The following is a 57,671-nucleotide window of genomic DNA, read 5'->3' on the forward strand; positions in this document are numbered from 1 at the left end:
TATCGTGGGATATTACAGCACGATCAGACCACACGACTATAACGGTGGATTACCCCCAAACGAATCGGAAAATCGATTCTGGAAAAACTCTAAACCCGTGGCCAGTTTTAGTTGACCACTACACAACCTGACCGAGCCATGATGTTTCTTAGCTTACTTAAGGGGCTAATGTATAGTAATAATATCCTTGATGAAAGTCTCTATCTTACCAGAAGAAATTTCAAAAAGTGCATGGAACTAAAACAGGTTTACTAACATATAGAACAGATTGGTATGGTATTTTCAATACAATCATACTGCGTAACGACTCAAAATTGAATGATAAGCAATCAATGTGTACAATATAAGCGTACATATCAGGAGGCACATCATGCGTACATATACCTCAACTCAGGCCCGCGCCAATATTTCAGAAGTACTGGATATCGCCACCCAAGGTGAACCGGTAGAAATCACACGCAGAGACGGTAACTCAGCGGTGGTTATCAGCAAGGCTGAATTCGAGGCATACCAGAACGCTAAGCTGGATGCAGAGTTTGATGTGATTATGCAGCGTCATGGTCGTACCGTAGAGGCACTCACAAACCGATGATATGGGTCAGCGCACAGGAGGTTATTGCTTTTCATGATCGTATATTGCAACGGCTTTCCGGCGTTGCTGGCATGCCCGATCCCGGTAGAGCGGAGGCACTCATCTATCGGGTGCAAAACCGTGCACACTATGAAGGCGTTACGGATGTTTTTGAACTGGCCGCTTCTTATTGGGTTGCTATTGCCAGAGGCCACATCTTTAATGATGGCAATAAACGCACTGCGTTTTTTGTTACTATGACTTTTCTCTATCGTAACAGCATCCAGATCCGTGATAACGATAATACGTTGGAAAATTTAACGGTCAAAGCCGCTACGGGAGAGAAGACGGTTGACCAGTTAGCGCAGCATTTACGGGAACTTGTGGATAATTTTGGTTCAACGCGTTAAGCACCTTCGTTTCCCGTGTACGTAAACTCAAAACAGATTAATAAAAACACAATAAAATCAATACCAGCAGACCATCACTTTATATTCATATTCATTCCACTCAAGTCTATCAGATCCTATAACGCCTGTTTTTAAGAAAATTTAATCAAAAAAATCGTCCACTCAGTTCGCTTGAAAACCATCAAAAACCACCTGTCAATGTGGGGGAATCGAATCGGGGAGTATTTAAAGAAACTCCCGCGTTGAAACCCTGTACCTGACGCCAACTTCACGGCGACGCGCCGATTTTCTGCACATAGCCTTCGCTCATATTTTTACAACCACGCCTTGCGGCAGCGATTTAACTATTTCTACGTTTTGTCGTACAGGAGGCGATTGCAGATCGCGTCGATAAAGGATAGTGGTGCGGCCTTGCTCATCCTGCATTATCTCATCAGGTTGCAACACCATCCCCGCGGGATTTGAGAAGGTCGTGACTTTCAGCATGGTTGACATCCCCAAACGAGGTACGGCTTCGCCTTTACGACAACAATCAATATCGAACGAGACATCATAGGTCGTACCCGCCTGTCCCTCGGTATAATTTGCCAGAGGACTGATGGCGCGCAGTTTGCCAGTCCATTGAGTATCGGGATAAGCATCATTACTCAAGGTCGCGGACATGCCTGGCCGTAAAGTCTCTACATCAGACTCGTCCACACGCGCCTGTGCGTTAAACCGCGCTATCCCCACCAGCATCAACAAAGGATCGCCAAGGCTGACTTGTTGCCCTTCCTGAGGAAAAGGCATCTTTTCTTTGCTCCCGTTGCGTACCCCGATCACATAACCATCACTCATCGCATACTGTATGCTCTTACTCTGCCTATCGCGCAGTTCCTGAAGTTTTTGCTCCGCATTACGTAACTCAAGCTCCGCCATCTCCAGATTTTGCGCACCGCCTTGTGCCATTAGCGCAGCCAACGTTTGTTGTGCAGCCTGAAGATCCAGTTTCCGATTTTCCTCTTCCTCTCTTAAGGCCTCCAGTTCCATACGCGGAATAATGCCGGCATCAAACAACGGCTTCGCTTCCTTAACTTTTTGTGTTGCGCTTCTGGCGCTAATTTCCGCACTTTGCAAAGACCGACGGGCCGAAGTGACTTCCGTACTGTCTGACCAGTATTGTACCCGTTGCAGTTCCTGACGAGCTTTCAACCACTGGGCTTGTGCGTCTCTGAAAGGTATTTGTTGCGAAACGGTACTCAATTCCAATAGCACATCGCCTTTTTTCACCGGATCGCCTTCTCGCACCGCTACTCGCGAGATGTGGCTTTCAAAAGGCGCGTTAACCGGATATTGCTCCTGCGCTTGCAATCGGGCCATCAATATCAGGCGGCTTTCCACAGGCGTTAGTTTCACATAACGCCAGACCGGTTCAGGGTTGATCGGCTCGTCAGAGGATGACAACCGCCAGCCAATAAGGGCCAGTATCATTGCCAATAGCGCGCACCACAGCATTCGACAGCGGAGAAAATTAAAAACCATTCACTTCCACTCCCCAACGGCTGAGCGTATAGCCTATCAACATATCCAGATTCGCTTGCACATTCAGATAATCTACCTGCGCATTAAGCCGCGCATTCTGAGAGAAACGCAGATCATTTTGATAACTCAGCACTTGAAAGTTGGAAGAGCGTCCAGCGGCTAATTTGGTCTGCTCAGCCTGAAGTTTTTTTTCCGACAGACGGGTGAGACGATCGGCAATGACATATTGCTGCCAGCTATTATTCAGCATATCAATCTGCTGGGTCACCGCCTCTTCAAGTTGTTGACGGGTATCAGCCATGTCCAACCGCTGATTTTTCTGTGCTATCTCGGCGCGCAGTTCTTCCTTACGCGCGCGCCTATCATTAAAAGGAATGGATACATTCAGCCCTACATAGCGTTGCCAACGACTATTGTCCTGCATATCGTTGCCTCTTATATCATTACGCTCGGCGCCTGCCACCAGATCGACATCCCAGCGGCGCTGATTCTGCGCTTGAATTAGGTAAAATTTCTGTTTTTGCGATGCCAATTGCTGAATGAGATAATCCGGCTGTGTCTGTAAAGCTTTTTCCACTGCCCAGTCGGTTTTCAGCGCGATTTTTTTTATCTCAAGATTTTTGCTGGCGCTTAATGGCGTGCGGTTATCAATCCCCAGCAGACCGCACAACGTCAGGCGGCTGGCATTCAGTTCATTCTCTTCCTGCGCGATCCTTAATTGCTGCTCGGCCATATCCGCATCACTTTGCAATTGCTCCAGCGACGCGACCCGCCCACAAGTGATGAGTTTAGCGACGACGTCTCGCTGCGCGTTGGCGCGATGCAGCGCTTGTTGCGATAACGCAAACTGCTGTTGCGCTTTGAGTAAGCGATGATACGCCAGAATGATAGCCGTGATGGTTTCAGCAACCTGCTGCTGATAGCGCAATTGTCCCATCCGCTCGTCAATCTCCGCCAGACGCAGCGCGACAGTATTCACATCTGTACCAGCATCGCGCAGTAAAGGCTGAACCAGCGCAAAGGTGACATTCCCCCCCTGCTGACGTGGGGACATATCCTGCTCCTCCCGGCGATAAGACCAGTCCAGCGTCAATTGGGTGCCTAAAGGCGAGAGCAGACTCGCCGAAAAGCCTGATGAACGCTGATGACTATTGAGATTTCCGCTCATACTGCGCAGGTACTTACTATTGAAGACCAATTGGGGACGAAAGCCATCGTGCGCTACCCGCAGGTCAAATTTATCGTTCAAACGCAGGAGCGCCTGACTTTTAATCGCGTTGCTGTTACGCATCCCCAGCGCCACAGCCTCTGGCAGCGTGATCGTTATGCTTTGATGTGATCTTTTTTCTGAAATATCAAACGAATAGGATTTCATACTTATCAGCATGAAACAGAGCAGCAACAGACTCCATTGATTAAACATCACGCAGCGCCTCCGCAGGTGAAAGGCGTGCGGCCGCCAAAGAAGGCTTTAACCCAAAAAACACGGCCAGCGTTAAGGCACTCCCCATCGCCAGCGGCAGAACCCACAGGTCGATCACCAGAGGCCAGTCTGCATAACGCGCATAGATCCCGGAGAATGCCAAACCGATCAGGCTGCCCAGCAGAGAACCCGGCAGGGAGAGGAGCAACGCTTCCAAAAGAAACAATATGCCTATCTCTTGCGACGTGGCCCCCAGAGCCTGACGCAAACCAATTTCATGACGTCGTTCCGCGACGCTCATCACCATAACGTTCATGACGCCGATCCCGCCCATCAGCAATGCTATCGCTGCAAGGGCGCTCAACAAGTAACGGAATGTTCGCGTTTGCTGCTCAATGCCATCAAGCAACTGTTGCTGTAACATCAAATGGATATTCCGCCCTGGCAAGTTATTCTCCAACCAACCGCGTACTGGTGTTTCCAGTAATGCAATTCGCTGACGAGAATAAGCTTGTATCAGCAACATATCCGGCTCTGTGAACGGTGCGATTTTCTTAATTGTCGTCAGCGGCACCAACGCCATATCATCGATTAACATGCCGCCAGGCGTCATAGAGACGCTTGGATGCAAAGTACCGATAACATCAAACGCATAATGATTAAGTTGCAGATGCTTTACGGAAAGGGTAAGTCGCTGAGCCAGACTTGCACCAAGTACGGCATAGTTTGCGCGGCTATCAAATTTTGACAACGTGCGTCCCCACGCAGGATTTAAATGTAGTAAGTCAAAAAAATCCGGAGTAGTAGCGATAATCGGAATCGAGAGTACCTTGCCGTTTTTTGTTAACTGAATCTCCCAACGCGCAACGGGGATCACCCGTCGGATCTCAGGAAACCGGGATCGCAATGACGAAAAATCCAAATTTATGGGAAGTGCCGACGAGCTATCCGCGCTTCTCGCACCGATGTCCGCCACCATCATATCGCCGCCCAAGGTATCAAAGGCACTTAACGCATTTTGTTGCGCGCTTTTTCCTAATATAAGCAAAGTGACGACAAGCGCGCTGCCCACCCCGATACCCAAGACCGCCAGCGTAGCGCGCTGACGAAACGCGTATAGATTTCGGCATGCTTCGATTAACTGTTGAAATCGCGTCATTCGTTTTTACCGCGCCTCAATGAGCTTTCCGCCATGCATATGCCACCGCTGATGCAGACATTCGGCCAGATGTTCGTCATGCGTCACCATCACCATGGTTAACCCCTTCCGGCAGTTCAATTCCAGCAAAAGAGATATAATGTCGCGCGCGGTATTCGTATCAAGATTGCCCGTTGGCTCATCGGCAAGCAGCAAAGATGGCGCTCCCACCAACGCACGGGCGATAGCCACCCGCTGTCGTTGTCCGCCGGACAACATGGACGGATAGGCGTGCAGCCAGGGCGTCATACCCAGGGATTCAAGAACGGCAGCGGCCCGGCGACGGGACACTGCCAATGGCATAGCTCGATATAACAGCGGCAAGACCACGTTATCTAATGCATTCAGTCGCGGTAGCAGATGGAAATGCTGAAAAACAAACCCCAGTTTACGGTTACGTAATTCGGCGCGCTGATGCGATGTACAAGACATCATATTCTCGCCATCCAAACAGTACTCTCCGGCTATTAACGGCTCCAGCAATCCGAGAATACTGAGTAGCGTACTTTTACCGCTGCCAGAGGCACCTAAAATAGCGCAGGTTTCTCCAGACGCCACACGCAATGAAAGATTATTCAGTACGTTCACGTCACCATAACCATGGCGAATGTCATTAAGCTCAACCATTAATCCGGGCCTTCAACGAATAATTAAATGTTAATAGGTGGATAATCTGCTGCGATAAGATTTCGCTTGCTATCTAACAGGTCTTTTTCCTAACCATCGAAATGCTTCCGATGACAGGCGACGTAATTTCATAACAATGATTACGGCCCAGCGGCAACGTTAAAAAGGAAGCCCTTTGAGCGGGTGATGGATCGATCCAGATATGCAGCCAACCACCGTCTCCACCATCGGTATAATTCCAGCGCAGTGAAGATCCCGGCTTTTTACCTTTTTCTTGCCAGTGATAAACTCTATTGCCTTTTCCATCATAAAGATCGGCATAGACCGAGTATTTGTACCTCGCTTCTTTTGATGATGTCACGTAAATATACTGTCGCGACGCAGCACTGGCGCCGACACTTAGCAATATCGCCCCAACTCCAATCATTGCGCTCAATAAACGTAACTTAGCACTCATAAATAAGTCCTTGTGTAAACTGATAACAGTAAAAATTACCTTTCTGGCTGAAATAACCAGCCAGTTCTATGTAGGAAAAATAGAAGAGAAGTTCCTTCGTATTCTATTTAAAAGAGGAGCGAATATTTGATTATCTTACATGGCATTTATGCCACTCGATAAATGTCTATAAAAATCATAAAAATAACTCAACAACAATTTTAAAAATTAGAACCATCTTTTATAAAAAATAACAAAATTCGCCCATAACGAACCAATTATAAAAAAATTATTCCAAGTTAAAATTAATTGGAAATATAATAAATTTATAACACATTAACGCTCATTATTCATCCAGAAGAAATTCCATTTGCAAGATGCCATTTCAAAAGCGTTATGTAAAAAATCGGCAAATCCATTATCCATGAAAGATGAAAAAAATGTATGGGACTTCTGAGTCCAATGTTGAGGTTGCCGATTATTATTGCTTTCATTATCGCCATATCGAAGGGGGATTATGTATTTGAATGACACCGCCCCGCCTATGTAGTGGTAGTCTGTACATAAGCAGATAGTCGCAAAGTCATCAGTAAGGAAGACCTGTTTTAAGGGTTTACAGATCAGCTTATTCATGTTGGGATATCGCCAGAAGAATCATATCAGGGGAACGAAATGGGCTTGGTTTTTAAAGCGGTGATAGGCGCGGTTGTGGTTTTGCTCATCGGGTATTTATCAAAGACAAAGAATTACTATATTGCCGGGCTGGTTCCGCTCTTCCCTACATTTGCCCTCATTGCCCACTACATTGTTGCGACTGAGCGTAATGTCGCAGCATTGCGCACCACGATATTGTTCGGTATGTGGGCCATCATTCCTTATTTTGCCTACCCTGCGTCTCTCTGGTATTTAAGTGGCGTGACCAAATTATCCTATTCATTGGCCGGCGCTCTGGCTTGCTGGTGTATCACCGCATTGGCCTTAATCGTTATCTGGGGGCGCTGGCACTAAGCGGGGGAAGATACATCCCCTTTTGGGGATCATTCAGTTATTTTTCATCATTTCATTTCTGTTTGAAAATGACAGGTAATCTCATCAGGAAATCATCGTTAGACTTAGGCATAAGCATGAGTATATACTTTGTCATCACAAGGATGTTGAACCTTCGAATAGAGGTTATTATATGTCTTTATTATTTTCCAACAATGAAATTATAAGCAGGGTAACAAAAAAGTTTTTTGAGGAAAACCTGAAGCCTTATAAAGGCATAAGGTTTTCCTATATGATTATGAATAAGAAAAACCCCTCCGAGGTGATAATAACCACCAACTACCCAGATGAATGGGTGAACATATACAAAGAAAATAATTATCAGCAAATTGACCCTGTCGTTTTTGCCGCCTTTAATAAAATAGCCCCTTTTTCTTGGGAAGAAAGTCTGATTTTGAATACAAAGATACAACTCTCAAAAATATTTAATTTATCGAAAAAATATAATATCACTCACGGATATACCTTTGTTCTTCATGATAACAGTAATAATCTGGTGACATTATCCATAATTATGAATGGACCAGACGTTGAGAATATGAAAGATACTATTGAAAACGAGAAAGATACATTGCAAATGTTGCTTATCACTGCTTATGAAAAAACCATATCTCTTTGTGAAGAAATAGCTCAGAATAATGAAGAGAAAACATTAAATGATAAAATAATGTTTTCTCCACGAGAGAATGATATTTTATACTGGGCCAGTATGGGTAAGACCTACCAGGAGGTAGCGCTGATTCTGGGCATTAAAACCAGCACAGTAAAATTTCATATCGGCAATGTTATAAAAAAACTCGGTGTGTTAAACGCCAAACATGCTATACGGCTTGGTGTAGAACTCCATCTTATCAAGCCAGTACATTAGAAACTGAAAGTCGTAATGGCCATTGCTTTAATTCATTATTTACAACCATACCGCTACGAATAATACGTTGGGTTAAGATCTCCTGATTTTCATCATCAACAGGTAAAAATAACAGATAGACTCTTTCATTTTTTTCCGACATTCCTTGTTCAACAACAGATATTTTCCAGCCTGAGCGTTTTAATATTGTTAACATCGGATGACTGACAATGGTGTATATACCTTCATAGCTATTCTTTCTGGAATAATTAATCATTGATAAAAAAAGCATGGAACTGATTGGATAGTTACTGCCAAGAGTATTTCTCGATCTCTCTTTATCAACAAAAAACCGGCTTGATTCAATGTAATTCCCTGTGGGAATATTTATTTTTTCAAAATAAGAGAAAAATGTTCCGGTAATCATATTAGGGTATTTTGTTTCTATAAACCTCAGACTACAAATAACAGAATCATCTTTTATACCAAAAAGGTACGTTGTGTTATTATTATCATACTGATCAAACTCCATGCCATTCGTACACTGTACAGCCCAGTTAAGGCGATCCTTAAATGTCTCTTTTCTGAGCGTGAAGAGTTCTTCGGATTTTTCTTCTGACAACAGGGAATAACTCACGTCAAATATCTCTAACATTTTTCCTCCATTAAAAATTTATCGCTAGATATCAAGAATGATCAAACCGCTCAACATCTTGTTGGCGCTTTAAAAATGATTATTACCGTTGATTATCGCTTTTATATTTTGTCTCTTTTGTCATCGGTTGTACAGATGCAACCCTACCATCCGCGAGAAAAAACAGCGCTATAGGCGAATTGCAGATACGCCCCAGACTACGCGCTGGCGCATTTCGAACTCGATCGAGCATCAGCACAAAAAACCCGAAGTCGACAAGCGGCTCCGGGTTCTCTGCAAGACTTGAATCACCAATTACTTATCAGACTTATTCTGCAACTGCCCAACCTGCGGCAGGCCCGCACTGGCGGAAGCCGACAGCAGACCGGTTTCAACATAGTTGAACAGTTTTTCACGCGTATCGGTGATATCCAGATTGCGCATGGTCAACTGACCGATACGGTCGTCAGGTGAGAAGACAGAATCACCTTTTTCCATCGTCAAACGTTCCGGCTTATAGGTTAGATTGTCGGAAACGGTATTCATGATGGAGTAGTCGTTGCCACGACGCAGTTCCAGCGTGACCTCGCCCGTAATGGCGCTGGCAATCCAACGCTGAGAAGCATCGCGCAGCATCAGCGCCTGCGAATCAAACCAACGGCCCTGATACAAGAAGCGGCCCAACTGACGACCATTCGCGTGGTATTGCTCAATGGTGTCTTCGTTATGAATGCCCGTCACCAGACGCTCGTAAGCAATGTGCAGTAATGCCATGCCCGGCGCTTCATAGATGCCACGGCTTTTCGCTTCAATAATACGGTTTTCAATCTGATCGCTCATGCCAAGACCGTGGCGTCCGCCGATACGGTTTGCTCCCAGCATCAGCTCGACGTCATCGGCAAAGGTTTTGCCATTCAGGGCAACCGGGTGGCCGCGCTCAAAACAGATAGTGACTTCTTCCGCCGCGATTTTAACGTTTTCTTCCCAGAATTTAACACCCATGATCGGGTTAACGATTTTGACGCTGGAATTCAGATATTCCAGATCCTTGGCTTCATGCGTCGCCCCCAGAATATTGGAATCGGTGGAATAGGCTTTTTCCGCAGACATTTTGTAACCGAAACCAGCCTGAGCCATGAACTCGGACATTTCCTGACGGCCGCCAAGCTCGTCAATGAAATCGGTATCCAGCCACGGCTTGTAGATTTTCAGTTCGGCATTGGTCAGCAAGCCATAACGATAGAAACGCTCAATGTCGTTACCTTTATAGGTACTGCCGTCACCCCAGATGTTAACGCCATCCTCTTTCATGGCGGCAACCAGCATCGTACCGGTAACCGCGCGTCCCAACGGCGTGGTGTTGAAATAGGTCACGCCCGCCGTGGTGTTATGAAAAGCGCCACACTGGATCGCGGCAATCCCTTCGGCGACAAGCTGCTTGCGGCAGTCGATCAAACGGGCATTTTCAGCGCCGTATTCCATAGCGCGGCGAGGGATCTCGTCGTAGTCATCCTCGTCCGGTTGCCCCAGATTCGCGGTATACGCATAAGGAACCGCGCCTTTTTGACGCATCCAAAGCAGCGCAGCGCTGGTATCCAGACCACCTGAAAACGCAATACCAATACGCTGACCAACCGGAAGATGCTTGAGAATCGTTGTCATAAATGTAATCCCTGCTCGAAAGATCTATGGTTAGAAGCTTAGCAGCCACACCATTATGTTACGCAATACATTGATGAGAGTTGATACCTTTGCCGCTTCGCAAAACGAATTGGCCGGGACTATCGTCAGCATCAGCACGCTCATAAATGCATATTTATGCAAAATAAGTGAGTGATAATTTAAACATCTTTTTGCCGGTACAGGAAGAGCACCGTGGTATTTTATGCAAAAAAATTCGTGTTTAATTACCAACTCTGGTCAACGAGTATAACGCTATTTTTCAAGCGGGCTAAGCGGCAAAGGTCTGGGTGTGGCATTCGATTTCGCCTTCACCATCGCCAGCCGTCTGACGGGCGATAAGGGAAACGCCAACTTCCAGGTTGAACATATTGATTACGATCACTGGCGCGTGCTGGCCTGAACCTATCTCTGGCGCGGCCTATGCCGCGCCATGCTGTCCTGCCAACGCCTCAGGAAACCAGACGCCGCGTATCCAGTTTCTGTACCGCTATCGACAGCAACAAACTGCCCAATAACGCGACGGTAAAAATATAGAAAATGTCCAACACCGGGCGAGAGGAGAAATCCAGACCGTTGGTGCGAATATAGTGAATAATCAGCGCGTGAAAGCCATAAATAGCTAATGAATGACGCGATATAAAAGCCAACCCCGGCAGCACCCGATGATTAAAATAATATTTGAATATCACCAACAGACTGATCGCGGCCAGAAATACCAGCGGTCCGCTATAAAGATAGAAAGTCTGAGTAAAGTTATCATTACGCAAAGTGTGGTACTGGGTTCCCAGCGCCACCATCACGACGCAGAAAATAAAGAGTGGTATGGCGGCAAACACGGCTTTACCTGGAATCTCCAACATTCCCAAAGCACGTCCGAGCATGGCATACAGCAGGTAATAAAAAGTATCGCCGTAAATATAGAGATTGACCGGCAATAGCCTGACCCCGAAAAACTCAACGCGCCCGGTATTCGGATTGGCAATAACCGCCAACAGTACGATAAATATCAACAAATACTTGCCTGAAACCGGTTTGATATTAATCAGTGGAGAACATAGATAAATCACGACAATGGCATAAAAGAACCATAAGTGATAAAAAATAGGTTTCTGTAACGCATGACGCAACGCGTTCAAACTATTAATCGGCGTCAGCGTCGAGATATAAATCAAGGCAATCGCGCTATAAAACAGGATACACAGACTTATTCTCAGAAAATGTTTTTTCTGGGCGCTGCGCTCGCCAAAAAACAGATAACCGGAAATCATAAAAAATAGCGGAACACCAACCCGTGAAGCCGAGTTCAGTATATTTGCCACATCCCAATGCGCTTCACCCGGCATCCCACCGGCGGTAATCGGATAGGTGGTGCTATGAATGAGAACGACCATCATACAGGCCACTGCCCGCAAATTATCAATCCAGCCGATCTTGTCGGTCATGCACAACCTCTTAAAATATGACGTCTATTCAACAGAATAGTGACTGTTCGACGTCGGTACAATCAACAATCAGGCTAATCCGAGGCAAGCGGCGCAACGAACATAAAAAGGCCGTTAACATGTAACGGCCCGGAGAGAAACACAATATCGTCACGCCGACATCAGAACAAGCCCATCGGTTTGTCGGAATAACTGACTAACAGGCACTTGGTCTGTTGGTAATGTTCCAGCATCATTTTATGATTTTCACGTCCAATCCCCGATTGTTTATAGCCGCCAAACGCCGCGTGCGCCGGGTACGCGTGATAGCAGTTGGTCCAGACGCGTCCGGCCTGAATGCCACGTCCCATACGGTACGCCACACTCCCGTTGCGGCTCCATACGCCTGCGCCCAGTCCATACTCGGTGTCGTTGGCAATCTCCAGCGCATCATCCATTGTTTTAAAGGTCGTCACCGCCAGCACCGGCCCGAAAATCTCCTCCTGGAAAACGCGCATACTGTTTTTACCAAACAGAATAGTGGGTTCCAGATAATAACCCTGCGCCAGATCCTCCGGCATTTCTTTACGACGACCGCCGGTCAGGACGCGCGCCCCCTCTTTCTTGCCGATATCGATATAGTTCAGAATGGTATCCAACTGACCGGAAGACACCTGCGCGCCCATCATGGTGTTGCTGTCCAGCGGATGGCCGATGCGGATAGATTCGACACGTTTGATCGCACGCTCCATAAAGCGATCGTAAATCGACTCCTGCACCAGCGCCCGGCTTGGACAGGTACACACCTCGCCCTGATTGAAGGCAAACAACGTGAACCCTTCCAACGCCTTGTCAAAAAAGCTGTCTTCTTTATCCATCACATCAGCAAAGAAAATATTCGGCGATTTACCGCCCAGTTCCAGCGTCACCGGCGTCACGTTCTGAGCGGCATAGCCCATAATTTGCTGACCCACTTCCGTTGAACCGGTAAACGCCACTTTAGCGATACGCTTCGAGGTCGCCAGATACTCACCGATCTCACTGCCTGAACCGTTAACCACGTTAACCACTCCCGGCGGCAAGATATCCTGAATCAGTTCCATCAGCAGCAATACCGACATTGGCGTCAGCTTGGCGGGTTTCAAGACGATACAATTTCCGGCGGCCAGCGCGGGCGCCATTTTCCAGCAAGCCATCAACAGCGGGAAATTCCAGGGAATAATCTGTCCCACCACGCCGAGCGGTTCGTGGAAATGATAAGCGACGGTATCGCCATCAATTTCACTGATCGCCCCCTCCTGGGCGCGAATACAGGCGGCGAAATAGCGAAAATGGTCGATAGCCAGCGGAACGTCCGCGCCGCTGGTTTCACGAATCGGCTTGCCGTTATCCCAGGTTTCCATATTCGCCAGCAGGTCGAGGTTCTGCTCCATTCGATCCGCAATGCGGTTGAGGATTAACGACCGTTCCTGCACGGACATCCCCCCCCATTCCGCTTTAGCTTTGTGGGCGGCATCCAGCGCGTGATCGACATCACGGGATGTCGAACTGGCCACTTCACATAAAGGCTGTCCGGTGATGGGCGTCAGGTTGACAAAATACTGGCCGCCGTCGGGCGGTACCCAGGCGCCGCCGATAAAGTTGTCATAACGCTTTTTCAGATTCAGAGATCCGTACTCGCCGGCGCTCAACCGGCCTGTAGAAGTGTCTTGTACCATTTCAGTCTCCTTTTCGCTGTCTCGATGCGCGGTCGGGCCGCAGTGAAAATAGAGCCAATATGAAAACATCGCTGAATAACAGAGCATGAATAAATCGTATACAGGGATCCGCGTTTCCGACAGGCAAAAACCAGAGAGAATGACAACTCTTCGAGTTGACGCACAATTTATTATTCGTTTCATCATGCAAATACATGGCATCGCGGAGACGCTCACCCTTCGCGGAGAAAAACTCGCATCCATCAGGCGGCGGTGAAATAATGCCATCCACGATTTATGGTTATCAACTTACGGGTATTGCAGGTGAAAAACCTTCATCCACAAGCGGTTACCGTCCCTACCGGCGCAGCGCAATGTAGCGTGCGCCATCAGAACGCCTTGTCGTTGCCGCAGAGCGATTGGCTGGCGGAGGAAGTGCCGGTCGCGCTGGTCTACAACGGCATTTCACATGTCGTCATGATGGCGTCGCCGAAGGATTTGGCGGCATTCGCGCTGGGGTTCTCGCTGTCGGAAGGCATCATTGCGTCGCCACAGGATATCTACGGGATAGACGTTCAACCGGTATGCAACGGCATCGAAGTGCAAATAGAGCTATCGAGCCGTCGTTTTGCCGGACTGAAAGCACGGCGGCGGGCGATGGACGGACGCACAGGCTGCGGCGTCTGCGGCGTGGAGCAACTATCTGAGATTGGCAAATCCGTCGCGCCGCTGCCGTTCACTCAGACCTTCTTGCTCAACCGACTTGACGGCGCGCTGGCGCAACTCAAAAACGTGCAGCAAGTGGGACAGTTGACCGGCTGTACGCACGCCGCCGCCTGGATAACGCCGGATGGCGCCTTGCAAGGCGGTTTTGAAGATGTAGGCCGCCATGTGGCGTTGGATAAACTACTCGGCATGCGGGCAAAACAACCCTGGCGGCAAGGCGCGGCGCTGGTTTCCAGCCGGGCGAGTTATGAAATGGTGCAGAAATCCGCCATGTGCGGGGTGGAGATCCTGTTTGCCGTATCCGCCGCCACATCGCTGGCCGTCGAGGTTGCCGAACGCTGTAATCTGACGTTGGTGGGCTTCTGTCGTCCGGGCCGCGCCACCATTTACTCTCACCCGCAGCGATTGTTTGAAGGAGAAGAGGTATGAAGCAGAAGATGCGTGAAGCAGCGGTGGTATGAAATAAGTTACGTGCATGCAGAAGAAACGCTCTGGCGCCTTAGACCAATTTGTTTTTAGCCGGAAAGATAATGACATAAACGCTTGTTATAACGGACTAAAAGCGTGTCGTTTCTGATGCAGACATGAGAATAATCATTTTCAATATCATTTAATTAACTATAATGAACCTAATGCTTACGCGGAGCTAACAAAAGAGAGCGCCGTAAATGTACCAGAATATGGCGTACTACGGTGTCTTGCGGTACGGTCATCCTGTCCGGTACAACCACTTTTTAGTACTACAATCATTAGTACTGCAACCACGGAGATGCTAAACATGAGTTATTCACTGCCATCCCTGCCTTATGCTTATGACGCGCTGGAACCTCATTTCGACAAGCAAACGATGGAAATCCATCACACCAAACACCACCAGACTTACGTCAATAACGCAAATGCAGCGTTGGAATCCCTGCCAGAGCTTGCCAGTCTGTCTGCTGAAGAACTGATCGCTCAACTGGACAAAGTACCGGCAGAGAAAAAAACCGTTCTGCGTAATAATGCTGGCGGTCACGCCAACCACAGCCTGTTCTGGAAAGGCCTGAAGCTGGGCACGACGCTGACAGGCGACCTGAAAGCCGCAATCGAGCGCGATTTTGGCAGCGTTGACGCTTTCAAAGAAAAATTTGAACAGGCTGCCGCAACCCGTTTTGGTTCAGGCTGGGCGTGGCTGGTGCTGAAAGATGACGGCAAACTGGCCGTGGTTTCCACCGCGAATCAGGACAGTCCATTAATGGGTGAAGCGATTTCTGGCGCCTCCGGCTACCCGATCATTGGTCTGGATGTATGGGAACACGCTTACTATCTGAAATATCAGAACCGCCGCCCGGATTACATCAAAGCCTTCTGGAACGTGGTGAACTGGGACGAAGCGGCCAGCCGCTTTGCACAAGCGAAAAAATAATCTTTTCGCTCCTATCGCGGATATCTTTCCATCGTTTCCGGGGTGCTGAAGACGACGAGCGAAAAGAGAAGGGAACATCTCCGTGGTCAAACAAACCGGGGTAACTTACTGTTATTCCGGTTTTTTATTAAGAAATATCACCAACTCTCTATTACCTTTCTTCTTTAACTATTTAATTATCACGTAAATATAAAGTTTTTAAATAAATTGCCGATAACTCTTTCGGAATTTTATCGTGTGATTTTTGTGAGGATATCCTTTTATAAATGGTCATCTCATGATGCCAATACCACTCGCAAATTGCAGATATCATCGATGAGTAATTCAAATCTTAAGAGCGTGGTAGAAACGGAATGGCAATAAAATTTGAGAATATCAAAGTAGGTAAGAAATTCGGGTTGGGTTTCTGCCTGATCTTAATCATGACGATGATCATTGCCGGTGCAGGCGTCATGCACATCGAGGAACTAAAACAAAGCATTGATAAGGTTAATTTCAGCAATGATATCAGTGATGAAATTAACCAGGCGAAATATTATCGGGCGCTCTACAGCGCGAGCTACCAACCCGAACATATCGAGAAAAACATTCTTCACATCAATAACATGGAAAACTTGGTGGTTAAGGCGAACCAATGGCGTTGGAGTGAACAGGACATCGCGACGCTTTCTCAAATTACGACCACCATTGCCGAATATCAGAAAAAGCAGGCGGGCTACATTGCAGCCATCAATAAAAAAGACGACATCAGAGAAAGCTGGAATCTCTCGGAAAGTAATAAATACCTGACACAGCTTGATGAACAACTAAAAGCTGGCAGCGATAATTTTGTGCCGCAGTTACTGGCCGCCGATCTCACCCATAAACTGGCCGAAGTTCGCTATCAAGTGCGTGGCATTCTCCTCTCGCGCGATAACGAGGCGGAAGAAAAGCTGAAAAACGCCATCAATGATGCGCAAACATCGCTGACTACGCTGTATCAAAGCCTGCCCGCCGAGCAACAGGCGACGCTGAATCCGGTGCTTAGCATCATGAATGCCTATGAAGAACAAGCGCTGGCTTATCTGCCCGCCTATCAGGAGGAAATGGCGTTAGCCCGACAGATTGGCGCTACCGCCAACCAGATGAATGAGGCCGTCGAAACATTGCTCAGCAACCAACTGCAATCAACGCAGCAAGACATCCGCTCTTCCGAAATCCAACTGGGCATCGCCGCACTGATCACGCTGGTGCTTGGTTTGCTGATTTCCTGGTTTATTTCCCGGCAAATTACCTCGCCATTGCATCAAACGCTGGATATGGCCGAACGTATCGCCACCGGTGATCTCACCATGTCCATTAAAACCGCCCGCCGCGATGAACTGGGCCAATTGATGAGCAGTATGGCGAAAATGAACGACAATCTGCATATCATGATCGATGAAATCCGTATCGGCGTCAGCCAGATTTCAACCGCATCAGGCGAAATCGTCGCCGGCAACACCGATCTGTCTTCGCGTACCGAGCAACAGGCAGCGGCGGTCGAACAGACGGCAGCCAGCATGGAAGAACTGACGGCCACGGTGAAACAGAACGCCGATAACGCGCATCAGGCCAATAAGCTGGTCATCAGCGCGTCTCAAACCGCAAAACAAGGCGGCGAGCAAGTCCATAACGTCGTGAAAACAATGAATGACATTGAGCACAGTTCAAAACGCATTGCAGAAATTACTTCTGTGATTAACAGCATCGCTTTCCAGACCAATATTCTGGCGCTCAATGCTGCGGTCGAAGCCGCTCGCGCCGGTGAGCAAGGACGAGGTTTCGCCGTGGTAGCCAGCGAAGTTCGCAATCTGGCGCAACGGAGTTCACAGGCGGCGAAAGAAATCGACACCCTGATCGCCGAGTCCGTCCGTCAGGTGTCGCAAGGGGCCGTGCTGGTCGGCAATGCGGGAAAAACCATGGATGACATTGTGACGTCAGTTACGCAAGCACATGACATTATGGGGGAAATTGCCACGGCTTCCGATGAGCAGAGCCGCGGTATTGAACAGGTTAATCAGGCGATTGTGGAAATGGACAGCACCACCCAGCAAAACGCCGCCCTGGTGGAACAATCCGCCGCCGCCGCCGACTCGCTGGAAGAGCAGGCGACCTTGCTGAAACAGAAACAGGCGGTTTCCGTGTTCCGTTTATCCAATATGCGGGATGAATCAACGCCCGCTGGCATCGCCTCGTCCCAATCGCCAACGCAACTGAGTTATAAACACTAATCCGCCGCGTTGATCGACGCGCGTAGCTCATTCGGGCTGCGCGCCTCGCGGCCACGGCACGGACGGCTTAAAAGGGCTTCGGCGCGTACCCCGTCATCTCTTTCAGTCCCATTTCACGCCCCAGCGCCGTCATAGGATGCACCACCACCAGCCCGCGCACGCTTTTCTTTAACGCGCCCATATTGGCCTGTTCTTTTTTGGTGATAGCCCGGCTGAAAGGCAGGCGCGACAGTTTTTGCGCTTCCTGACTGAGTTTCTGCACCCGTACATTGCGCAGGCGTTCGATTTCCGCCGCCAGCTTCTCGCTTGCCACCTGATTAACGGCTATCGCTTCGGCATCACCCTGCGTCAGCAACGCATCCTGCTTACGATTCAACGCATCCAGTTGATCGCTAAGGCGTTTAATCTCTGCTTTTTCCTGCTCTTTCATAACGTATAAACCTGTTTAACGGGGGGATCATGCGGGGCGTAAGCATACACCAAAGGTCTTGCCAGTGCAGTGGACGAGCGTAGAGAAATACGATTCAAAAAGCCTTTTTTAAACTAATTCGGGCAATCAGTTCGGTGAGCGACAGCACCAGCGTCGAGCGCACCATCTGCTGATAGCGCTGCTGGCGCATGCTGACCAACAATGGGTCCGCCGGCTCGCCGCCGGGAGGTAGCGCAGGCAAGGAAGGCAGCGCGCTGACGCAATGCAATTCGCCAATCGGCCCAAGAATTTCATCATCCGTAAAATGATATTCATGCTCATCATGGGTGAGTTCCTCGCCCAGCGCCATCAGTAATTCGGCGTCCTCATACTCTTTACGGCTGATCATGCCCAGACCATAAATCAGCTTGAGACGCACAGAAAGATCACCCAGCGGCCCGGTTCCCGTCATTAATGGTTCAACCGCATATTTCACGGCGTAGTCATCTTTGCGAAACACCTGCAACATCAGGATGCTAACGGCCTCGGCCAGCAGATCAACCGCCTTGAGCATAAAGCTACGCACCGTTGTGCCTGAGTTCAAGGCTTCAAGCACCCGGTTTTCAAACGCCTGTGTTTCTTCCATCGTCACTTCTCATACCTTCAACCCGCACACAGACATCTTTTTAACCCGATGACATTGATGGCTAAGCCCCGCATTACGCAGATAACACGCCGGATCAACGTATGTCAGCGTTCAGAAGCTGACATGACGTGAACCATACGCATCAATTATTGCATGGCGTTATACACATTCACGGCTTGCGCGACAACCTCGCTGTCGGCATCCAGACCGGAAATCTGCGCCAACGCAGCCTGCGGGCCGAGATTCTGCAAAAGTTCAGCCAGTTCCTGCGCCTGTGGGTCCTGTTCGCTGCGATAACGCATCGCCGCCGCGATACCAATAATCAGGTTGTCATGCGGCAATTGATATTCCAGCGTCCCCAGCAACGGTTTGATCAGGCGGTCGCCCGCGCTCAGCTTACGCAGCGGTTGTCGCCCCACACGCTCGACATCATCGTGCAGATAGGGATTTTCAAATCGACTGAGGATTTTATTGATGTACGCCGCGTGCTTGTCGGCATCAAAACCGTAGCGTTTGATCAGCACCGCGCCGCTCTCTTCCATCGCGCCCTTGACCACGGCACGAATTTCCGGGTCGAGGATCGCATCACGAATGGTCTGATGGCGAGCCTGTTGCCCCAGATAGGCGGTAATGGCATGGCCGGTGTTGAGCGTAAACAGCTTGCGCTCTACAAACGCCATCAGGTTGTCGGTCAGTTCCATGCCCGGAATGGCCGGCGGTTCACCACAGAACTGGGTTTGATCAACAATCCACTCACTGAAGGTTTCCACTGTGACCGCCAGCACATCATCGCTGCCGGCTTCGCAAGGCGGAACAATGCGGTCAACGGCGGAATCCACAAATCCGACATGTTCATCGACCCAGGCAAGCTGTGCTTCCGGCAACAATTTCACCACGTGTTGCTTAAGCTGGCTGGTGCCGCGCACCATATTTTCACAGGCGATAATGTTGAGCGGTTTTGTGTTGCCGTCCGCATGACGTTTCACCAATCCTTGCACGATCGTCCCGGCGATTTTTTCCAGAATCTGCGGCCCGACGGCGGTGGTGACCAGATCAACGTCAGCAATCAGCGCAACGGCTTGCGGGCTGCCGCTATGCAACGCGCTGACGTTGCTCACCGTATCCAGCTGCGTTTGCTCTCCCACAATCCGCACCTGATAGCTTTTGCGACTGTTCAAGGCATCCAGAAGCGGCTGGCTGACGTCCGCGAACGTCAGTTCGATATTGGCATCTGCCAGCAGTTTGCCAATGAATCCCCGGCCAATATTACCGGCGCCAAAATGTAATGCTTTCATCATGCTTTAACCTTAAAAACGAAAAGATAAAAAGAGGCTGCCCGGAAACGGCGGCAGCGCGTATACCCAACAGATTTCAAGGCGCAGGAAGGCGGCAATCGCGTGAATCCCCAGCAACTTACGCAAGTAAGCGACTGGGGCGAGCAACAAAGCCAACGCATCCGCAACTTAAAAGCTGACGGGTATCATCATGCGTTCTTTTTACCGGACAGCAGGTCAAGAACCTCCTGCACGTCCTGAGTGCGCGCAAGGCGTTCAATCACCGCGTCGTCATCAAGCGCATTGGTCAGGCTGGTTATCACCTGGATATGTTCATTGTTGCGCGCGGCAATGCCAATAACCAAACGCGCCACTTCATCGTCTTCATCGCCAAAACGCACGCCATCGGGATACTGGCAGAAAACTACGCCGGTTTTCAGTACCCGATCTTTCGCTTCAATCGTACCGTGCGGCACGGCAATGGATTCCCCCAGATAGGTGGACGTCAGTTTCTCACGCTCCAGCATGGCATCGACATATTCCGGGTCGACATAGCCACCCTTAACCAGTTGCTCACCCGCGAAGCGAATCGCCTGCTCTTTGTTGGCCGCCTGTTGATTGAGGAAGATATTACCGGCGCTCAGTTGGAACAGGTTTGACGGTTCGGTGGTCGGGGCGGCGGCGACCGGCGCAGCGGACGGCGCGTCGTCCTTGCCCTGGGAGGCAACCAGACGCGCCGCCAGATCGTTGTACAGGTTGCTGTCGAGGAAATTGGTCAGCGAAATGTGCTGAGCCTGCGGTGCATGGCGCATGGCGCGTTCAGTCAGGTCGCGATGGGCAATCACCAGATCGACATCATCCGGCAAGTTGTTTATCGCGCTATTGGTCACAGAGATGTTGGTCAGCCCGGCATCCTGCACTTTCTTGCGCAGCACCCCCGCGCCCATCGCGCTGGAGCCCATACCGGCATCACAGGCGACGATGATTTTACGCACGGTGCTCATATCGCCGCTGACACCCGTACTCGCGCCGCTCTGCCCTTTGGCCGTGGCTTTCATGTCCTGCATACGGCGAGTGGCTTCGCTAAGATCCTCTTCGTTCTTTTGTTTCATGCTCTTGAGCAAAATCACCGAAACCAGGAAAGACACCGCAAATGCCGCTGTAATCGCCACAATATTAGCGAAGTATGCGCCTTTCGGCGTCATCGCCAGCACCGCCAGAATAGAACCAGGAGAGGCCGGAGAAACCAGACCGCCGTCCAGTATGCCCAGGGTGAACACGCCGGTCATACCGCCGAGGATCACCGCAATAATCAGACGCGGGTTCATCAGAACATAAGGGAAATAGATTTCGTGGATCCCGCCGAGGAAATGGATGATCGCCGCACCCGGCGCAGACTCTTTCGCATTGCCGCGGCCAAAGAACATATAAGCCATCAGCACGCCCATTCCCGGACCAGGGTTGGCTTCAATCAGGAAGAAAATGGATTTCCCGGTTTCGGTGGCCTGCTGAATACCCAGCGGCGAGAAAATGCCGTGGTTAATGGCGTTGTTCAGGAACAGAATTTTTGCCGGTTCGACAAAAATGGACGTAAACGGCAGCAGGTTGTTTTGCACCATGACGTTAACGCCAGCCGCCAGTGCCTGAGAGAAGATTTCAACCAGCGGGCCAATCGCCAGAAACGCCAGGATCGCCAACAACATGCCGATGATACCGGCGGAGAAGTTGTTGACCAGCATTTCAAAACCACTTTTGATTTTGCCGTCGACCATTTTGTCGAAACGCTTGATGGTCCAGCCGCCCAGCGGCCCGACAATCATGGCGCCCAGGAACATAGGAATATCCGTCCCGGCGATTACCCCCATGGTGGTGATGGCGCCGACCACGCCGCCGCGCTCGCCAAACACCAGACGGCCACCGGTATAACCGATCAGCAACGGCAGCAGATAGGTGATCATCGGGCCGACGAGCTTCGCCAGCGTCTCGTTAGGTATCCAACCCGTAGGAATAAACAGTGCGGTAATAATACCCCAGGCAATGAATGCGCCAATATTGGGCATGACCATATTGCTCAGAAAGCGGCCAAAGTTTTGCACTTTGACCTTAAAGTCTGGAGAAAGCATAAAAACACACCCCTATTGAGACGCGCTGACAATAAGAGCGCGTGATAATTATCGTGAGATGATGTGACAGGGTGATCACATGAGCATCCCCGTCAGCATTGCTGTATACAGCGCGGACTCTAACACGCCGTTGTCGTACCGCAACTCTACGACCTAAACGTGATAAAAATCACACAACCACCCTACATCATCGCCACAAATAGGTGACTTACTTCACAAAAAAGCATTAAACACCGCAAATACAATGCTATTTGCACGTGCGACTGGTTTAATTTTGTGATCAATATCACATTTTTATACGGTAACTTCGTTCCATTTATGTGATTCATATCACAATAAATTTTCGCTTCACGGGAAATTTTCCCCCTTCAGACCATCGCGCTCACGGCGTGACGGCGACCCCCAGTGACTTAAGCGCATTCAACAGGTTCTGTTGCTGCGTAGGCAATCCCGACACCATGCCGTTGTACTGAGCGACCTGCTGTGGCGTATAAAATTGAACCGAGGCCCCGTTGAAAATCACTTGATCGCCTTGCGCCTGCAAATAATCCCCCACTTGTATCAGGTTCTGGGCAAAGGCGATCACGTTAGGGATAATCGGCAACAATGTGTTGGTCGGCTGCATCACCACACGCTGATATAACCGATCGTAACCAACCTGTAATTCTTCCGGTTGTTTGAGTGCGCGGCGGGCATTATCCGCCTGCGCTTTTGCCGCCTGGACGCGCTGCCCCAGCATATTGATGGCGCCAATGGATTGACGTAGCGCGTCACGTTGAGACAAATAATCCCTTGGCTCCCTAATCTGGGAAACCTGCGCCAACATTGGCGTCAGGCTGTCTGCCACAGACTGAGTAAACTGCTGGGAAAATGTGGTCAAAATCGCGTAATCATTAACAAATGGCCCGAAGTTTTTCTTTTGCTCTTCTGTCAGCGCAGGCAGTTTGCCATCCGCTTGCAATTGGACATTCTGTACGAAGTCCGTAAAGGCCTTGCGCTGATCAGACTCGCTATCGCCGCACCCCGCAATTTGTAACGCCATAAAAAAGACCAAAACCGGCCACAGCCAGCGTGTGCGATATTCCATCACTTGCCTCATTCCATGCTCCTGTTTTACATGCCCAATGTTCGCCCCGTTACGGTTAAGCATAGTCGGATCACATCACCTGTGCCGGGATGCAGTTCACTTAACGTCAGGTTATGGCGGGCGATGGCACCGCAAGGTGCCGGATGGCCCGGCGGGATGGGCGCACGCAAGTCAAAACGGCGATCACCCAGCAGGCTGATCGCCGTTGATTTTGGCATCATTGCTCCCGGCTATTATCCCCGAGAGCAACAGGTAAAAATTATTTCCCGTAATACGCGACGGTGTACAGTTTCCGCATGTCTTCCACCTGCGGATTACCGGGATTGGTTAAAGTACAGGGATCAGCCAGCGCATTGCTGCTCATCCGATCGAGCACCTGGGTGAATTTCTCTTCGCAGAAATCCACTTCATCACACTGCCGCAAGGTGTCGGGAATGTTTAACCGCCGGCTCAGATCCCGCACGGCAGCGGCCAGATTAAGGATGCCGAAACGCTTTTCGATCTGCTGATATTTGTTGGTCCAGTGGCGGTTATATTGGATGACGTAAGGCAGCAAAATGGCGTTGGCCAACCCATGAGTGACGCCGAACTCACCGCCCAGTTTATGCGCCAGCGAATGAATAATCCCCAGCGACGCGTTGGTAAAAGCAATTCCTGCCAGCGCCGACGCATTATGCATGTGATAACGCGCCTGCATATTATCCGGCGACAGATACGCGGTTTCCAGATTCTCAAAAACCAGCCGAATCGCTTCCAGCGCATAAGGGTCGGTAAATGATGTGGCGGCCGTGGACACATAGGCTTCCAGGGCATGAGTCAGGACATCCATGCCCGAATAGGCGGTGATGTGCGGCGGGCAAGTCGCCGGGATTGCCGGATCGAGGATCGCGATATCCGGCACCATGTCGGCTGCCACGACAGGATATTTAATATGGCTTTCGGTATCGGTAATCACGGAAAAAGCGGTAATTTCCGACGCGGAACCGCTGGTGGAGGGAATGGCGACAAATTTGGCTTTATTACGCAGCGCTGGCATGGCGCCGACCGGTAAAATATCTTCCAGCGTCAGATGCGGATGCTCATAGAAGCACCACATGACTTTTGCCGCATCAATGGCGGAACCGCCGCCGAGCGCCACGATCCAATCCGGTTCAAATTCCAACATGGCTTGCGCCCCACGTTGTACTGTGGCAAGCGAAGGATTGGGTTCAACATTGTCGATAATCAGACACGGCATCCCGGCCTGATTGAGCAGTTGCTCGGTACGCGCCAGAAAACCGTGTCTTTTCATTGAACTACCGCCGGTCACGATCACCGCCTTGCGTCCGCGCAGAGTAGCGAGCCGTTGCAGCGCATTTTCATCGTAGGTAATATCACGCGGAATGGAAAAGTTAATTGAAGTCATAATAATCCCCTGTAATTAATAATAAATTCTATTAAGCGTATTACAGCAGACAGAGCGTAACGACGTTATCAGCGCAGCATTCTTAGATTATTATTTCATTGTCTTTTTGTTATGCGGAACCAATAAAGAACCCTCTTTCTGCATCTTAATCAATAGCCATTTAATAAATAAAATAATTAACTTTATTTATTTCAATAATCTTTCAACGCACATTGACCCTAACCAGAAACTATTTTCAGTATAAGCTCGCCATTGGCTGAAGATTGTGATCTTCATTCTATTTCACAAAATATGAAACAGCATAAAAAACCACAAGTTAATTCAGGATATGTATTAGATTAGACAGTAATGATTGATATACAGAAAAATAATTATCGCATTGTTGAAGAAATGATATACTAACGGTTATCTTGCGTTAATGTAATGATATTTAATTTATATTCATGTGTTAATGTCGCAATAATACACTCAGGGAGTCATAACATTTCTGGGCAGAGATTTATTTTTCTCCCGGTTAAAAAATTTCCATCATTATTTTCAATATCATTAAATTAACGAATTCAATCAGACGAGCATTGATGAGATTTAATATCCTTCTAATTCTTCTTGTAATCAAAATCCTAGCGCCAACCAATCTTATTTAATCACAACGGAACGATAAAGCTCCCCCTTCATCCTGAAGAGGGAGCGCGAAACGCTTACTGGAGCAGCGAAATATCCGCAACCTGCAAGAACAATTCCCGCAATTTGCTGAGCAACGTCAGACGATTAATCCGCAGTTGCTCATCCTCCGCCATCACCATCACCTGATCGAAGAACGCGTCAACCGGTTCGCGCAGAGAAGCCAGTTCCGCCAACGCTTCCTGATATTGACCGGCGGCAAACAGCGGTTGGAGTTTATCCGTCAGCACCACCACGTGCGTCGCCAGCGTGATTTCCGCCGGATCTTTCAATACGGACGCATCCACATTCTCTTTCAGCGAATCGCTGGACTTGGCCAGAATATTGGAAACCCGCTTGTTGGCGGCTGCCAGCGCCGCCGCCGCGTCCAACGTGCGGAAGTGACTGACCGCCTTCACTCTGGCGTCAAAATCCGCCGGACGGGTCGGACGACGCGCCAATACCGCCTGAATGGTATCCACGCTGTGACCTTCTTCCTGATACCAGGCGCGGAAACGACCAAGCATAAACTCAATCACATCATCCACTACCTTGGCGTTAGTCAGCTTGTCGCCGTACAGATGCACGGCCTCTTCCGTCAGGGTCTGTAAATCCAGCGGCAAATGCTTCTCGACGATGATACGCAATACCCCCAACGCCGCACGGCGCAAGGCAAACGGATCTTTGTCGCCTTTCGGATGCTGACCGATGCCAAAAATTCCGGCCAGCGTATCCATTTTGTCGGCGATCGCCAGCGCGCAGGCGACGGAAGAAGACGGCAGGGCGTCGCCGGCAAAACGCGGTTGATACTGTTCGTTCAGCGCGACGGCCACCGCTTCCGGCTCGCCATCGTGACGCGCATAGTGCATCCCCATCACGCCTTGGGTATCGGTGAATTCAAACACCATGTTGGTCATCAGATCGCACTTGGACAGCAGACCGGCGCGGGTGGCGTGATCCACATCCGCCCCAATCCGCGCGGCGACCCAACCGGCCAGGGCCTGAATACGATCGGTTTTATCGCGCAGCGTCCCCAGTTGTTGCTGGAACAGGACGGTTTCCAGACGCGGCAGATGATCTTCCAGCCGCTTTTTACGGTCGGTGTTGAAAAAGAATTCGGCATCCGCCAGACGCGGACGCACCACCTTTTCATTACCGGAGATAATCTGTTGCGGATCACTGGATTCGATGTTGGCGACAAAAATGAAGTTTGGCAGCAGTTTGCCGCTAGGGTCATAGACCGGGAAGTATTTCTGGTCGCCCTTCATGGTATACACCAACGCTTCGGATGGCACCGCGAGGAATTTTTCTTCAAATTTCGCCGTCAGCACCACCGGCCATTCCACCAGCGAGGCGACTTCTTCCAGCAGGCTGTCGCTCAGATCGGCATTACCGCCAATTTTACGCGCCGCTTCTTCGGCATCGGCCTTGATTTTGGCTTTGCGACGTTCGTAATCCGCCATGACTTTGCCGCGCGTCAGCAGAATTTCAGGATACTGATCGGCATTATCGATAGTGAATTGCGCTTCACCCATAAAACGGTGACCACGGATGGTGCGGGCGGACTCGATGCCCAGCACCTGACCTGGGATCAGTTCGTCGCCCAGCAGCAGGGTCACCGTATGCACCGGACGCACAAACTGCGTTTCCTTGTCGCCCCAGCGCATCAGTTTCGGCACCGGCAGCTTCGCCAGCGCCGCGTTCACCATCGCGGTCAGCAAGGCCTGCGCCTGCTCGCCTTTCACCTGCGCACGGTAGAGCAACCACTCGCCTTTATCGGTTGTCAGACGCTCCGCCTGAGAAACCGTGATGCCGCAACCACGCGCCCAACCTTCAGCGGCTTTGGTCGGTTTGCCATCGGCGTCGAACGCCTGCGCTAGCGCCGGGCCGCGTTTTTCTATTTCACGATCCGGCTGCGAGGCGCTCAACGCCGCCACTTTCAGTGCCAGACGGCGCGGCGCTGCAAACCAGCGTACCTCGCCATGCGTCAATCCGGCTGCATCCAGTTCGGCGGTAAAGTGGGCGGCAAATGATTCCGCCAGATTACGCAGAGCTTTCGGCGGCAGCTCTTCCGTGCCGATTTCCACCAGAAAAGTCTTGTCAGTCATGGCTGCCTCTTAGCACTCTTTCTTATTGCACACGGTTTTATTGCACTCATTTTTATGACACATAGGGAAGCCCAGTGCTTCGCGGGACGCGTAATAGGCTTCCGCTACCGCTTTGGTCAGGGTACGAATACGCAGGATGTAGCGCTGACGCTCGGTAACGGAAATCGCTTTACGCGCATCCAGCAGGTTAAAGCTGTGCGCCGCTTTCAAAATGCGTTCGTAAGCCGGTAAAGGCAGCGGTTTTTCCAGCGCCAGCAGATGCTGCGCCTCTTTTTCATATTGTTCAAAACAGCTAAACAGGAAATCGACATCGGCGTATTCGAAGTTATAGGTCGATTGCTCGACTTCATTCTGATGGAACACATCGCCGTAAGTGGTTTTACCCAGCGGGCCGTCGCTCCAGATCAGATCGTAAACGCTGTCCACGCCCTGAATGTACATCGCCAGACGTTCCAGACCGTAAGTAATCTCACCGGTAACCGGTTTACACTCCAGACCACCCACCTGCTGGAAGTAGGTGAACTGCGTCACTTCCATGCCGTTCAGCCACACTTCCCAGCCCAGCCCCCAGGCGCCCAGCGTCGGGTTTTCCCAGTTGTCTTCCACGAAACGAATGTCATGGATAGTCGGGTCCATCCCCAACGCTTTCAGGGAGCCAAGATAGAGTTCCTGAATATTATCGGGTGATGGCTTAATCACCACCTGAAACTGGTAGTAGTGCTGCAGGCGGTTCGGGTTTTCACCGTAACGGCCATCGGTAGGACGACGCGAAGGTTGCACATAAGCGGCGGCCATCGGCTCTGGGCCTAGCGCCCGCAGACAGGTCATCGGATGTGAAGTGCCGGCGCCGACTTCCATGTCCAGCGGTTGGACAATGGTGCAGCCCTGGCGCGCCCAGTAATCCTGTAATGTCAGGATCAGGCCCTGAAAGGTCTTGGTATCAAACTTTTGCATGTTGGATTCGCACGCGATACAAGTGGGTTTACAATGAATGCGCCAGTATACCCTCTGAGTGCAAGATATACAGCCAGAATGCGGCAACAAGTTCATATCGGTGATGATTTTTCATGCGGGCAAGGGTCGCCCGCGCTTAATTACGCCCACAAGCATGACGCCCGCAAGGTTTACCCCATAAACACGGTGTGCAACATCTTCAGGCTTAACAGTAGCAGCAAAGCCGCAAACGCTTTCTTCAGGGTCGCCACCGGCAGACGATGCGCCAGCCGCGCCCCGACCGGCGCGGTGAAATAGCTGACGGCGGAAATCAACACGACCGCCGGCAGCGAGACATAGCCCACAGAGTATGCCGGCAGTCCGGTCGTCGACCAGCCGTTGATCATATATCCCAACGCCCCGGACAGCGCGATAGGCAATCCAACCGCCGCCGAGGTGCCTATCGCCTGTTGAATACGCACGTTACACCAGGTAAGAAACGGCACCGTCAGCGAACCGCCGCCAATCGCCACCAGCGCGGAAATGCCGCCGATCACCAGGCCAGCCAGCGAAATCCCCGCCGTGCCGGGCAACTGACGCTGCGGCTTAGGCTTCATGTTCAACACCATTTGCAGGGAAACGTAGGCCATAAAGCAGGAAAAAAATATCGCCAGCGCCCGCGTCGGCAACAGCGTCGCCAGCCAGGTGGCGGCGAACGTACCGAGCAGGATAGCCGGCGAAATACGCCAGACGACAGGCCACAACACCGCCTGATGCTGATGATGCGTGCGCAGACTGGAGATCGCCGTCACCACAATCGCCGCCATTGAGGTTCCCAACGCCATATGCACCAGATGCTCATTCTGCACGCCCTGGGCCGCAAACATCGCGGTAAGTATCGGCACCATGATGCCACCACCGCCAATCCCCAGTAATCCGGCCATAAAACCCACTACCGCGCCTAACATCAGATAGGCAAAAACCCACTCAACCGCCATTCCCCGTTCCCCAATCAGTCATACGTTATCGTTTTTGCAGGACAGCTTAATACGCTCACGTTGGCAGCATGATATCTGTGATCCGTAATATAAAAAGCTGGTTGCTTATACAGCACTTCAAATGTCATGATCGCGCCATATGGTTGGCGACGTCACTATCAATAACAACAACACTGCCAAATAACAACCTGCCGACAGGCCAATGCATGATAGGAAAACAAGATGAACCGTTGTGGCTGGGTGACTCAGGATGCCCTCTATCAGGACTATCACGATAATGAGTGGGGCAAACCCTGCACGGACAGCCAGGCGCTGTTCGAACTACTTTGTCTGGAAGGTCAGCAGGCCGGGCTGTCCTGGATTACCGTGTTGAAAAAGCGGGAAAATTATCGTCGCTGTTTTCATCAGTTCAATCCTGAGCGCATTGCCCGCATGACCGGGGATGACGTCACTCTGCTGCTGCAGGACAGCGGCATCATCCGTCATCGCTGAAAAATCGAAGCCATCATCACCAACGCCCGCGTCTGGCTGGAAATGGAAAATCAGGGAGAGCGCTTCTCGCATTTCATCTGGTCGTTTGTCGATCATCAGCCGTTGATGAATCGTCCCGCGTCGCTTGCCGAGGTTCCGGCTAAAACCGCCGCCTCGGATGCCATGTCAAAAGCATTGAAAAAGCGCGGCTTCAAGTTTATCGGCTCCACCATTTGCTACGCGTTTATGCAGGCGGCGGGGTTGGTGAACGACCATACCATCGACTGCTTCCGTCATCAGGAAACAGAAACGTGATACCGGCCGATTACGTATCGCCGTCCTTCCCCGGTAGCGAATAAAGCGTAAAAGTCCGGTGCAAAGGTACTACATTGGTATTATTTGATGTTACGCTATGCGTTAATTGATTACGGTGACGAGATGATTGCATCTCATTAAGGACGTACCATGGCATTCAATAAAAAGAGCCGTATCACCGGCGCGCTATACGGACAAATGTTGGGTGACGCGATGGGGATGCCATCAGAATTATGGCCGCGTTCACGCATCAAAGCTCACTTCGGCTGGATTGATCGGTTTTTGCCCGGCCCTGAAGAAAACATTGCCGCCTGTTATTTCAACACGGCGGAATATACCGACGACACCGCCATGGCCCTTGCGCTGGCAGATGCGCTAATCGAACGTGAAGGCGAGATCGATCCGGTCACCATCGGTAAACATATCCTCCACTGGGCGTTATCATTCAACGCATTCGAGAAAAATATCCTCGGACCAACCTCAAAACTGGCGCTGACCGCCTTACAGCAAGGCACCGATATCAGTGAACTGGACAACAACGGGTTAACCAACGGCGCCGCGATGCGCATTTCGCCGTTAGGTTGTCTGGCGCCCGCCCATTCCCTGGACGATTTCATCCGCGATGTCGAACTCGCTTCCAGCGCGACGCATAAATCCGATGTGGCTATCGCGGGCGCTACCGTCATCGCTTGGGCGGTATCAAAAGGGATCAAAGGCGCCTCATGGCAGGAAATCAGCGATGCGCTTCCCGCTGTCGCGAAAACGGCACAGGAAAAACGCGTCACCACCTACAGTCCTTCCATATCGGCACGGATCGCACTGGCCTTACAGACGGTGAGGGCGATGCAGGATACGGAACACGCGCTGCAAAACGTTTATGATCTGATTGGTACGGGCGCTGAAATGATTGAATCCGTTCCTGCCGCGATCGCCATGGTCGAGTTGTCCGAAACCGATCCCAATCGCTGCGCCATTCTGTGCGCCAACCTTGGCGGGGATACTGACACCATCGGCGCGATGGCGACCGCGATCTGTGGTGCGATAAATGGAATAGGCAGCATCGCGCCGCACTTCAAACAGCAGTTGGATGAAGCCAATCACATTGATATCGAACACTACAGCAGTGAGTTGCTGCGATTAAGAATGCTGCGGGAACAAGCGCTATAATAGGCGACTCAGCAACCCGCGCGCGACACAGGGCTACGCCGAAAAGAACACGTACATGTCTGAACGACAGTAATTAATGCTGTATTCGATAGGCTTGCCGGTATTATCAAACGCCAATTCTCTAACCACCAGCACCGGTAAAGACGCCGGCGTTTTGATATGCGTGATAAATTCCTGGCTGGGCGTCTGGGCGGATACCCAGCTACGAGTACGCTGCAAGATAATATTCTGGCTTTGAAAGTAGGCGTACAGCGAAACGCCAATCTGCTCCACATCGTCGATCAGACTGGCGGGAACATAAGACTCTTCAATAGAGACAGGTTCACCATCAATGTCGCGCACACGCTTGAGGATATACACCGGGCTACCCGCTGAAATATTCAGCCGTTCGGCAATATTAGGTTCACAGGGGATCCGGGCCTTTTCCAGCCAGCGAGAACCTGGTTTTTTCCCTTTCAATGCCACCTGATCGGAAAATCCCTGCGCCACACAGAGGTGATATTCCAATTGATCGTTGATATAGGTGCCGTATCCACGATTGCGGATGACGATATTTTGCGATTCCAGCAACTCAAGCGCTTTACGCACCGTGATACGTGATATCCCCAGCGCCTGAACAAACGCCCGCTCGCTCGGCAGAAAATGGCCGCCCGCCAGTTCGCCGGTTTGCACCAGCCGTTGGATCGTCTGTGAAAACTTCATGTAGAGTGGCAACTTATCCGTCTGTGTAAAGCGCACACGCAGACGTTCAATCAACGTATCGTTTGCATTCATTTCTGCTTGCATGGCTGAGGAAAAGTGCGGGGATCATAGCGCGTTTCCCCTTGCGCTTCTCCCTTTAATCACTCGCCAGTTACTCGCCGCAGACTGACGTCGGACAGGTATGGCTTGCAGTCTCCCGCTCGCTACGCGATGATTCCCACTGTTATTGCCGCTTTGCCTCCCTAACCATAACGGAGTTTTCGATGAAACCTCACGTCATTCTGTACAGAAAAATTCCTGACGACCTGCGCGCTCGCCTGGATCAACATTTCACCGTCACTGAGCTTGATGACTTCCCGGCAGCCGATCATCCCGCACTGACGCAGGCGGAAGGCTTGCTTGGCGCCGGCGGTAACGTGGATAGCGCGTTTCTGGCGCATACGCCGCGTCTGCGGGCCGCCTCCACCATCTCCGTCGGTTACGATAACTTTGATGTGGATGCCATGAATGAACAAGGGGTCGTCCTGATGCATACGCCGACCGTGTTGACCGAAACCGTGGCCGATACAGTACTGGCGCTGATGCTGGCCAGCGCCCGCCGGGTCGTGGAAGTCGCGGAACGCGTCAAAGCAGGCGAGTGGAAAAGCGGCATCGACAGCGATTGGTTCGGCACCGATGTTCATCATAAAACGCTGGGCATCCTCGGCATGGGACGCATCGGTCTGGCGGTGGCGCAGCGGGCGCATTTCGGTTTCAGCATGCCGATTCTCTACAATGCCCGTCGCCATCATCCGCAAGCGGAGGAACGTTTTGACGCCCGTTATTGCGATTTGGATACGCTGCTCGCCCAATCGGATTTTCTGTGCATTACGCTGCCGCTGACCACTGAGACGAAAAATCTGATTGGCCGCGAGCAACTGGCCAAAATGAAGTCCAGCGCGATCCTGATTAATATTGGCCGTGGCGCGGTGGTGGATGAAAATGCCCTGATCGAAGCGCTCAGCAACGGCAACCTCCACGCAGCCGGTCTGGATGTGTTCGTTAAGGAACCGCTGCCAGTGGATTCACCGCTGTTAAGCCTGCCCAACGTGGTGGCGCTGCCTCACATTGGCTCAGCCACCCATGACACGCGCTATGACATGGCGGCTTGCGCGGTGGATAATCTGATTGCCGCGTTAACCGGCACGGTCGAAGAAAACTGCGTCAACCCGCAGGTGCTGAAATAGCGCGTGGTGAATGCGGTGAAAAAAGCAAGGCTGCGCGACGGCGGCCTTGCCGAAAACCGGGTTCACTCAACCGCAATCGGTTTTTCCGTCAGCGTGGTTTTATTCTCTCCCTGAATAGCATACACTTTTTGTTCTGTTTTCTGAACGGCGTCCGCGCTGTCGAGCAAACTGTAAGTCAGTTCAAATTCGGTACTTTGCCCCGGCTGAAGCTGTTTCACCCGTCCTTGTTCCCGCTCAATGGTAACCGGATAGGCGTAGTTGGTGCCGGGTTCGATGCCGGTAACATAACCCTGCCGCACGGTATCGGTGTTTTTCCACAATGTGAGCAACGGCAATTGGCGGGTATCAAATTCGATCGATACGCCTTTGTCGCTTGCGCGGTTTACCAGCGCCGCCAGTGTCTTGCCCTGTTTATCGGCATAAGGCGTCAGATTAAACACCATTTCGTCGAAGTCTTTGGTTGGGCCCTTATATGCTTGCCATTCCTGTAACCCGGCCTTGGCGTAATCATTAAAAGGCGAAATTTCTTTTACCGGGGCGATAAACCGCGCGCCCTCTTCGAGGATCGGCGTACCAAAATTACTGTGATAGATAATCTGATAATCACGGGCATAGTCCGCTTTATTCGTCAGCACATCATGTACGGTAAAGGATGTGCTGCCTGGGGTATAACGCAGTTCAGTCCAGGTTTCCAGATTGGCTTGCTTGAAGCTGCTCTCTTTCAACAGTCCGCGGATGGTTATCTGATAAGGCGCTTTTTCACTGACGTCCACCACTACTTTTGAGGCTGGCGTGTTGCCGGCGCGACCGTGCAACGTATAAATCATGCCGTTATCCACAACCGGATGACCAGTCCACTCATAGCCGCAACGCACCATCATTTCATTGAAGCCTTCCAGCCAGCCCAGCCCGTTACGGCTTTCCAGATTAATGCTATTCGGGTTGACCACCTCCTTCACCGGCGAATCCCATCCCAGACGGATGTTCTTGCCCGTTACGTGCAGCAAATCCATACCCCGGCTTGGGCTGAGTACAATTTTCAACCCATTCTGGCTATTGATGGTAATGATTTTACTGCCTTCCTGACGCCCGCCGTGCAAGACGGTCTGCTCAATGCTGAAATGCTGATCTTTAACCTTCAGCGCGTCGCTGCTGATTTGCCAATTTCCCTTTTCCACACTGCTTTCAGCATCTGTCAGCACGAACGTCTGGGCAGAGAGTTGCCACGAAGTCAGCGCCAATGCGATCCCCATCACCGGTAATTTTTTCATTTCATGATCCCTTATTGCTGAATTGATTTAGCTTATGCAAATCAAGACTACAAATCTGTCCGTTGCCAGAATGTGACAGCTATCACCAGATGGAAAAATTCTGTGTTGTTGCGAGTTTTTCGCAATCAAGATCACGATTACATTAAATATCACCGTATTCCTTGCACTATAAATGGGAAATGGATCGGCTATTCCTGATATCGATTCAGCTTTTGGCCGGAAAATCGCCGCGCCTGCCACCGTCATGACGACAACGTTCAGCAGATTGCCGACAACAGCGGCGAATGACTGAACCATCCGCCGCTTTTCAGACAATAATGCTAAGTCACCACCAGAAAAGCAGTTAAATATATGAAATGGCCGATTTCAAGCCACATTGCACACTGGCCGCGCACAGGCTATGGTTGCCACTTACCCATGTATGAACAGTTACTGACAAACTATGAACTTTTCTCTTTTCGGCAACAAATTCACCCGTCATGCAGGCATCACCCAGCTTATGGACGATCTGAACGAGGGACTGCGCACGCCGGGAGCCATCATGCTGGGGGGCGGCAATCCGGCGCATATTCCGGCGATGGATACCTATTTCCAGCAACTCTGTCAGGAGATGCTGGAGCAGGGGAAACTGACCGAGGCGCTATGCAATTACGATGGCCCACAGGGAAAAGATACGTTGCTCAGCACCCTGGCTGACCTGCTGCAGGATGAATTAGGCTGGCAGATTGGACCACAGAATATTGCTCTGACAAATGGCAGTCAGAGTGCATTTTTCTACTTATTTAATCTGTTTGCCGGTCGTCACACCGATGGCAGTCTGAAAAAAGTGCTGTTTCCACTGGCCCCAGAATATATCGGTTACAGTGATTCCGGCCTGGATGAAAACATGTTTGTGTCCGTGCGTCCGCAAATCGAGTTGTTAGCGGAAGGGCAATTCAAGTATCACGTGGATTTTGATCACCTGTCGATCACCGAGGATATCGGGCTTATCTGCGTTTCACGCCCAACCAACCCGACCGGCAACGTACTGACGGATGACGAACTGATGCACCTCGATATTCTGGCGCAGCAGCATAATGTTCCGTTGCTGATCGACAATGCCTACGGGGTGCCGTTCCCCGGTATTATTTTCAGCGATGCCACGCCGTTGTGGAACCCCAACATCATCCTGTGTATGAGCCTGTCCAAACTGGGGCTGCCCGGTTCACGCTGCGGTATTGTGATTGCCGATGAAAAGGTCATTTCCGCCATTGGCAACATGAACGGCATCATCAGCCTGTCGCCAGGGGCGATTGGACCGGCGCAGCGATTTGCTGCGGCTTTCCAATGAAGTGGTTCGTCCGTTCTATCAGCGGCGCGTCGGTGAAACGATCGCCCTCATTCGGCGTTACCTCTCCCCCGAACAGTGTCTGATTCACAAACCAGAAGGGGCGATTTTCCTCTGGCTGTGGTTCAAGGATCTGCCTATCACCACGGAATTGCTGTATCAGCGGTTGAAGAAACGCGGGGTACTGATGGTGCCGGGCCACTATTTCTTCCCCGGTCTGGAACAGGACTGGCCGCACGCCCATCAATGCCTGCGGATGAATTACGTGCCTGAGCCCGACAAAATCGAGCGCGGGATTGCGATTCTGGCGGAGGAGATCGAGAAGGCGATGGCGCACGGGTAAGCGTGCGGAATATTTTCTGCATGAGGTGACGTCATCATATTTGTTTGGCGCGCAACTTACTTGCGCACCAAACCGCCTCTTACTTGTACTTCCACTTCTTCTACTGGTCTTTTACTGCGCCCCTCTCCCCGCCACACCCGCAGTCTCCAGCACCGCATGCAGCAAGACATTGGCCCCGGCGGTGACATGCTCCGGTGAGGCATACTCGATTTCGTTGTGGCTGATGCCGTCTTTGCACGGAATAAAAATCATCCCCGTCGGCGCCAGTTCAGCAACGTACACGGCATCATGTCCCGCGCCGGAAACAATATCGATATTGGAATAACCCAGCAGATCGGCGGCCCGCCGCACCGCGTCTTTGCATTCGGGATGAAAGGGCGCGGCACGATACTGAGAAACCTGCGTCAGTTGAATATCCAACCCGGTTTCCGCCGCCACAGACTGGATATACGCTTTCAACGCGGCATCCATTTCATCCACCAGCGCATCGGTAAGATTGCGCAAATCGATGGAGAACTTCACGCTGCCCGGCACGACGTTACGGCTGTTCGGATGCACCTGCACCATCCCCACTGTGCCGCGACCATGAGGGGCAAAGCGGTCGGCAATGGCGATCACCGCCTGCATAATGCGGGTGGACACCTGTAATGCGTCTTTACGCAGCGCCATCGGCGTTGGACCGGCATGGGATTCCATCCCCGTCACCACGCAGTCATACCAGCGAATACCCAGCACCGCCTGCACCACGCCGATGGTAATATCCTGATCTTCCAGTATCGGCCCTTGTTCAATGTGCGCTTCAAAATACGCGCCAATCGGATGATCGCCAGGGGTTTGCGGTCCGGCATAGCCGATTTTCGTCAGTTCGTCCCCCACGCTTTTGCCATCCACATCCACTGCGGCATACGCCTGTTCCAGCGAGAACACGCCCGCAAACACGCCGGAGCCCATCATTACCGGGACAAAACGAGAGCCTTCTTCGTTAGTCCAGAACACCATCTCCACCGGCGCTTCGGTTTCAATCCGCTGATCATTCAACGTGCGGATCACTTCCAGCGCCGCCAGTACGCCAAAATTGCCGTCGAACTTGCCGCCGGTCGGCTGTGTATCAATGTGGCTTCCCGCCACCACTGGCGGCAGCGCATTATTATGGCCGGGACGACGCATAAACACATTACCGATCTTATCGATCTCGACCGACAATCCGGCAGCCTTGCCCCAGTTCACCACCAAATCCCGTCCCTGACGATCCAAATTTGTCAGCGTCAACCGGCACACGCCGCCTTTGGGCGTCGCGCCGATAACAGCCAGATCCATCAGCGACTGCCACAGACGTTCGCCATCGACACGCAGATCGGTAATATCCGTCCCTTTTTTCGTTGCCGATAACACTTCACTATTCATCTCATTATTCATCGCGGTTTTCCTCTTGAATGGAACGCGGTCACAGGCGGTCAGCGCAGGACGGCCTTAGGCGCCAGCAAACGCTCGCGTAGCGCGCCGGCTTGGAAATCCGGGCCAAAGGCCGGACGTTTGATATAGCGTCCGGCGCCTGCCTGCGCACGCAGATCGCCATCCGCCCACACGACCACGCCATGACTGACGGTATAGGTCGGGATACCGTGCACGGTGCGGCCCTCAAAGACATTGAAGTCATTTTTCGAGTGGTGTGTCTTCGCCGATATCGTCTTGCTGCCCTCGGGATCCCACACCACCAGATCGGCGTCGGCGCCGACGCAAACGCGGCCTTTGCGCGGATAAATATTGAACAGGCGAGCGGTATTGGCCGAAGTAATGGCGACAAACTCGCTGGGCGTCAGGCGACCGGTATTCACGCCCGCATCCCAGATAACCGACAACCGTTCTTCAACGCCGCCGCAACCATTGGGGATCTTGGCGAAATTATCTTTGCCCGCCGCTTTCTGGCTGGCGCAGAAAGTACAGTGATCAGTCGCCGTGGTGTGCAACTGGCCGGATTGCAGCCCGCGCCACAGCGCTTCCTGATGCGCTTTAGGGCGAAACGGCGGGCTCATGACATGCGCGGCGGCCTGATTGAAATCAGGATGACGATACACGCTGTCATCCACCACCAGATGTCCGGCCAGCACTTCCCCATAGACGCGCTGACCACGCGCACGGGCGCGCGCGATCGCGTCGGCCGATTCCATGCAGGAAACGTGCACCACATAGATGGGCACGCCCAGAACGTCGGCAATGGAAATCGCACGGCTGGCCGCCTCGCCTTCCACTTCCGGCGGACGCGACAACGGATGGCCTTCCGGCCCGGTAATGCCGCGCTTGATCATTTCCTGTTGCAGCAGATAAACCATTTCCCCGTTTTCCGCATGTATCGTGGGCATGGCCCCCAGTTCCAGCGAGCGGCGAAAACTGTTCATCAGCGTTTCATCGTCGCACATGATGGCATTTTTATAGGCCATAAAGTGCTTGAAGCTGTTGACGCCCTCTTCCCGCACCAGCGTCCCCATATCCCGATGGACGCTTTCATCCCACCAGGTAATGGCGACATGAAAGCTGTAATCCGCGGCGGCTTTTTCCGCCCAGCCGCGCCAGTCCCGGTATGCTTCCATCAGGGGTTGCTGCGGATTGGGAATAACAAAATCGATAATCGTCGTGGTGCCGCCCGCCAGACCCGCGGCGGTGCCGCTGTAGAAATCATCCACCGTAACGGTGCCCATAAACGGAAAGTTCATGTGGGTGTGGGGATCGATCCCCCCCGGCATCACATACTGGCCGCCCGCATCAATCACCTCGGCATCCGCTGGCGCCTGTCGCGCGGCATCCTCGCCCACCGCGACGATGACGCCGTCCGCGCACAAGACGTCGGCACGAAACATCCGATCGGCGTTGACCAACGTACCGCCTTTGATTAACAGGTTATGACTCATCATTATCCCCCTCATTTTGCTGATCATGGCCGCTGAACGGCCCGATGTGGCATGGACATCAAGCAACGATTCGATCGTTCAGGCCGTGGTCGCCATTGGATTATTCGGGTGCGTCGTCCAGTTGGCGTACTCTCCGCTCACGGTTTTTCCGGTACGCAAATCCACTTCTCCCGGTTGCAAGCTGCGCATGGAAATGCAGTTTTCCACCGGACAAATGGAGACGCACAGATTGCAGCCGACGCAATCCTCCTCCTTCACCTCGTAATGACGTTCGCCATTTTTCACGCGGGTAATGGCCTGATGCGAGGTATCTTCACAGGCCAGATGGCAGCGTCCGCATTTAATGCACTGCGACTGGTCGATAACCGCCTTGTCGATGTGATTGAGGTTGAGGTAGCGCCAGTCCGTTACCGAGCCGACGGCACGGCCACGAAAATCGTCCAGTGTGCGGTAACCCTGTTCGTCCATAAAATTGGCCAGGCCGCTGACCATGTCACGCACAATCTGGAAGCCATGCACCATCACCGCGGTACAGACCTGCACCGTGCCGCAGCCCAGCGCGATAAATTCGGCGGCGTCACGCCAGGTGGCGATCCCGCCGATACCGGACATCGGCAAGCCGCGCGTCAACGCATCACGCGCGATTTCCGCCACCATATTCAAGGCGATAGGCTTGACCGCCGGACCACAATATCCCCCATGCGAACCTTTGCCGCCGGTATTGGGATGAATGCTCATCTGCTCCAGATCCACGCCCATCACCGAGTTGATGGTGTTAATCAACGACACCGCATCACCGCCGCCGTGCAACGCGGCGCGCGCCGGGTAGCGGATATCATTGACATTGGGCGTGAGCTTGACGATCACCGGCAGGCGACAATACTGTTTGCACCAGCGGGTGACCATTTCGATGTACTCCGGCACCTGTCCCACCGCCGCGCCCATGCCGCGTTCGCTCATGCCATGCGGACAACCAAAGTTAAGTTCAATGCCGTCGGCGCCGGTTTGTTCCACCAGCGGCAGAATGGATTTCCAGGCATCTTCCTCGCAAGGCACCATGATCGACACAATCATGGCCCGATCGGGCCAGTTGCGCTTCACGCGAGCGATTTCTTCCAGATTGGTATCCAGCGAACGGTCGGTAATCAGTTCGATGTTGTTCAGGCCGATAATGCGCCGATCCGTGGTGCGCAGGGTGCTGTAGCGCGGCCCGTTGACGTTGACCACATGCGGGTCCTGTCCCAGCGTTTTCCAGACCACCCCGCCCCAGCCCGCTTCAAAAGCTCGCACAACGTTGTACTCTTTATCGGTCGGCGGCGCGGAAGCCAGCCAGAAAGGATTGGGGCTTTTGATACCCAAAAAGTGACTACTGAGATCAGCCATGTTGATACTCCCGCGAGTTCATTGAAGGTTTGCCGGACAGCGCTTGATGGGCTTCGGGACGCAGTACCGCGTCGATGGACTTCGCCGCCGCTTTACCCTGTCGCACCGCATCGACCGTCAGATCCAACCCGTCCGCGCAACAGTCGCCGCCCGCCCACACCCCGGCCAGCGAGGTGCGTCCCTGTTCATCCGTCGCGATACGGCCCGCTTTCAGGGCGATCGACGCCCCGGTCAGGCTGGCGTCATAGGTCTGCCCGATCGCCTTCAGCGCCATATCGGCAGGCAAGGTGAAGGTTTCGCCGGTTGCCGTCAGCGCGCCGGACTGCAACTGCATCATCATGAACGACGCCGCCTTCACTTTGCCGTTCTCCCCTTCAATTGCTTGCGGCTCCGCCCAATGGCGGATAGCGACGCCGTTGGTTTTCGCCCATGCCTGCTCGTATGGCGAGGCTTTCATGTCCTGTTCGCCACGGCGATAGACCATCGTGACCTCGCGCGCGCCCAGCTTTTTCGCCTGTACCGCGGCGTCCACGGCGGTCATGCCGCCGCCGATGACCACCACGTTACGCCCGATGGCGACCGCGCCGGGATGCGCGGCCTGACGCAACCGTGCAATAAAATCCACCGCTTCGCACACCCCCTCCAGCGGCGTTTCCTCCACACCAAGCGCATTCACGCCGCCCAGCCCCATGCTGAGGAATACCGCGTCATAATCCTGACGCAGCGCCTCCAGCGTGATGTGCTGTCCCAGACGATGGTTAAGACGCAACTCAATGCCGCCGATCGATAACAACCAGGCGATTTCACGCTGGGCGAAATCGCCGGTGGTCTTGTAGATTGCCAGCCCGTACTCATTCAACCCGCCGGGTTTATCGTTGGCATCGAACACCACCACGTGATGCCCGCTCTGCGCCAGGCGGTGCGCAACGGTCAGTCCCGCCGGCCCCACTCCGACCACCGCTACTTTTTTACCGGTTGGCGCGGCGCGGCTGAACAAGGGCTGACCGGGATTGGAGAGATAGGCGTCGGTGGCATAACGCTGCAATAGGCCGATTTGTACCGGCTTGCCATCCTGCTGATTGCGCACGCAGGCTTGCTCGCACAAGGTTTCGGTCGGACACACTCGCGCGCACATGCCCCCCAGCACGTTCTCGCTCAGAATGGCCTGCGCCGCGCCGCGAACATTGTCCTGCGCGATGCGATGAATAAAGCTCGGCACGTCAATGTCCGCCGGACAAGAATGGGTACAAGGGGCGTCATAGCAGTAATAGCAACGTTCGGATTCGATCACGGCCTGAATTTTGCTGAGCGGCGCGGCGCTATCGCTAAAGTTATCGGCATATTCCGCGTCGCTGAGTCGGCCAGCCTGAATACCCGGCGCATCAATGCCGACTGGCGATAAAGTTTTCATGCGGCGTACTCCTGTGGCTGGATACAATCAAGGTCACGAGGGCAGCGCATCGGTAACTCGCGCCATAATCTGCCGATACGGTTTTGCTGTCGCTGGCTCATGGTGGTTCTCCCGTTAACGTCGGATGAAGGGAAAGGCCGGCGGCGCCACGCCTTGCGTAAAATCTTGACCGATTGGTTAAGTTTTCCGATCCAACCATGCGATTTATGTGCCATTTCTTCAGAAACGATCAATAACCCCAAAAACAAGGCGTTACCGGGTCATAACTTTTCACGATGACGGATTTTATGGATCGTTTCGGTGCAGATTGCTCCGCTATTGACGAAGATTGCGCCAACAAAGGGAGCATCAATCAGGAAAGGCGCGGAAAGCGCGTTTAAGACCGGGAGACAAAGCGGGAAAAACCGATTAAGGGTTCAATGCGTCCTTAAGGCCGCACATTCTGAACACGCTGGTCAACACATGGTTCATCGCCCGCTGGCGCGCCCAGGGTTCATCAGCCTCGCTGCCCAGCACCGCAGCGATCTGAATATCGAAATCCGCGTAAGTCTGCGTGATGGCCCAGATGGAGAAGAAAAGATGTTTACTGTCCAGCGACGCCAGCAGCCCTTGTTCAACCCAACCATCAATAACCGCCGCTTTACTGTCAACCAGATCGTGGAGTTGTGTACGCAGCAGGTCATGCACCATCGGCGCGCCTTGCAGCAATTCATTGGCAAACAACTTCGAGGCGTAGGGACGTTCAAAGGTTAACGTCATCTTTTCCCGTACATATTGTGCAATCGCCGTGCGGGGATCAGCCTGCGGCTGAAAATGTTCCAGTGGCGCCAGCCAGTCATGCAGAATACCGTCCAACACGCGCAGATAAAGATTTTGCTTATTGCCAAAATAGTAATGCAGGTTCGGTTTAGGCAAAGCGGCTTCTTCGGCAATCAACGCCATCGTGGTGCCTTTAAAACCAAAGCGGGCAAACACGCGCTCCGCCGCCAGCAGAATAATCGCTTCATTATCCAGCCGGATACGGCCTTTTACCGCTTCATCGGCCAGCGTCTGTTTTAGCATCTGCAACTCCTTTCCAACCATTCATATCACTCTACCTGAATTATGTGGTGCAAGACACACGCCAAAATCGACAAAAAAGTCGCGCAGCCACTGCCCATCGCCATCTGTAATGGTCAATTAAAACCGGACACTAATTTAGGCACATTGTTATAATCGGCGTTCATATTCATCCGGCGATATATTTCCCAGCATGTAATGCTGACGCTTTAGATTATAAAAATTGTCGATATCATCGATGACGTCTGCAATGCCCTGACTTCGGATTTCATAGCGACGGTAGTCAACTCTCTCTGCTTTCAGACTGCGGAAGAACCTCTCCGTAACGGCATTATCCAGACAGTTACCCTTATGTGCTCCTTCCCGCATGTCGATACCGTATTCAAGAGCCAGCCCACGTATCTGATTAATCAATGCAGTCCGGTTCTTCATCAACCGTTGGCGTACCCGGTGCAGACACGGCATATCCTGTTGTTCGATGCTTTTACCAGGAACATAACGCCTCCAGGAACGGCAGGCGGCTTCAACAATCACAACGATAAAAATGAGGTCAGACCATATTTTTGTAGAAGTGTTTCTCGTTTACACCGGTTTTATCACCTGTACACAAATCAATTGCACAGCGAGTTGGCTCAAACGCAAAAAATGCTCTGACAGGATTATCTACATGCTGGCATGCCACGTACAAATCTACTAAGGGAATCGAACCAAAGGAACGAACCGGATATTTTTTCTTGCATGTGGAACTATTATTTTGATTTAAAAGCAAAAATACGGGTCAAGCCACGGGGCCTGACAACACCTACGATTAAAATTTATGCTATATTTCAACTTAATAGAAAGCTGAATGAGTCCGGGGGATCTGTTTTTCTTTTTTGCCGCCTGCGCATACTGCTCCACTTCAACCGGTTTTTCTGACGATGGGGCGGCATGACCAACAGGCTTAGCGACATACATGCTCATTTGCCCAATATTGGTCTGCGGGTCTGCTTCCGTTCCCGCGTCCGTACGGCCTGCGCGACGTAAACAGGGTATTGCAAACACGGGTTCCATTGCCAGCATCGGTGTTAGCGCCAACAGCGGAGAACGATTCAACACCGCCTGTTTTGCGCATTCCTGCACCGGAGATTTATAGGGCGTATCACCAATAATGACGTTGCTGCTGCCCGAGATAATCACGCCGCCAACTAATCCCATCACCAATGCGGGCTGCGGGTTTGCCATTGATAAAGACGGTCGGCCTTCAGCAATAACGCGCGAGTGCATGCCGTGTGGTTTATCAGGACAAGGACAACCATGAAACTGAACGGTGTCTCCTTTACGGGCGGCGGGCTGACCGTTGATGGTGACATCAGGGCTGCCTTCAATGATCGGAGTTTCCGGGAAGCAGTCATGACCACTTCCGATATCGTTAAGACGGGCGGCACCCGGCATCGTCATTCTCCTTTGACTATTCTCCTTTGACTATGGATATATCCGTTTTGACCTTTCCCAGCAATAACGGACACGAGACTAAGTGACCATTATTATCTTGGAGGCTGTCATCGTTCCTTATTTCAATATGATCTTATTGCATCACATAGGACTGAAAAAAGAATAGAGAAATATTGAGACAGGTAAACCTTACGCAGTAGTCGGATGCAACACATCCGCAGAAAGCCCGTAACCCCCAAAGTTACGGGCCTCGCCTGTACGTGATTATTTCGCCGCCGCTTCCCAGACGACATGGGTCATGGCGCTGTCGCCGGGATCTTTTTTGATTACCGATGCGTCGCCGCCATTGAGCAATACCTCCACGGTGCGACGGTAAGCCGCAGGATCGAGGTAACCGATTTTCGGCGTGTTGGCGTTGGTTATCAGCCTGGCGACATTTTCCATCTGCCGTTGTTGGACTTCCTGCGTGGCAGAGCCGGACATATCTTCATTCACCACAATCTCGGCGGCCTCGGCTGGATTTTTTACCGCCTCATTCCAGCCTTTATAGGTTGCTTGCAGGAACTTCGCCATTTTCGCCACAAATGCCGGATCATTTAGGCTTGATTCCAGCACATACAAACCATCTTCCAGCGTCGATACGCCCTGATCCTCATACGGGAAGGAAATCAGTTCGTCCTGTTTCATACCCGCGTCAATCAACTGCCAGTATTCGTTGTAGTTCATGGTTGAAATACAGGCCGCCTGATTCTGCAACAGCGGATCAACGTTAAAACCCTGCTTCAGTACTTTGATATCCGTATCCGGCTTGTAGCCCAGTTTATGCATCCAGTTGAAGAAGGGATACTCGTTCCCGCCGAACCAGACGCCCAGTGTTTTTCCTTTAAAATCCGCTGGCGTTTTAATGCCGGTGGATTTACGGCAGGTCAGCATCATGCCGGAACGGTCGAATATCTGGGCGATATTCACCAGCGGCACCCCGGATTCCCGTGCCGCCAACGCATCCGGCATCCAGTTGACGATCACATCCGCCGATTTCCCGGCGATCACCTGCACCGGCGAAATGTCTGTGCCGCCGGGCCTGATGGTCACATCCAGCCCGGCATCCTTGTAGTAGCCCTTGGCCTGCGCGACGTAATAGCCCGCAAACTGCGCCTGTGGCAACCATTTCAGTTGCAAGGTGATTTTCTCGGCGGCCCAGGCGCCGCTGGTAAAGGAAAACGCCAGCGTTGCGGCGGCCACGATAAGGCATTTGCGGAAAGCGGAACGATCTCTCATCTGAGTATCCTCGAGGTAAAGTGGAACACACAACGACAAACGGACTACGACTCCCCGCGTACCGAGGGGTGCCAAAAATTCACTTTTTTCTCCAATCGCACCAGCAGCGCATAAAACACCGAGCCAACCACGGAGGCCACCACGATCGCCGCCCATACTGTGGACATATGCATACGCGCAGCTTCCGTCGAAATACGAAAGCCCAGCCCGGAGGTCGGAGAGCCAAAAAACTCGGCGACGATCGCGCTGATAAGCGCCAACGTGGAATTGACTTTCAATGCATTGAAAATAAAGGGCAGCGCTGCCGGGAGCCGCAATACCCACAGCGTTTTACGCGGCGTGGCGGCATAGCAATACATCAGTTCCCGTTCCAGCTTGCCGCTGGCCTGCAAGCCCGCCAACGTACTGACCAGAGCGGGGAAAAACGTCACCAGCACGATCACCGCCGCTTTGGAAGGCCAGTCAAAACCAAACCACATCACCGCAATCGGCGCGACGCCCACCAGCGGAATGGTGCTCGTCAGGTTAGCCAGCGGCAGCAGCCCGCGTTGCAGGAAAGGCAGCCGGTCAATCAGAATCCCCACCGCAATGCCCATACCGCTGCCCAGCAGATAGCCCACCAGCACCGATTTCAGTACCGTTTGTACCGAATCACCACTCAACGGCCCCCGGTTTTCGTACAGCGCCTGAACGATATCCCACGGCGCGGGCAGCAGCACCTGAGGGACGGCAAAGGCCGTCACCAGCAATTGCCAGAAATAGATCACCCATACGCCAAACAGGGTCGCCACCACGCCGGCAGGTAATTTACGGCTGTTGAACGTCGCCAGACGCTGTACGCTATGGCACGCCAATAGCCCCAAAGCCAAAATAGCCAACCAGTACGACGTATCGGCCTGCGCCATTACGTCAGGAAGCAGCAGCAGCCACGCCGCCGCCGCAATCAGGATCATCAGCAAAGCCAGATACCACGCTGACGATAACGGCAACATCGCCAGCAGCGTCGACCACAGCAGCAACAGTAAAACCGCCGTCACCGCGCTGTCAGCGCCGGTGAATACGTCGGGCAACGTCTGCCCCAGCCCCAGCAACGAGGTGATCAATGCCGCGACCAGGCCAATACCGCCGGGAACGAATTTACGCATCACTGCCCCCCTTTACGGCGCTTCATCACGACATATTCCGTCAGGCTGACCAACGCGGTCAGCAGCAGTCCCAGCAACGACGCCATCACCAGCGCAGACCAGATCTGAATGGTGTTGCCGTAGTATGATCCGGTCAGCAGGCGCGCGCCCAATCCCGCCTGCGCGCCTGTCGGCAGTTCCGCCACCATCGTGCCAACCAGTCCGCTGGCAATCGCCACACGAAACGCTGGAAATAAATAGGGCAGCGCGGATGGCAGCCTCACCATCCAGAAAGTATCAATACGGCTGGCGGCGTAGGTATACACTAACTCCATTTCCAGTTTCTGCGGCGAACGCAGTCCCTGCACGGTAGCGATCGTCACCGGAAAGAAACAGAGATACATGGCAATGGTGGCCTTCGGCAGCAGGCCGGTAATCCCCAAGCTGCCCAGGATCACCAGCACAATCGGCGCGATAGCCAGCACCGGCACCGTTTGTGACGCCACAATCCACGGCAACAAGGCTTTGTCCAGTGTGCGGGAGTGCACAATACAAATCGCCAGCAGCAGACCAAACACCACCCCCATCGCAAACCCCGTCAAGGCGGCGCTGGCCGTTACCCAGGTGTGCAATAGCAAATTACGGGGAGACGTGACCGGCCATTTGGTCAGGCTGGCCCAGATATCCGCCAGTATCTGGTGCGGCGTCGGCAGCACCGGACGCGTCATATTCAACGTGGAATAAAGCAGATCGCGCCATTTCCAGTCACCCTCAGGGGCCAGCGTGCGTTCAATCGCGCCCTGCGCATTCAGCCCGATCGCCAGCAGATACCAGCACGCCAGCGCGATGGCGATCACCACGCCAACGGGCAAGGCCCGGTAACGTAAGGCGTTACTGTTCATGGTGTCCCTCGATCAGCGCTTCACGCACATCTTGCGCCAGACGAATAAACGCCGGTGAGTCACGCAGAGATAAATCCCGCTGGTGAGGTAACGGCGAATCAATAACTTTGATAATACGACCGGGACGCGGCGACATAATGACAATACGGGTGGACAGATAAACCGCTTCGGCAATGGAGTGCGTCACAAACACCATCGTGCGCTGTTCGTGATACCAAAGTTGCTGCAACTGCTGATTCAGGTTATCGCGGGTCAACTCGTCCAGTGCGCCGAAAGGCTCGTCCATCATTAGGATTTTCGGTTCGAATCCCAGCGCCCTGGCGATGGAGGCCCGTTGCTGCATACCGCCCGACAATTGCCACGGATACTTTTTCTCGAAGCCGCTCAACCCGACGCGTGATAGTTGTTCACGGGCAATCTCTTCAATACGGGCGGGCATCATGCCCTGGATCTGCAACGGCAGCATGACGTTAGCCAGCACGGTACGCCACGGCAGCAACACCGGCGCCTGAAACACATAGCCGTAAGCGCGTTCCTGACGGGCTTGCGATGGCGTCATGTCATTAACCCAAACCTCGCCTGACGTAATCGATTCCAGATCGGCAATCACTCGCAGCAATGTCGTTTTGCCACAGCCGGACGGTCCGATAAAAGACACGAACTCCCCCTGACGGATGGTCAGATTCACCTCTTTCAGCGCGTGTACCGGCTGATCGGCGGCGGGATAGATAACATTGGCGTCACGTACAACGATTGCTGGTCTGGCGGTTGCCGGGGCTACTGTCGTCGTGATGAGAGAAGGCTCATCTGCATATATGAGTTGGCTCATACCGGTCTCCCCTGATGGCGGTTTCTGACTATTTTATTTCTGACTATCTGGTTAGGTTTCTGAACTGACTGATGCCATTTCCATGCCAACGTTTCTCTTTCTCCCGACCTTACGAACAGCACGGACTTTCACCCTGGTGTTGCGGCGCATATAAGCATATTTGGTGCAAATCGCCGCGCAATTGCCTCCATTTGTAGCAAGATGCATACAAAAAATGTATATTTGGTTTTACCGGGCGCGTGTTGCCACGGATGCTGGTTGGGTGAGATTGCAGGTGCGAGGTTCACGGTATCGCTATAGTGCGCCCGACAAGGCGTGTTCAATCGCCGCGACGCCTTAACCTGCCGTTTATCTCACCCAACACGTCATCAATGATCGCCAGCCCTTGATGTGCTTCATCCGCGGTCACGATACAAGGCGGAACCACATGCAGGCGGTTTTCCGCGATAAAGCCCAGCAATCCTTTCGCCAGCAACTGGGTTTTTATTTCCCCCATCACCGACGCGGGCAGCGGGGTTTTATTCACCGGGTCGGCAACCAGTTCCAGCGCATGGAATACGCCGAGACCACGAACATCGCCGACAATCTGATATTTTTCCCCCATCTTCTGTAAGCCATCCGCCAAAATGCCATTGCCAATCCGGGCGGCATTGTCGACGATTTTTTCCTCTTCCATCGCATCCAGCGTCGCGACGATGGCGGCCATCGCCAGCGGATGCCCGGAATAGGTCAGTCCGCCGGGGAACATGTGCGTATCGAAGTAATGGGCGATAGGCTCGGAAATCAGGACGCCGCCCGCCGGTACATAACCTGAGTTCACCCCTTTGGCGAACGTGATGAGATCCGGTTCAACGCCATACTGTTCAAAAGCGAACCAGGAACCGGTGCGCCCGAAACCGGCCATGACTTCATCCATAATCAGCATGATGCCAAACTCGTTAGCCAGCGCCTGCACGCCAGCCAGATAGCCTGTCGGCGGCACCAGAATACCGGCCGTACCCGGAATGGTTTCCAGTAGGATCGCGGCAATGGTATTCGGCCCCTCGCACTCGATAATGCGGCGCAGATGGTGCAATGCCGCCTGGCACTCTTCGGCCTCGGTGGTTGCCAGAAACTCGCTGCGGTACAGGTAAGGAGTGAAAAAATGCAGATGACCGCGCGAATATTCATTGGGCAACCGCCGCCAGTCGCCGGTGGCGCCGATCGCACTGCCGGTATTCCCGTGGTAGGAGCGGTAGCCGGACAGGATCTTCTCTTTGCCGGTAAACAGCCGCGCCATGCGGATGGCATTTTCATTGGCATCCGCGCCCGCATTGGTGAAAAACACCTTGTTGAATTTTTCGGGCGCTCGCGCCACGATACGTTTCGCCGCCTCGCCGCGCGCCAGATTAGCGGTTGCCGGTGCAATGGTCGCCAGTAAATCCGCCTGCGCCTTGATCGCCGCAACCACTTTCGGGTGACGAAAACCGATATTGGTGTTAACCAACTGGCTGCTGAAATCCAGCCAGGCGTTCCCGTCATAATCCCACAGCCGACATCCTTCTCCGCCAGCGACCACCAACGGATTCAATGCGCCCTGGGTCGACCAGGAATGAAAAACATACTGTCTGTCCAACTGACGGACATAATCATTAGACAATTCAGCTTCATTCTTCGATGTCATCTTTTCATCCTCAGCGTTTCATCGGCATATCGCGCACACTGGGTTGCAACAGCCGACAAATGCAGTGTGACGCCATACATACCCTTATCAATGTAGTGAAAATCAGACTAGAGACAAAAAAGACAACGGGGATAGAGCCAGATCGCGAATAACCATGTGCCAGTTGCGCCGGCGCCCGCTTTGTCCCATCCATTACGCGCAACTGGCCCTGTCGCGGACGACTATCCCTTCGTAAAGTTGGAAACCGTTTATCACGCTTAAAAGAGGATGTTTTCATGGGGAATATTGTATTTATCACCGGGGCGACGTCCGGTTTCGGCCACGCGGCGGCACGGCACTTTGCCGCCAATGGCTGGTCGCTGATCCTCTCCGGTCGGCGTGACGAGCGATTGAAAGCGCTGTCGGATGAGCTTTCGGCGCATGTACCCGTTCACTATTCAGTATTGGACGTGCGTGACGCGCAGGCCGTGCAGAACATGGTGGCAACCTTGCCTGAAGCATTCAGGGCGGTCAAAACGCTGGTGAACAATGCCGGACTCGCGTTATCCCCCCAGCCGGCTCAACAGGTTGAATTAGCCGACTGGCACACCATGATCGACACCAATATCACCGGGCTGGTGAATGTTACCCATGCTTTATTACCGACGCTGATCGCCACCGGAAAAGGCGCCAGCATCATCAATATCGGCTCAATCGCCGGACAGTGGCCATATCCGGGCAGCCATGTCTACGGCGCCTCAAAAGCGTTCGTCAAACAGTTCAGCTATAACCTGCGCTGTGATCTGCAAGGAACCGGCGTAAGGGTCACCGATCTGGCGCCCGGTATCGCCGAAACCGAATTTACGCTGGTGAGAACCAAAGGCGATCAAGCCGCATCCGATAACCTGTACCGCGGCACCACTCCGCTGACCGCCGAAGACATCGCCGCACAAATCTATACCGTGGCGACGTTGCCCGATCACATGAATATCAACCGGATAGAGGTTATGCCGGTGCGTCAGGCATGGTCGCCTTTCGCGATTGATCGTGACTAGCGTGACAGCACGCTGAAAACAAAAACAGAAAACCCACGCCCCGTTGAGGAAGCGTGGGTCAGAGACAACCTATCTATCAGTTGGCATGAAAGGATGAGGCGTCTTGTTCATCCTGATCGACCGCAAAACACGCGACTTTCTGTTCGCCGTAACGTTTCAACTGCGGCTGGAACTGCGTGCAGGTACTGAAGCAACGCTGGCAGCGCGCGTTAAACGCACAGCCCGGCGGTGGATTCAGCGGGCTGGGCAGTTCACCCGTCAGCTTGATGCGTTCACGGCGTAAATCCGGGTTCAGCCGTGGGGTGGCCGACAGCAGCGCCTGGGTATACGGGTGACGCGGGTTGTTAAAGATCGCGTCTTTACTGCCCTGCTCGACACAACGCCCCAGATACATCACCATCACTTCATCGGCGATATGCTCCACCACCGACAGATCATGAGAGATGAACACGTAGGACAGCCCCATATCCTGCTGTAAATCCATCATCAGGTTTAATACCTGAGCGCGTACCGATACATCCAGCGCGGAAACCGGTTCATCGGCAATCACCACATCCGGGTCCAGCATCAGCCCGCGGGCAATGGCGATACGCTGCCGCTGACCGCCGGAAAACATGTGCGGATAACGGTCGTAATGCTCGGTTTTCAACCCGACCTTCACCATCATCGCCAGCGCCTTTTCACGGCGTTCGGCTTTTGACAATGGGGTATTGATCAGCAGCGGCTCTTCCAGGATCTGGCCGACCTTCTTGCGCGGATTGAGCGATCCGTAAGGATTCTGAAACACGATCTGGATCTTCTGGCGACGTAACTTTTCCGCCGTTTGATCCGGCTTGAGCAGATCCTGTCCCTGATAGTAAAGCTCCCCGCCGGAAGGGATTTCGATCATGGTCAGCAAACGTCCCAGCGTGGACTTGCCGCAACCGGATTCGCCCACCACCGCCAGCGTTTTGCCGCGTTCCAGCGTGAATGACACGCCATCCAGCGCCTTGACCATACGCTCCGGCGCGAATAGCCCTTTTTTCACCGGATAATGTTTTTTCAAATCAATCGCATGCAGTAAATGCGGCTGCGATGTCACGTTCAGTTCGCTCATAGGGTTGGTCTCCCTGCATCATCCAGCGGTGTATGACATTTCACCTGACGGCCAGGAATATCCCGCAACTCAGGCTCTTCCTGGCGGCAACGGTCATGGGCGTAGGGACAGCGTAGATTCAACAGACAACCGTTCGGACGGTCATATTTCCCCGGCACCACACCCGGCAATGACGCCAGACGCGATTTATCCGCCGCGAATTCCGGCAACGCGCGCAGCAGCGCCTGGGTATACGGATGGCGCGGCGCGCGGAAAATATCCGCCGCCTTGCCGGATTCCACCACCTGACCGGCGTACATCACAATGATGTGGTGCGCCGCTTCCGCCACCAGCGCCAGATCGTGGGTAATCAGGATCAGCGCCATATTTTCGCGCTGTTGCAGTTCCAGCAACAACTCAATGATCTGCGCCTGAATAGTGACGTCCAGCGCGGTGGTCGGCTCATCGGCAATCAGCAGTTTTGGCCGGCAGGCGATCGCCATGGCAATCATCACGCGTTGGCTCATGCCGCCGGAAAGCTGGTGCGGATAGACATCCAGACGCGAGGCCGGATCGGGGATACCGACCAATGTCAGCAGGTCGATAGCGCGCTGACGACGGGTTTTCCGGTTGCCGCCCTGATGCACCTTGATGGCTTCCATAATCTGGAAACCGACGGTGTAACAGGGGTTCAGGCTGGTCATCGGGTCCTGAAAAATCATCGCTACTTCAGAACCGACCAGTTGACGCCGTTCTTTCTCGGAAATTCGTTTTAAATCGCGCTGATTAAATTCCAGCTTGTCGGCAATCACTTTGCCGGGGTAATCGATCAGTCCCATAATCGCCAGCGAACTGACCGATTTACCAGAACCGGATTCCCCGACAATGCCGACCACCTGTCCTTCTTCCACCTGATAACTGATACGATCGACCGCACGGAACGGCAGATCTTCGTTACCAAAGTGAACCGACAGTTTATCTACGTTGAGTAACGCCATCTCTCTACCTCTGTTACTGCTTGAGTTTGGGGTCGAGAGCATCACGCAAGCCGTCCCCCATCAGGTTAAACGCCAACACCGACAGCAAAATCGCCAGACCGGGGAAAGTCACCACCCACCAGGCGCTTTGCGCAAACTGCAAAACGTCGGACAGCATGGTGCCCCACTCTGGCGTTGGCGGCTGTGCGCCCATACCGAGGAAACCCAAAGCAGCCATATCAAGAATGGCGTTGGAAAAACCAAGCGACGCCTGGACAATCAAAGGCGCCAGGCAATTGGGAAGAATGTTGACGAACATCTGCCGGATCGCCCCGGCGCCCGCCACGCGCGAAGCCGTAACATAATCGCGGTTGACCTCTACCAGCACCGAGGCGCGCGTCAGACGGACATAGTGCGGCAAGGCCACAAAAGTCAGCGCCAGCGATGCGTTCACAATCGACGGTCCGAACACGGCAACCAGCACCAGCGCCAACAGCAGGCTCGGCAACGCCAACATGATATCGACGACACGCATGATGATGGCATCAATCACGCCGCCGAAATAGCCGGCCAGCAGACCGAAGATCACGCCCAGCACCAGCGAAAGCGCCACCACCAGACAGCCCACCAGCAACGACAGGCGCGCGCCGTACATCAGACGGGACAAGACATCCCGCCCGACATCATCCGTACCCAGAATAAACCGCCAGCTTCCGCCTTCCTGCCAGACTGGAGGATGCAGCAGGGCATCGCGGAACTGCTCGGCGGGCGCGTGCGGTGCCAGTACATTGGCGCCAACGGCGATAATCAGCATCAGCATGACATAAACCATGCCGACCACCGCCCCTTTGTTACGCTTGAAATAGTGCCAGAACTCCTGTACCGGGGTCATTGGCTTGGGCGCACTATTTACAACAGGTTCAGTGACTTGTGTCATTTCAGCCTTCCCCTTATTTCTTGTGACGGATGCGCGGATTAACCACGCCGTAGAGCACATCCACCAGCAGGTTCACCAGAATGATCATGGTCGCCACCAGCAACACGCCCCCTTGCACCACCGGATAATCCCGACGCTGCAAAGCGTCGATCAGCCAGCGGCCCAGCCCCGGCCAGGAAAAGATGGTTTCCGTCAATATGGCGCCAGCCAGCAGGGTGCCGACCTGCAATCCAATTACGGTCACCACCGGCAACATGGCATTATGCAGCGCATGTACCACAATCACGCGTAGACGGCTTAATCCTTTGGCGCGCGCAGTACGAATGTAGTCCTCTCCCAGCACTTCCAGCATGGCGGAGCGCGTCATGCGCACAATCACCGCCAGCGGGATCGTCCCCAGCACCACGGCAGGCAGGATCATGTGTTCGATGGCGTCAATAAAGTCGCCCGGTTCGCCCCAAAACAAGGTATCGATGATCATAAATCCGGTAAGCGGTATACTTTCATCAAGAAAAACCGTATCGCTGATCCGGCCTGAGACGGGCGTCAAGTCAAGATGAACGGAAACCAGCATGATCAACATCATGCCCCACCAGAAAATGGGCATCGAATAGCCGGTCAGCGCCAGCCCGACAGAGGTATGATCGAAAATCGAACCGCGTTTTACCGCCGCCAGCACACCGACCGGGATGCCGACGATAACGGCAAAAATCATCGCACAGACGCCCAGTTCCAGCGTCGCTTTAAAACGGGGAACGAACTCCTCCCAGACCGGGATGCGGCTCTTGATTGAAATCCCCAGATCGCCTTGCAACACGCCGCCGATATAGTGGAAGTATTGCTCCCAAAGCGGCTTGTCCAGCCCCATTTCGGCCAACAATTGTGCGTGGCGCTCTGCGGAAATACCGCGTTCACCCGCCATAATCATCACCGGATCGCCCGGAATCATGTGCACAAAAGCGAAGGTCAGTAAGGTGATACCGATAAACGTTGGGATAACCAGCCCCAAACGCCGGAGTATGAACTGCAACATATTCCAAACTCTCTGTTGATGCCCGACGGCTCATTGGCGTCCAGGCTTATCATTGCTCACAATTAAAAAGTCGCCAGGCGCGATGTTAAACGTCGCGTGCGACGGCCCGCAGGGGGACGGGCAGAAAGCCCGTCATAAAATTTAACGGGCAAGAAACCCCGCCCCACGCTTCCTCTGTCGAGAAACCGCAAGGTTGGGGTTTTCAATGTCCATGAAAATCAGTGACTGAATTAATCCAATGTGACGTTGTTGAAACTATGCACGCCGCGTGGCTGAATCACATAGCCTTTGACGTTTTTACGAATCGGCTCATACACCGTGGAGTGCGCGACAATCAATGCCGGCGCCTGCTCATGCATCACAACCTGAGACTGTTTGTACAACTCGATACGTTTCTCATGATCGGAGGTGGAACGCGCCGGCTGGATCAGATCTTCAAACGGCTTGTAACACCATTTAGAATAGTTGGAACCATTTTTCGCCGCATCACAGCTAAACAATGTGGCGAAGAAGTTATCCGGGTCCCCGTTATCGCCTGTCCAGCCCATCAATACCGTCTGGTGTTCGCCGTCTTTGGCGCGCTTGAGATATTCGCCCCACTCGTAGGTCACAATCTTGGCTTTAACGCCGATTTTCGCCCAGTCTGACTGGATCATTTCAGCCATACGGCGGGCATTCGGGTTATAGGGACGCTGTACCGGCATCGCCCACAGATCGATAGAGAAACCGTCTGGCACACCTGCTTCTTTCAGCAGGGCTTTGGCTTTTTCCGGATCGTATTCGTAATCCTTGATGTCGTCATTATAGCCCCACATGGTCGGTGGGATCAGGTTTTTCGCGGTCTGCCCGGCGCCCTGATAAACCGCATCGATAATGGCGGATTTGTTGACCGAATAGTTCAGCGCCTGACGCACTTTCACGTCATCCAGCGGTTTTTTCTCAACGTTATAAGCAAGATAGCCCACGTTCAGGCCCGGTTTCTCCAACAACGTAATGTTCTTGTCTTCTTTCATGCGGGCAAGATCGGCCGGATTCGGATAGGGCATTACCTGGCATTCATTTTTTTGCAGCTTGGCGTAACGCACGGAGGCGTCCGGAGTGATGGAGAAGACCAGACGATCAATACCCGGCTTGGCGCCCCAGAAGCCGTCAAAAGCTTTATACAGAATACGGGAATCTTTCTGGTACTGTTGCAACTGGAACGGCCCCGTACCGATCGGGTTCAGATCGATTTTCTCCGGTGTACCGGCTTTCAGCATGTTGTCGCCATATTCAGCCGACATGATCGACGCAAAGTCCATGGCGAGATCCGCCAGAAACGGCGCTTCGGAACGCGTCAGTTGGAAACGGACGGTATAGTCATCCACCTTCTCGATTTTACTGATCAACTCCGGCATCCCCATACCTTGATAGTATTCATAGCTGCCGCCGGAAACTTTGTGGTATGGGTGATTGGCATCCTGCTGACGCATAAAGGAGAAAATCACATCATCAGCATTGAACTCGCGGGAAGGTTTGAAATCTTTATTATCTTGCCACTTCACGCCTTTACGCAGATAGAAGGTATAGGTTTTCCCATCTTCGCTAACCTCCCATTTTTCCGCCAGACCCGGCTCAAGATCGGTGGTGCCGTCTTTGAATTCAATCAGACGGTTATAAATAGGAATAGAACTGGCATCAAACGTGGTGCCAGAGGTAAACAGTTGAGGGTTGAATCCTTCGGGAGAACCTTCTGAACAATAGACGAGAGTTTTGGCCTGCAACCCTGCAGCGACAGACATTGCCAGCAGACCAAGGCCGAGTTTCAGTACCCTTGATTTAACCAGGGAATTTGCCATTACTTGTGCTCCACTGTGGATGATGTTGTGTGTTCATTTGGTCAGACCTGTATTTTTAAGTGCTTCGGTCCGTACCCTGTTGCCCGCAGGCATGATTAAAATAATTGAGGAGGCTTGCTACAGTGCGCATAAAGCATATGGCCGCCTATATATCGTATGATTCCTACAGGCCGCTTTATACCGTCCGCGGCTTCCCCCTTTAATAACGCCCTCAATTTGTCAACAGATCACCGGGACGTCAATATAAGCCGTAGGGATTTACAATCCCAAACCCAATCCGAGATAAAAATAAAATTCATTTTTTAAAAAACAGTAATACTTATGTATCAGGTTAATTCGAAAAACCAGTTAAAAACACTATAAAATCATCAACAGGAAGAAATTATCACCATTAAAAAAACTATAGTAATAACCACTCATCCGTC

General features: G+C 52.4%; 46 protein-coding genes and 6 pseudogenes. 13 read left to right on the plus strand and 39 right to left on the minus strand.

Annotated features, from left to right (window positions below; translation table 11 throughout):
• Positions 1-370: 370 nt before the first annotated feature.
• Both DES54_RS05545 and DES54_RS05550 read left to right on the plus strand, forming a co-directional pair.
• On the plus strand, positions 371-592 hold the full coding sequence (locus DES54_RS05545) for a type II toxin-antitoxin system Phd/YefM family antitoxin (protein ID WP_113865604.1): 222 nt from the start codon (positions 371-373) through the stop codon (positions 590-592).
• Positions 589-981, plus strand: coding sequence for a type II toxin-antitoxin system death-on-curing family toxin (locus DES54_RS05550; protein ID WP_113865605.1), 393 nt, complete (start codon positions 589-591; stop codon positions 979-981). The genes DES54_RS05545 and DES54_RS05550 overlap by 4 nt, the downstream gene beginning before the upstream one ends.
• 306 nt (positions 982-1,287) lie before the next feature.
• On the opposite strand, the gene DES54_RS05555 is transcribed toward DES54_RS05550, so the two are convergent.
• From DES54_RS05555 to DES54_RS18470, 5 genes are all read right to left on the minus strand, one after another.
• The gene (locus tag DES54_RS05555; RefSeq protein WP_240634942.1) at positions 1,288-2,451 is read right to left on the minus strand and encodes an HlyD family secretion protein; all 1,164 of its coding nucleotides are present in this window, start codon (positions 2,449-2,451) and stop codon (positions 1,288-1,290) included.
• Positions 2,452-2,491: 40 nt separating this feature from the next.
• A complete protein-coding gene (locus tag DES54_RS05560; RefSeq protein WP_113865607.1) occupies positions 2,492-3,925 on the minus strand; it encodes a TolC family protein in 1,434 nt (477 codons plus the stop codon).
• Positions 3,918-5,084 (minus strand): ABC transporter permease, encoded by a 1,167-nt coding sequence (locus DES54_RS05565; protein ID WP_113865608.1) that lies wholly within the window; start codon positions 5,082-5,084, stop codon positions 3,918-3,920. The genes DES54_RS05560 and DES54_RS05565 overlap by 8 nt, the downstream gene beginning before the upstream one ends.
• 6 nt (positions 5,085-5,090) lie before the next feature.
• The gene (locus DES54_RS05570) at positions 5,091-5,750 is read right to left on the minus strand and encodes an ABC transporter ATP-binding protein (protein WP_113865609.1); all 660 of its coding nucleotides are present in this window, start codon (positions 5,748-5,750) and stop codon (positions 5,091-5,093) included.
• Positions 5,751-5,823: 73 nt separating this feature from the next.
• Positions 5,824-6,207 carry a hypothetical protein gene (locus tag DES54_RS18470; RefSeq protein WP_147247263.1) on the minus strand — a complete coding sequence of 128 codons (384 nt, stop codon included), beginning with the start codon at positions 6,205-6,207 and terminating at the stop codon, positions 5,824-5,826.
• Between the two features lie 651 nt (positions 6,208-6,858).
• Here DES54_RS18470 and DES54_RS05580 point away from each other — a divergent pair.
• Together DES54_RS05580 and DES54_RS05585 are read left to right on the plus strand one after the other, a co-directional pair.
• A complete protein-coding gene (locus DES54_RS05580) occupies positions 6,859-7,194 on the plus strand; it encodes a GlpM family protein (RefSeq protein WP_113865611.1) in 336 nt (111 codons plus the stop codon).
• A gap of 172 nt (positions 7,195-7,366) precedes the next feature.
• Entirely contained in the window at positions 7,367-8,101 is a 735-nt protein-coding gene (locus DES54_RS05585; RefSeq protein WP_113865612.1) for a helix-turn-helix transcriptional regulator, read from the plus strand.
• On the opposite strand, the gene DES54_RS05590 is transcribed toward DES54_RS05585, so the two are convergent.
• Positions 8,085-8,735 carry an acyl-homoserine-lactone synthase gene (locus DES54_RS05590; protein ID WP_113865613.1) on the minus strand — a complete coding sequence of 217 codons (651 nt, stop codon included), beginning with the start codon at positions 8,733-8,735 and terminating at the stop codon, positions 8,085-8,087. The two genes, DES54_RS05585 and DES54_RS05590, sit on opposite strands and share 17 nt — an antisense overlap.
• Positions 8,736-9,029: 294 nt before the next feature.
• Positions 9,030-10,376 (minus strand): argininosuccinate synthase, encoded by a 1,347-nt coding sequence (gene argG / locus DES54_RS05595; protein WP_113865614.1) that lies wholly within the window; start codon positions 10,374-10,376, stop codon positions 9,030-9,032.
• A gap of 289 nt (positions 10,377-10,665) precedes the next feature.
• On the opposite strand from argG, the pseudogene DES54_RS05600 reads away from it, so the two are divergent.
• Positions 10,666-10,797 (plus strand): annotated as a pseudogene (locus DES54_RS05600) (DJ-1 family protein); the annotation flags it as partial.
• 49 nt (positions 10,798-10,846) lie between these two features.
• On the opposite strand, the gene DES54_RS05605 reads toward DES54_RS05600, so the two are convergent.
• The gene (locus DES54_RS05605) at positions 10,847-11,839 is read right to left on the minus strand and encodes an acyltransferase (RefSeq protein WP_113865615.1); all 993 of its coding nucleotides are present in this window, start codon (positions 11,837-11,839) and stop codon (positions 10,847-10,849) included.
• Positions 11,840-12,000: 161 nt separating this feature from the next.
• Positions 12,001-13,536: an acetaldehyde dehydrogenase ExaC gene (gene exaC / locus DES54_RS05610; RefSeq protein WP_113865616.1), complete on the minus strand. Its 1,536-nt coding sequence runs from the start codon at positions 13,534-13,536 to the stop codon at positions 12,001-12,003.
• A gap of 276 nt (positions 13,537-13,812) precedes the next feature.
• On the opposite strand from exaC, the gene fdhD reads away from it, so the two are divergent.
• The 3 genes from fdhD (at position 13,813) to DES54_RS05625 (ending at position 17,898) form a co-directional block, all read left to right on the plus strand.
• Positions 13,813-14,670: a formate dehydrogenase accessory sulfurtransferase FdhD gene (gene fdhD, locus DES54_RS05615; RefSeq protein WP_113865617.1), complete on the plus strand. Its 858-nt coding sequence runs from the start codon at positions 13,813-13,815 to the stop codon at positions 14,668-14,670.
• 349 nt (positions 14,671-15,019) lie between these two features.
• Positions 15,020-15,646 carry a superoxide dismutase [Mn] gene (gene sodA / locus DES54_RS05620; protein WP_113865618.1) on the plus strand — a complete coding sequence of 209 codons (627 nt, stop codon included), beginning with the start codon at positions 15,020-15,022 and terminating at the stop codon, positions 15,644-15,646.
• A 353-nt stretch (positions 15,647-15,999) separates the two neighbouring features.
• A complete protein-coding gene (locus tag DES54_RS05625) occupies positions 16,000-17,898 on the plus strand; it encodes a methyl-accepting chemotaxis protein (protein WP_113865619.1) in 1,899 nt (632 codons plus the stop codon).
• Positions 17,899-17,965: 67 nt separating this feature from the next.
• Here DES54_RS05625 and DES54_RS05630 read toward each other — a convergent pair whose 3' ends face one another.
• The 10 genes from DES54_RS05630 to DES54_RS05675 form a co-directional block, all read right to left on the minus strand.
• Positions 17,966-18,328: a YibL family ribosome-associated protein gene (locus DES54_RS05630; RefSeq protein ID WP_113865620.1), complete on the minus strand. Its 363-nt coding sequence runs from the start codon at positions 18,326-18,328 to the stop codon at positions 17,966-17,968.
• Between the two features lie 94 nt (positions 18,329-18,422).
• On the minus strand, positions 18,423-18,953 hold the full coding sequence (locus DES54_RS05635) for an MltR family transcriptional regulator (RefSeq protein WP_205680182.1): 531 nt from the start codon (positions 18,951-18,953) through the stop codon (positions 18,423-18,425).
• Between the two features lie 146 nt (positions 18,954-19,099).
• On the minus strand, positions 19,100-20,248 hold the full coding sequence (locus tag DES54_RS05640; RefSeq protein WP_113865674.1) for a mannitol-1-phosphate 5-dehydrogenase: 1,149 nt from the start codon (positions 20,246-20,248) through the stop codon (positions 19,100-19,102).
• Positions 20,249-20,436: 188 nt separating this feature from the next.
• Complete coding sequence (locus tag DES54_RS05645; RefSeq protein ID WP_113865622.1) at positions 20,437-22,350, minus strand: PTS mannitol transporter subunit IICBA; 1,914 nt, start codon at positions 22,348-22,350, stop codon at positions 20,437-20,439.
• A 382-nt stretch (positions 22,351-22,732) separates the two neighbouring features.
• Entirely contained in the window at positions 22,733-23,449 is a 717-nt protein-coding gene (locus tag DES54_RS05650) for a DUF3053 domain-containing protein (protein WP_240634940.1), read from the minus strand.
• Positions 23,450-23,463: 14 nt separating this feature from the next.
• The gene (locus DES54_RS05655) at positions 23,464-23,655 is read right to left on the minus strand and encodes a hypothetical protein (RefSeq protein WP_113865623.1); all 192 of its coding nucleotides are present in this window, start codon (positions 23,653-23,655) and stop codon (positions 23,464-23,466) included.
• Between the two features lie 41 nt (positions 23,656-23,696).
• On the minus strand, positions 23,697-24,842 hold the full coding sequence (locus DES54_RS05660) for an iron-containing alcohol dehydrogenase (RefSeq protein ID WP_113865624.1): 1,146 nt from the start codon (positions 24,840-24,842) through the stop codon (positions 23,697-23,699).
• Positions 24,843-25,540: 698 nt separating this feature from the next.
• A complete protein-coding gene (gene glyS / locus DES54_RS05665) occupies positions 25,541-27,610 on the minus strand; it encodes a glycine--tRNA ligase subunit beta (RefSeq protein ID WP_113865625.1) in 2,070 nt (689 codons plus the stop codon).
• A gap of 9 nt (positions 27,611-27,619) precedes the next feature.
• Positions 27,620-28,564 carry a glycine--tRNA ligase subunit alpha gene (gene glyQ / locus DES54_RS05670; protein WP_113865626.1) on the minus strand — a complete coding sequence of 315 codons (945 nt, stop codon included), beginning with the start codon at positions 28,562-28,564 and terminating at the stop codon, positions 27,620-27,622.
• A 170-nt stretch (positions 28,565-28,734) separates the two neighbouring features.
• Positions 28,735-29,541, minus strand: coding sequence for a sulfite exporter TauE/SafE family protein (locus DES54_RS05675; RefSeq protein ID WP_113865627.1), 807 nt, complete (start codon positions 29,539-29,541; stop codon positions 28,735-28,737).
• A 222-nt stretch (positions 29,542-29,763) separates the two neighbouring features.
• Between DES54_RS05675 and DES54_RS05680 the strand changes: the two are divergent.
• Both DES54_RS05680 and DES54_RS05685 read left to right on the plus strand, forming a co-directional pair.
• Positions 29,764-30,327, plus strand: a pseudogene (locus tag DES54_RS05680) (DNA-3-methyladenine glycosylase I).
• Positions 30,328-30,477: 150 nt separating this feature from the next.
• Entirely contained in the window at positions 30,478-31,494 is a 1,017-nt protein-coding gene (locus DES54_RS05685; RefSeq protein WP_113865628.1) for an ADP-ribosylglycohydrolase family protein, read from the plus strand.
• Between the two features lie 33 nt (positions 31,495-31,527).
• Here the strand turns inward: DES54_RS05685 and DES54_RS05690 are convergent, their stop codons facing one another.
• Positions 31,528-32,268, minus strand: coding sequence for a GntR family transcriptional regulator (locus DES54_RS05690; RefSeq protein WP_113865676.1), 741 nt, complete (start codon positions 32,266-32,268; stop codon positions 31,528-31,530).
• A gap of 191 nt (positions 32,269-32,459) precedes the next feature.
• On the opposite strand from DES54_RS05690, the gene ghrB reads away from it, so the two are divergent.
• Entirely contained in the window at positions 32,460-33,422 is a 963-nt protein-coding gene (ghrB, locus tag DES54_RS05695) for a glyoxylate/hydroxypyruvate reductase GhrB (protein WP_113865629.1), read from the plus strand.
• 62 nt (positions 33,423-33,484) lie between these two features.
• On the opposite strand, the gene DES54_RS05700 is transcribed toward ghrB, so the two are convergent.
• Entirely contained in the window at positions 33,485-34,693 is a 1,209-nt protein-coding gene (locus DES54_RS05700; RefSeq protein WP_113865630.1) for an aldose 1-epimerase family protein, read from the minus strand.
• A gap of 442 nt (positions 34,694-35,135) precedes the next feature.
• On the opposite strand from DES54_RS05700, the pseudogene DES54_RS05710 reads away from it, so the two are divergent.
• A pseudogene (locus tag DES54_RS05710) lies at positions 35,136-36,363 on the plus strand (valine--pyruvate transaminase).
• A 111-nt stretch (positions 36,364-36,474) separates the two neighbouring features.
• On the opposite strand, the gene DES54_RS05715 reads toward DES54_RS05710, so the two are convergent.
• The 13 genes and pseudogenes from DES54_RS05715 to DES54_RS05775 form a co-directional block, all read right to left on the minus strand.
• Positions 36,475-37,767, minus strand: coding sequence for a Zn-dependent hydrolase (locus DES54_RS05715; protein WP_113865677.1), 1,293 nt, complete (start codon positions 37,765-37,767; stop codon positions 36,475-36,477).
• A 50-nt stretch (positions 37,768-37,817) separates the two neighbouring features.
• A complete protein-coding gene (hydA, locus tag DES54_RS05720; RefSeq protein WP_113865632.1) occupies positions 37,818-39,269 on the minus strand; it encodes a dihydropyrimidinase in 1,452 nt (483 codons plus the stop codon).
• Positions 39,270-39,347: 78 nt separating this feature from the next.
• Positions 39,348-40,652 carry an NAD-dependent dihydropyrimidine dehydrogenase subunit PreA gene (preA, locus tag DES54_RS05725; protein WP_113865633.1) on the minus strand — a complete coding sequence of 435 codons (1,305 nt, stop codon included), beginning with the start codon at positions 40,650-40,652 and terminating at the stop codon, positions 39,348-39,350.
• Positions 40,645-42,063 carry an NAD(P)-dependent oxidoreductase gene (locus tag DES54_RS05730; RefSeq protein ID WP_113865634.1) on the minus strand — a complete coding sequence of 473 codons (1,419 nt, stop codon included), beginning with the start codon at positions 42,061-42,063 and terminating at the stop codon, positions 40,645-40,647. Before DES54_RS05730 ends, preA begins: the two co-directional genes overlap by 8 nt.
• A 408-nt stretch (positions 42,064-42,471) precedes the next feature.
• Positions 42,472-43,125, minus strand: a complete 654-nt coding sequence (locus tag DES54_RS05735; RefSeq protein ID WP_113865635.1) for a TetR/AcrR family transcriptional regulator — start codon at positions 43,123-43,125, stop codon at positions 42,472-42,474.
• A 369-nt stretch (positions 43,126-43,494) separates the two neighbouring features.
• Positions 43,495-43,653, minus strand: a pseudogene (locus tag DES54_RS05740) (IS110 family transposase); the annotation flags it as partial.
• Between the two features lie 19 nt (positions 43,654-43,672).
• Positions 43,673-43,795: pseudogene (locus tag DES54_RS19420) on the minus strand (type II toxin-antitoxin system RelE/ParE family toxin); the annotation flags it as partial.
• A 383-nt stretch (positions 43,796-44,178) separates the two neighbouring features.
• Positions 44,179-44,556: pseudogene (locus DES54_RS19350) on the minus strand (PAAR domain-containing protein); the annotation flags it as partial.
• Between the two features lie 264 nt (positions 44,557-44,820).
• Complete coding sequence (locus DES54_RS05755; protein ID WP_205680181.1) at positions 44,821-45,834, minus strand: ABC transporter substrate-binding protein; 1,014 nt, start codon at positions 45,832-45,834, stop codon at positions 44,821-44,823.
• Between the two features lie 44 nt (positions 45,835-45,878).
• Positions 45,879-46,979, minus strand: coding sequence for an ABC transporter permease (locus DES54_RS05760; RefSeq protein WP_113865636.1), 1,101 nt, complete (start codon positions 46,977-46,979; stop codon positions 45,879-45,881).
• Positions 46,979-47,860: an ABC transporter permease gene (locus DES54_RS05765; RefSeq protein WP_113865637.1), complete on the minus strand. Its 882-nt coding sequence runs from the start codon at positions 47,858-47,860 to the stop codon at positions 46,979-46,981. Before DES54_RS05765 ends, DES54_RS05760 begins: the two co-directional genes overlap by 1 nt.
• A complete protein-coding gene (locus DES54_RS05770) occupies positions 47,850-48,689 on the minus strand; it encodes an ABC transporter ATP-binding protein (RefSeq protein WP_113865638.1) in 840 nt (279 codons plus the stop codon). The genes DES54_RS05765 and DES54_RS05770 overlap by 11 nt, the downstream gene beginning before the upstream one ends.
• Before the next feature lie 319 nt (positions 48,690-49,008).
• Positions 49,009-50,352 (minus strand): aspartate aminotransferase family protein, encoded by a 1,344-nt coding sequence (locus DES54_RS05775; RefSeq protein ID WP_113865639.1) that lies wholly within the window; start codon positions 50,350-50,352, stop codon positions 49,009-49,011.
• Between the two features lie 275 nt (positions 50,353-50,627).
• Here DES54_RS05775 and DES54_RS05780 point away from each other — a divergent pair, with 275 nt between their 5' ends.
• The gene (locus DES54_RS05780) at positions 50,628-51,386 is read left to right on the plus strand and encodes an SDR family NAD(P)-dependent oxidoreductase (protein WP_113865640.1); all 759 of its coding nucleotides are present in this window, start codon (positions 50,628-50,630) and stop codon (positions 51,384-51,386) included.
• Between the two features lie 76 nt (positions 51,387-51,462).
• Here DES54_RS05780 and dppF read toward each other — a convergent pair whose 3' ends face one another.
• The 5 genes from dppF to dppA all read right to left on the minus strand — a co-directional run bounded on the left by dppF (position 51,463) and on the right by dppA (position 57,246).
• A complete protein-coding gene (gene dppF / locus DES54_RS05785; RefSeq protein ID WP_113865641.1) occupies positions 51,463-52,482 on the minus strand; it encodes a dipeptide ABC transporter ATP-binding subunit DppF in 1,020 nt (339 codons plus the stop codon).
• A complete protein-coding gene (gene dppD, locus DES54_RS05790; protein ID WP_113865642.1) occupies positions 52,479-53,459 on the minus strand; it encodes a dipeptide ABC transporter ATP-binding protein in 981 nt (326 codons plus the stop codon). The genes dppF and dppD overlap by 4 nt, the downstream gene beginning before the upstream one ends.
• Before the next feature lie 13 nt (positions 53,460-53,472).
• On the minus strand, positions 53,473-54,375 hold the full coding sequence (gene dppC, locus DES54_RS05795) for a dipeptide ABC transporter permease DppC (protein ID WP_113865643.1): 903 nt from the start codon (positions 54,373-54,375) through the stop codon (positions 53,473-53,475).
• 13 nt (positions 54,376-54,388) lie between these two features.
• Positions 54,389-55,408, minus strand: coding sequence for a dipeptide ABC transporter permease DppB (gene dppB / locus DES54_RS05800; RefSeq protein ID WP_113865644.1), 1,020 nt, complete (start codon positions 55,406-55,408; stop codon positions 54,389-54,391).
• 230 nt (positions 55,409-55,638) lie between these two features.
• Positions 55,639-57,246 (minus strand): dipeptide ABC transporter periplasmic-binding protein DppA, encoded by a 1,608-nt coding sequence (gene dppA, locus DES54_RS05805; RefSeq protein ID WP_113865645.1) that lies wholly within the window; start codon positions 57,244-57,246, stop codon positions 55,639-55,641.
• Positions 57,247-57,671 lie beyond the last annotated feature (425 nt).

The sequence above is a fragment of the Brenneria salicis ATCC 15712 = DSM 30166 genome (assembly GCF_003315515.1).
Classification (GTDB): Bacteria; Pseudomonadota; Gammaproteobacteria; order Enterobacterales; family Enterobacteriaceae; genus Brenneria; species Brenneria salicis.

Coding starts and splice junctions, on each gene's coding strand:
- sodA (WP_113865618.1), top strand. CDS start 15,020: ATGAGTTATTCACTGCCATCCCTGCCTTATGCTTATGACGCGCTGGAA.
- DES54_RS05640 (WP_113865674.1), bottom strand. CDS start 20,248: ATGAAAGCATTACATTTTGGCGCCGGTAATATTGGCCGGGGATTCATT.
- DES54_RS05555 (WP_240634942.1), bottom strand. CDS start 2,451: ATGATACTGGCCCTTATTGGCTGGCGGTTGTCATCCTCTGACGAGCCG.
- DES54_RS05545 (WP_113865604.1), top strand. CDS start 371: ATGCGTACATATACCTCAACTCAGGCCCGCGCCAATATTTCAGAAGTA.
- DES54_RS05585 (WP_113865612.1), top strand. CDS start 7,367: ATGTCTTTATTATTTTCCAACAATGAAATTATAAGCAGGGTAACAAAA.
- DES54_RS05770 (WP_113865638.1), bottom strand. CDS start 48,689: ATGAGCCAACTCATATATGCAGATGAGCCTTCTCTCATCACGACGACA.
- DES54_RS05645 (WP_113865622.1), bottom strand. CDS start 22,350: ATGCTTTCTCCAGACTTTAAGGTCAAAGTGCAAAACTTTGGCCGCTTT.
- DES54_RS05570 (WP_113865609.1), bottom strand. CDS start 5,750: ATGGTTGAGCTTAATGACATTCGCCATGGTTATGGTGACGTGAACGTA.
- dppA (WP_113865645.1), bottom strand. CDS start 57,246: ATGGCAAATTCCCTGGTTAAATCAAGGGTACTGAAACTCGGCCTTGGT.
- DES54_RS05625 (WP_113865619.1), top strand. CDS start 16,000: ATGGCAATAAAATTTGAGAATATCAAAGTAGGTAAGAAATTCGGGTTG.
- dppC (WP_113865643.1), bottom strand. CDS start 54,375: ATGACACAAGTCACTGAACCTGTTGTAAATAGTGCGCCCAAGCCAATG.
- DES54_RS05760 (WP_113865636.1), bottom strand. CDS start 46,979: ATGCGTAAATTCGTTCCCGGCGGTATTGGCCTGGTCGCGGCATTGATC.
- DES54_RS05580 (WP_113865611.1), top strand. CDS start 6,859: ATGGGCTTGGTTTTTAAAGCGGTGATAGGCGCGGTTGTGGTTTTGCTC.
- DES54_RS05630 (WP_113865620.1), bottom strand. CDS start 18,328: ATGAAAGAGCAGGAAAAAGCAGAGATTAAACGCCTTAGCGATCAACTG.
- hydA (WP_113865632.1), bottom strand. CDS start 39,269: ATGAGTCATAACCTGTTAATCAAAGGCGGTACGTTGGTCAACGCCGAT.
- argG (WP_113865614.1), bottom strand. CDS start 10,376: ATGACAACGATTCTCAAGCATCTTCCGGTTGGTCAGCGTATTGGTATT.
- DES54_RS05650 (WP_240634940.1), bottom strand. CDS start 23,449: ATGAGGCAAGTGATGGAATATCGCACACGCTGGCTGTGGCCGGTTTTG.
- DES54_RS05700 (WP_113865630.1), bottom strand. CDS start 34,693: ATGAAAAAATTACCGGTGATGGGGATCGCATTGGCGCTGACTTCGTGG.
- DES54_RS05765 (WP_113865637.1), bottom strand. CDS start 47,860: ATGAACAGTAACGCCTTACGTTACCGGGCCTTGCCCGTTGGCGTGGTG.
- ghrB (WP_113865629.1), top strand. CDS start 32,460: ATGAAACCTCACGTCATTCTGTACAGAAAAATTCCTGACGACCTGCGC.
- exaC (WP_113865616.1), bottom strand. CDS start 13,536: ATGGTACAAGACACTTCTACAGGCCGGTTGAGCGCCGGCGAGTACGGA.
- DES54_RS05560 (WP_113865607.1), bottom strand. CDS start 3,925: ATGTTTAATCAATGGAGTCTGTTGCTGCTCTGTTTCATGCTGATAAGT.
- dppF (WP_113865641.1), bottom strand. CDS start 52,482: ATGAGCGAACTGAACGTGACATCGCAGCCGCATTTACTGCATGCGATT.
- DES54_RS05605 (WP_113865615.1), bottom strand. CDS start 11,839: ATGACCGACAAGATCGGCTGGATTGATAATTTGCGGGCAGTGGCCTGT.
- fdhD (WP_113865617.1), top strand. CDS start 13,813: ATGGTTATCAACTTACGGGTATTGCAGGTGAAAAACCTTCATCCACAA.
- DES54_RS05730 (WP_113865634.1), bottom strand. CDS start 42,063: ATGAAAACTTTATCGCCAGTCGGCATTGATGCGCCGGGTATTCAGGCT.
- DES54_RS05675 (WP_113865627.1), bottom strand. CDS start 29,541: ATGGCGGTTGAGTGGGTTTTTGCCTATCTGATGTTAGGCGCGGTAGTG.
- DES54_RS05780 (WP_113865640.1), top strand. CDS start 50,628: ATGGGGAATATTGTATTTATCACCGGGGCGACGTCCGGTTTCGGCCAC.
- DES54_RS05550 (WP_113865605.1), top strand. CDS start 589: ATGATATGGGTCAGCGCACAGGAGGTTATTGCTTTTCATGATCGTATA.
- preA (WP_113865633.1), bottom strand. CDS start 40,652: ATGGCTGATCTCAGTAGTCACTTTTTGGGTATCAAAAGCCCCAATCCT.
- DES54_RS05735 (WP_113865635.1), bottom strand. CDS start 43,125: ATGCTAAAACAGACGCTGGCCGATGAAGCGGTAAAAGGCCGTATCCGG.
- DES54_RS05635 (WP_205680182.1), bottom strand. CDS start 18,953: ATGGAAGAAACACAGGCGTTTGAAAACCGGGTGCTTGAAGCCTTGAAC.
- DES54_RS05775 (WP_113865639.1), bottom strand. CDS start 50,352: ATGACATCGAAGAATGAAGCTGAATTGTCTAATGATTATGTCCGTCAG.
- dppD (WP_113865642.1), bottom strand. CDS start 53,459: ATGGCGTTACTCAACGTAGATAAACTGTCGGTTCACTTTGGTAACGAA.
- DES54_RS05715 (WP_113865677.1), bottom strand. CDS start 37,767: ATGAATAGTGAAGTGTTATCGGCAACGAAAAAAGGGACGGATATTACC.
- glyS (WP_113865625.1), bottom strand. CDS start 27,610: ATGACTGACAAGACTTTTCTGGTGGAAATCGGCACGGAAGAGCTGCCG.
- dppB (WP_113865644.1), bottom strand. CDS start 55,408: ATGTTGCAGTTCATACTCCGGCGTTTGGGGCTGGTTATCCCAACGTTT.
- DES54_RS05685 (WP_113865628.1), top strand. CDS start 30,478: ATGGCATTCAATAAAAAGAGCCGTATCACCGGCGCGCTATACGGACAA.
- DES54_RS05660 (WP_113865624.1), bottom strand. CDS start 24,842: ATGACTTCAATTAACTTTTCCATTCCGCGTGATATTACCTACGATGAA.
- DES54_RS05690 (WP_113865676.1), bottom strand. CDS start 32,268: ATGAATGCAAACGATACGTTGATTGAACGTCTGCGTGTGCGCTTTACA.
- DES54_RS05590 (WP_113865613.1), bottom strand. CDS start 8,735: ATGTTAGAGATATTTGACGTGAGTTATTCCCTGTTGTCAGAAGAAAAA.
- DES54_RS05655 (WP_113865623.1), bottom strand. CDS start 23,655: ATGCCAAAATCAACGGCGATCAGCCTGCTGGGTGATCGCCGTTTTGAC.
- DES54_RS18470 (WP_147247263.1), bottom strand. CDS start 6,207: ATGAGTGCTAAGTTACGTTTATTGAGCGCAATGATTGGAGTTGGGGCG.
- glyQ (WP_113865626.1), bottom strand. CDS start 28,564: ATGCAAAAGTTTGATACCAAGACCTTTCAGGGCCTGATCCTGACATTA.
- DES54_RS05755 (WP_205680181.1), bottom strand. CDS start 45,834: ATGAGAGATCGTTCCGCTTTCCGCAAATGCCTTATCGTGGCCGCCGCA.
- DES54_RS05565 (WP_113865608.1), bottom strand. CDS start 5,084: ATGACGCGATTTCAACAGTTAATCGAAGCATGCCGAAATCTATACGCG.